Source organism: Peptococcus simiae (assembly GCF_046569735.1).
GTDB lineage: Bacteria > Bacillota > Peptococcia > Peptococcales > Peptococcaceae > Peptococcus > Peptococcus simiae_A.
The window spans coordinates 55,120-96,558 of sequence record NZ_JBKICG010000007.1; the positions used below are offsets into that span (position 1 = coordinate 55,120).

The 41,439-nt window shown below is 51.8% G+C and carries 37 protein-coding genes, 5 tRNA genes, 3 pseudogenes and 1 riboswitch; of the genes and pseudogenes, 7 read left to right on the forward strand and 38 right to left on the reverse strand.

Going from position 1 to position 41,439, the window contains the following annotated elements:
- Nucleotides 1–83: 83 nt before the first annotated feature.
- From ACLGL1_RS04330 to ACLGL1_RS04370, 9 genes and pseudogenes are all read right to left on the reverse strand, one after another.
- A pseudogene (locus ACLGL1_RS04330) lies at nt 84–1,598 on the reverse strand (catalase); the annotation flags it as partial.
- A gap of 188 nt (nt 1,599–1,786) precedes the next feature.
- Nucleotides 1,787–3,055 carry an acetylornithine deacetylase gene (locus ACLGL1_RS04335; RefSeq protein WP_411007546.1) on the reverse strand — a complete coding sequence of 423 codons (1,269 nt, stop codon included), beginning with the start codon at nt 3,053–3,055 and terminating at the stop codon, nt 1,787–1,789.
- A gap of 61 nt (nt 3,056–3,116) precedes the next feature.
- Nucleotides 3,117–3,214, reverse strand: a riboswitch (TPP riboswitch).
- A gap of 37 nt (nt 3,215–3,251) precedes the next feature.
- Nucleotides 3,252–3,839, reverse strand: a complete 588-nt coding sequence (locus ACLGL1_RS04340) for a xanthine phosphoribosyltransferase (protein WP_411007547.1) — start codon at nt 3,837–3,839, stop codon at nt 3,252–3,254.
- Nucleotides 3,840–4,002: 163 nt separating this feature from the next.
- Complete coding sequence (gene cas6 / locus ACLGL1_RS04345; protein WP_411007548.1) at nt 4,003–4,791, reverse strand: CRISPR system precrRNA processing endoribonuclease RAMP protein Cas6; 789 nt, start codon at nt 4,789–4,791, stop codon at nt 4,003–4,005.
- Between the two features lie 10 nt (nt 4,792–4,801).
- Nucleotides 4,802–5,899 carry a type III-A CRISPR-associated RAMP protein Csm5 gene (gene csm5, locus ACLGL1_RS04350; protein WP_411007549.1) on the reverse strand — a complete coding sequence of 366 codons (1,098 nt, stop codon included), beginning with the start codon at nt 5,897–5,899 and terminating at the stop codon, nt 4,802–4,804.
- Nucleotides 5,900–5,903: 4 nt separating this feature from the next.
- On the reverse strand, nt 5,904–6,632 hold the full coding sequence (locus ACLGL1_RS04355; RefSeq protein ID WP_411007550.1) for a hypothetical protein: 729 nt from the start codon (nt 6,630–6,632) through the stop codon (nt 5,904–5,906).
- On the reverse strand, nt 6,613–7,278 hold the full coding sequence (gene csm3, locus ACLGL1_RS04360) for a type III-A CRISPR-associated RAMP protein Csm3 (protein ID WP_411007551.1): 666 nt from the start codon (nt 7,276–7,278) through the stop codon (nt 6,613–6,615). The genes ACLGL1_RS04355 and csm3 overlap by 20 nt, the downstream gene beginning before the upstream one ends.
- A 4-nt stretch (nt 7,279–7,282) precedes the next feature.
- Nucleotides 7,283–7,654, reverse strand: a complete 372-nt coding sequence (locus tag ACLGL1_RS04365) for a hypothetical protein (RefSeq protein WP_411007552.1) — start codon at nt 7,652–7,654, stop codon at nt 7,283–7,285.
- Complete coding sequence (locus tag ACLGL1_RS04370) at nt 7,654–8,481, reverse strand: hypothetical protein (RefSeq protein ID WP_411007553.1); 828 nt, start codon at nt 8,479–8,481, stop codon at nt 7,654–7,656. Before ACLGL1_RS04370 ends, ACLGL1_RS04365 begins: the two co-directional genes overlap by 1 nt.
- A 93-nt stretch (nt 8,482–8,574) precedes the next feature.
- Between ACLGL1_RS04370 and ACLGL1_RS04375 the strand changes: the two genes are divergently transcribed.
- A complete protein-coding gene (locus ACLGL1_RS04375) occupies nt 8,575–8,943 on the forward strand; it encodes a RidA family protein (RefSeq protein WP_411007554.1) in 369 nt (122 codons plus the stop codon).
- A 76-nt stretch (nt 8,944–9,019) separates the two neighbouring features.
- On the opposite strand, the gene ACLGL1_RS04380 is transcribed toward ACLGL1_RS04375, so the two are convergent.
- From ACLGL1_RS04380 to ACLGL1_RS04415, 8 genes are all read right to left on the reverse strand, one after another.
- On the reverse strand, nt 9,020–9,964 hold the full coding sequence (locus ACLGL1_RS04380; RefSeq protein WP_411007555.1) for a SufB/SufD family protein: 945 nt from the start codon (nt 9,962–9,964) through the stop codon (nt 9,020–9,022).
- Entirely contained in the window at nt 9,961–10,704 is a 744-nt protein-coding gene (locus ACLGL1_RS04385; protein WP_411007556.1) for an ABC transporter ATP-binding protein, read from the reverse strand. Before ACLGL1_RS04385 ends, ACLGL1_RS04380 begins: the two co-directional genes overlap by 4 nt.
- Before the next feature lie 155 nt (nt 10,705–10,859).
- Nucleotides 10,860–11,156, reverse strand: a complete 297-nt coding sequence (locus ACLGL1_RS04390) for a thioredoxin family protein (protein WP_411007557.1) — start codon at nt 11,154–11,156, stop codon at nt 10,860–10,862.
- 64 nt (nt 11,157–11,220) lie between these two features.
- The gene (locus tag ACLGL1_RS04395; protein ID WP_411007558.1) at nt 11,221–14,529 is read right to left on the reverse strand and encodes a DEAD/DEAH box helicase family protein; all 3,309 of its coding nucleotides are present in this window, start codon (nt 14,527–14,529) and stop codon (nt 11,221–11,223) included.
- Nucleotides 14,530–16,482 (reverse strand): Eco57I restriction-modification methylase domain-containing protein, encoded by a 1,953-nt coding sequence (locus ACLGL1_RS04400; protein ID WP_411007559.1) that lies wholly within the window; start codon nt 16,480–16,482, stop codon nt 14,530–14,532.
- Nucleotides 16,483–16,725: 243 nt separating this feature from the next.
- A complete protein-coding gene (locus tag ACLGL1_RS04405) occupies nt 16,726–16,893 on the reverse strand; it encodes a helix-turn-helix domain-containing protein (protein ID WP_411007584.1) in 168 nt (55 codons plus the stop codon).
- Nucleotides 16,894–17,035: 142 nt separating this feature from the next.
- Nucleotides 17,036–17,659, reverse strand: a complete 624-nt coding sequence (locus ACLGL1_RS04410) for a class I SAM-dependent methyltransferase (RefSeq protein WP_411007560.1) — start codon at nt 17,657–17,659, stop codon at nt 17,036–17,038.
- 180 nt (nt 17,660–17,839) lie between these two features.
- Entirely contained in the window at nt 17,840–18,013 is a 174-nt protein-coding gene (locus tag ACLGL1_RS04415; RefSeq protein ID WP_411007561.1) for a hypothetical protein, read from the reverse strand.
- A 75-nt stretch (nt 18,014–18,088) separates the two neighbouring features.
- On the opposite strand from ACLGL1_RS04415, the pseudogene ACLGL1_RS04420 reads away from it, so the two are divergent.
- A pseudogene (locus ACLGL1_RS04420) lies at nt 18,089–18,292 on the forward strand (hypothetical protein); the annotation flags it as partial.
- Nucleotides 18,285–19,355, forward strand: a pseudogene (locus tag ACLGL1_RS04425) (virulence RhuM family protein). The pseudogenes ACLGL1_RS04420 and ACLGL1_RS04425, both read left to right, overlap by 8 nt.
- Before the next feature lie 151 nt (nt 19,356–19,506).
- Here ACLGL1_RS04425 and lysS read toward each other — a convergent pair.
- Both lysS and greA read right to left on the reverse strand, forming a co-directional pair.
- A complete protein-coding gene (gene lysS / locus ACLGL1_RS04430; RefSeq protein ID WP_411007562.1) occupies nt 19,507–21,414 on the reverse strand; it encodes a lysine--tRNA ligase in 1,908 nt (635 codons plus the stop codon).
- A gap of 8 nt (nt 21,415–21,422) precedes the next feature.
- Entirely contained in the window at nt 21,423–21,899 is a 477-nt protein-coding gene (greA, locus tag ACLGL1_RS04435; RefSeq protein WP_408976649.1) for a transcription elongation factor GreA, read from the reverse strand.
- A gap of 466 nt (nt 21,900–22,365) precedes the next feature.
- Here greA and lexA point away from each other — a divergent pair, with 466 nt between their 5' ends.
- Nucleotides 22,366–23,022 carry a transcriptional repressor LexA gene (gene lexA, locus ACLGL1_RS04440; protein ID WP_411007563.1) on the forward strand — a complete coding sequence of 219 codons (657 nt, stop codon included), beginning with the start codon at nt 22,366–22,368 and terminating at the stop codon, nt 23,020–23,022.
- A 166-nt stretch (nt 23,023–23,188) separates the two neighbouring features.
- Here lexA and ACLGL1_RS04445 read toward each other — a convergent pair whose 3' ends face one another.
- Together ACLGL1_RS04445 and iorA are read right to left on the reverse strand one after the other, a co-directional pair.
- On the reverse strand, nt 23,189–23,767 hold the full coding sequence (locus ACLGL1_RS04445) for an indolepyruvate oxidoreductase subunit beta (protein ID WP_411007564.1): 579 nt from the start codon (nt 23,765–23,767) through the stop codon (nt 23,189–23,191).
- Complete coding sequence (iorA, locus tag ACLGL1_RS04450; RefSeq protein WP_411007565.1) at nt 23,764–25,578, reverse strand: indolepyruvate ferredoxin oxidoreductase subunit alpha; 1,815 nt, start codon at nt 25,576–25,578, stop codon at nt 23,764–23,766. Before iorA ends, ACLGL1_RS04445 begins: the two co-directional genes overlap by 4 nt.
- A 293-nt stretch (nt 25,579–25,871) precedes the next feature.
- Here iorA and ACLGL1_RS04455 point away from each other — a divergent pair, with 293 nt between their 5' ends.
- Nucleotides 25,872–26,513 carry a transcriptional regulator gene (locus tag ACLGL1_RS04455; RefSeq protein WP_411007566.1) on the forward strand — a complete coding sequence of 214 codons (642 nt, stop codon included), beginning with the start codon at nt 25,872–25,874 and terminating at the stop codon, nt 26,511–26,513.
- A gap of 244 nt (nt 26,514–26,757) precedes the next feature.
- Here ACLGL1_RS04455 and tuf read toward each other — a convergent pair whose 3' ends face one another.
- From tuf to ACLGL1_RS04500, 9 genes are all read right to left on the reverse strand, one after another.
- Nucleotides 26,758–27,948, reverse strand: a complete 1,191-nt coding sequence (gene tuf, locus ACLGL1_RS04460; RefSeq protein ID WP_411007533.1) for an elongation factor Tu — start codon at nt 27,946–27,948, stop codon at nt 26,758–26,760.
- Nucleotides 27,949–28,054: 106 nt separating this feature from the next.
- Entirely contained in the window at nt 28,055–28,486 is a 432-nt protein-coding gene (locus ACLGL1_RS04465) for a hypothetical protein (RefSeq protein ID WP_411007567.1), read from the reverse strand.
- Between the two features lie 136 nt (nt 28,487–28,622).
- Nucleotides 28,623–31,457, reverse strand: coding sequence for an excinuclease ABC subunit UvrA (uvrA, locus tag ACLGL1_RS04470; RefSeq protein WP_411007568.1), 2,835 nt, complete (start codon nt 31,455–31,457; stop codon nt 28,623–28,625).
- Nucleotides 31,458–31,483: 26 nt separating this feature from the next.
- The gene (gene uvrB, locus ACLGL1_RS04475) at nt 31,484–33,460 is read right to left on the reverse strand and encodes an excinuclease ABC subunit UvrB (protein ID WP_411007569.1); all 1,977 of its coding nucleotides are present in this window, start codon (nt 33,458–33,460) and stop codon (nt 31,484–31,486) included.
- Nucleotides 33,461–33,613: 153 nt separating this feature from the next.
- Nucleotides 33,614–34,207: a PepSY domain-containing protein gene (locus ACLGL1_RS04480; RefSeq protein WP_411007570.1), complete on the reverse strand. Its 594-nt coding sequence runs from the start codon at nt 34,205–34,207 to the stop codon at nt 33,614–33,616.
- A 139-nt stretch (nt 34,208–34,346) separates the two neighbouring features.
- Nucleotides 34,347–34,420 (reverse strand) — tRNA-Met (locus ACLGL1_RS04485).
- 5 nt (nt 34,421–34,425) lie between these two features.
- Nucleotides 34,426–34,498: transfer RNA gene (locus tag ACLGL1_RS04490), tRNA-Thr, on the reverse strand.
- A gap of 8 nt (nt 34,499–34,506) precedes the next feature.
- Nucleotides 34,507–34,579, reverse strand: a tRNA-Met gene (locus ACLGL1_RS04495).
- Nucleotides 34,580–34,588: 9 nt separating this feature from the next.
- Nucleotides 34,589–34,670 (reverse strand) — tRNA-Tyr (locus ACLGL1_RS04500).
- A gap of 190 nt (nt 34,671–34,860) precedes the next feature.
- Here ACLGL1_RS04500 and ACLGL1_RS04505 point away from each other — a divergent pair.
- Nucleotides 34,861–34,933, forward strand: a tRNA-Lys gene (locus ACLGL1_RS04505).
- A 142-nt stretch (nt 34,934–35,075) separates the two neighbouring features.
- Here ACLGL1_RS04505 and ACLGL1_RS04510 read toward each other — a convergent pair.
- The 8 genes from ACLGL1_RS04510 to ACLGL1_RS04545 form a co-directional block, all read right to left on the reverse strand.
- Complete coding sequence (locus tag ACLGL1_RS04510; protein ID WP_411007571.1) at nt 35,076–35,918, reverse strand: tyrosine-type recombinase/integrase; 843 nt, start codon at nt 35,916–35,918, stop codon at nt 35,076–35,078.
- Complete coding sequence (locus tag ACLGL1_RS04515) at nt 35,911–36,966, reverse strand: hypothetical protein (RefSeq protein ID WP_411007572.1); 1,056 nt, start codon at nt 36,964–36,966, stop codon at nt 35,911–35,913. The genes ACLGL1_RS04510 and ACLGL1_RS04515 overlap by 8 nt, the downstream gene beginning before the upstream one ends.
- 86 nt (nt 36,967–37,052) lie before the next feature.
- Nucleotides 37,053–37,718 (reverse strand): zonular occludens toxin domain-containing protein, encoded by a 666-nt coding sequence (locus tag ACLGL1_RS04520; RefSeq protein WP_411007573.1) that lies wholly within the window; start codon nt 37,716–37,718, stop codon nt 37,053–37,055.
- An 18-nt stretch (nt 37,719–37,736) separates the two neighbouring features.
- The gene (locus ACLGL1_RS04525) at nt 37,737–38,000 is read right to left on the reverse strand and encodes a hypothetical protein (protein ID WP_411007574.1); all 264 of its coding nucleotides are present in this window, start codon (nt 37,998–38,000) and stop codon (nt 37,737–37,739) included.
- A 4-nt stretch (nt 38,001–38,004) separates the two neighbouring features.
- The gene (locus ACLGL1_RS04530; protein ID WP_411007575.1) at nt 38,005–39,669 is read right to left on the reverse strand and encodes a hypothetical protein; all 1,665 of its coding nucleotides are present in this window, start codon (nt 39,667–39,669) and stop codon (nt 38,005–38,007) included.
- Nucleotides 39,670–39,732: 63 nt separating this feature from the next.
- On the reverse strand, nt 39,733–39,996 hold the full coding sequence (locus ACLGL1_RS04535) for a hypothetical protein (RefSeq protein ID WP_411007576.1): 264 nt from the start codon (nt 39,994–39,996) through the stop codon (nt 39,733–39,735).
- A 146-nt stretch (nt 39,997–40,142) separates the two neighbouring features.
- A complete protein-coding gene (locus tag ACLGL1_RS04540) occupies nt 40,143–40,379 on the reverse strand; it encodes a hypothetical protein (protein ID WP_411007577.1) in 237 nt (78 codons plus the stop codon).
- 1 nt (nt 40,380) lies between these two features.
- Nucleotides 40,381–40,629, reverse strand: a complete 249-nt coding sequence (locus tag ACLGL1_RS04545) for a hypothetical protein (protein WP_411007578.1) — start codon at nt 40,627–40,629, stop codon at nt 40,381–40,383.
- Between the two features lie 123 nt (nt 40,630–40,752).
- Between ACLGL1_RS04545 and ACLGL1_RS04550 the strand changes: the two genes are divergently transcribed.
- A complete protein-coding gene (locus tag ACLGL1_RS04550; RefSeq protein ID WP_411007579.1) occupies nt 40,753–41,205 on the forward strand; it encodes a helix-turn-helix domain-containing protein in 453 nt (150 codons plus the stop codon).
- Nucleotides 41,206–41,439: the final 234 nt, after the last annotated feature.

Sequence of the window (41,439 nt, forward strand, 5' to 3'; positions counted from 1 at the left end):
GTCGGTTGGTCCAGTTCCGGATGGGCCTGGTTGGCCGCATCGTTCCCTTCCCGAGAGTCGCGAGCGGGCAGGTTGAGGTCTACGTCAGCCAGGTCAATGCCCAGGGCATCGGCAACCCCTTGCCCATAGGCCGGGTCAGCCTGGTAGCAATAGTTGATCCACCGGTGCTTGATTTGCAGGGTAGAGTCGCCCATATTCCGGGCGGTGTTTTCAAAGAGGACCTGCTGCTGGTCAGGGGTCATAGCCCGGAAGAGCATGCCCGGTTGGGTGAAGTAGTCGCTGTCATCCTCCCGGAAGTCATAGTGGCCGATGGCCCCGTCGGCTTCCTGCAGGGGAGGAATGAGGTCCGGATGGTCGGTGAACTGACCATAGCTATTGGGCTCGACGTGGAGTTCACTGCCCAGGTTCCCATCTACCCGCATCTGCCCATCCCGGTGGTAGCTGTGGGGGTTTTTGACGCCCCGGGGCTGGTTGACCGGAATCTGGTGGTGGTTGACCCCCAGGCGGTAGCGCTGGGCGTCGCCATAGGAGAAGAGCCGGGCCTGGAGCATCTTATCCGGAGAGAAACTGATACCCGGGACCACGTTGGCCGGGGTAAAGGCGGCCTGCTCAACGTCGGCAAAGTAGTTTTCCGGGTTCCGGTTGAGTTCGAACTCACCGACCGGGATCAGGGGGAAGTCCTTCTTATACCAGACCTTGGTCAGGTCAAAGGGGTTATAGGGCATTTTCTTGGCCTGGTCTTCGGTCATGACCTGGATGTACATCTTCCACTTGGGGTACATCCCCTTTTCAATGGCGGTGTAAAGGTCCCGCTGGCTGCTTTCCCGGTCTTGGCCGACCACCTTTTCAGCCTCCTGGTCGGTGAGGTTTTTAATCCCCTGCTGGGACCGGAAGTGGAATTTCACCCAAACCCGGGTGCCTTCCTTATTGATCAAGCTGTAGGTGTGGCTGGAAAAGCCGTGCATGAAGCGGAAGGAAAGGGGGATGCCCCGGTCGCCCATGATGACGGTGACCTGGTGGAGGGATTCCGGCAGGGAGCTCCAGAAGTCCCAGTTGGTATTGGGAGACCGTAAGTTGGTCCGGGGGTCGCGCTTAACGGCGTGGTTCAGTTCCGGGAATTTAAGGGGGTCCCGGAAGAAGAAGACCGGCGTATTGTTACCGACCATGTCCCAGTTGCCTTCGTCTGTGTAAAATTTCAGGGCAAAGCCACGGATATCCCGTTCAGCATCAGCTGCCCCGCGCTCACCGGCAACAGTTGAAAACCGGGCAAACATCTCGGTCTTCTTCCCGATGTCGGAAAAAATAGAGGCGCAGGTGTACTGGGTGATATCGTGGGTCACGGTAAAGGTCCCAAAGGCGCCGGACCCCTTGGCGTGCATCCGCCGTTCGGGAATGACCTCCCGGTCAAAGTGGGCCAGTTTTTCCATGAGCCAAACGTCCTGTAAGACCATCGGGCCCCGGGGGCCTACGGTCATGACGTCTTTATTGGTGGCCACCGGTGCCCCGGCAGCTGTCTTTAGGGAGGGGTCATCACCGACGCAATTATTGCGACTCGGTAAGCCTTCGCCTAAGCCGTTTTTATCCATGGGGTTGTCCATTATATGCTCCTTTCCGCCGATAATTCAGCGTGATCCTTGAGTAATCTCGTCTCTTACTAGATACCCTGACGCCTAGCCAGAGAAACGCCGGTTTCTTCCTTTGTTCTTATTTCCGGATATGGATGGCAACCTAGACTGACTGACAAATCAAAGACCCGGCGCCAGAGCACCGGGTCTTTGATCTATATCTAACAGGGGGTATTGCACCAGTCCAAGATAAAGGCGGCCATAACCTTGGTAAAGCGGACCAGCTCCGCCTTATCGGCTGATTCATTTTGAGAATGGGCCTCTTCCAGGTCACCGGGGCCAAAGCAAACGGCCGGAATCTTAAAGGGGGTGAACCAGCCGGCATCGGTGACGGTCTGGGACATGGTCACCTTGGGGGCCGCCTGGCAGACGGCTTCATAGGCCCCGACCAGTTGTTTAAAGGCCGGGTGGTCCTGGTCCAGGTCCAGGGAGGGAAAGATTTCTCCCTTGTCCTCTACCATAGACCGGCCGCCCCAGCTGATGGTCGGCGGATGGGCCCGGAGCCAGGGGTCAGCTGCGGCAATGGCGGCGATATGGGCATCGATTTCAGCGGTAATGGCCCGAACATCCTCATCCGGGTAGAAGTGGACGGTGATCCAGAGCTTGCATTCGTCAGCGATAAAGGCCGGGTTGGTCCCGCCTTCGATATAGGCCGGGTTAATGGTATTGGTCCCCGGGGTAAAGCCCGGATACTGCCGGGTGACAGCCCAGTAGCGTTCCAACTCTTGCAGGCCCTGGATAATGAGGACCATCTTCTCAATGGCGCTAAAGCCTTCCAGACCCCCACCGGCATGGATCAGGCTGCAGCGGTTGCCGTCATGGAAGGTCTTGTTGCCCCGGACGGTAATCCAGCCGGTGATGACCCCGCCCTGGCCCTGCATTTCCAGGGCCGAGGTGTCGTTGACGATGGCGTAGTCAGCGGTATAGCCCTTCTCCAGCATTTCCCGGGTCCCGGCCTCACCGGACTCCTCCCCGACAGCGGCCTGGAAAACCAGGTCCCCCTGGAGGGCAATCCCCTCATCATGGAGGACTTTTAGTAAAAAGAGGTCGGCAGCAATCCCCCCCTTCATGTCCGAGGTCCCCCGGCCATAGAGGCGGCCGTCGGCCTCTGTAAGGACAAAGGGCGGGTAGGTCCAGTTGGCCGGGTCGCCGACCGGGGCCACGTCCACATGGCCGTTTATAATCAGGTCATGGTGGCTGGCTGAGGCCTGGCCCTTTTTCCGGGCCACCAGGAGCCGGTCTTTTTCGTAAAAGGGCCACATATCCACCGTAAAGCCGATGGCCTCCAGGTAGTCCTTAATAAAGGTCTGGATGGCCTCGGTATTCCGGGCCGGTGGGCTCACCGTCTCAAAGCGAATGAGCCGGTCTAAAAGTTGCAGAAGCTCGTCCTGGCGGTCCTCAATAGCCGCCCATAGGTCTGTCTTATTCATAAGTGCCTTCTTTCTAGCTATCCTGTCAAGCAATAAAAAAGCATCCGACTGTCGGTCGAATGCTGGTAGACATTTTTCTCCCCAGCCGGCATTATCCGGCTTGGGTTAATCGGTCGCGGTCCTCCCGCCTCTCAGCCTATAGCTCCCGAGCTAAGTCTAGTATAGCTTTTATCCAAGGCCCTGGCAAGGGGCATTATCAGTGGCCCGGGGCAAAGGAAATGGTATTGGTCTCGCCATCAATGGCGGCAATCCGCACCACTGAATAGACATCCACCCCGGCCGCCTCCAGCCGGCTCCGACCGGCCTGGAAACTTTTCTCCACGCAGATGCCCACCCCGGCAACGGTTGCCCCGGCCTGGCCGACCAGGTCCATGAGGCCCATGGCCGCATCACCATTGGCCAGGAAGTCATCAATAATCAAAACCCGGTCAGCCGGGCTCAGATACTGCTTGGATACGGTCACCCGGTAATTGGTGTTTTTTGTATAGGAATGGACCGATACCTGGTAGACCCCATCTCCGGCCAGGGTAGAGGGCAGGGCCTTTTTGGCAAAGAGCATGGGCACATCAAAGTGGGCCGCCACCATAATGGCCGGGGCAATCCCCGAGGCCTCAATGGTCAGGACCTTGGTCACCCCATGGTCCTTAAAATAGCTATAAAGCTCTTCTTCAATGGCCTTCATGACCGTCGGGTCAATTTGCTGGTTGAGAAAACTATCGATTTTCAAAACGTTATTCGGCAGGATCTGGCCTTCCTTGATGATTTTATCCTTTAAGTAAGACATCCTCGCTCCCCTTCGTCTGTCTATCCACACCCTCGTCCGACAAGCCGGCCGGCGCCAATAATAAAAGCGTCATCAAACCGGCCGGTTCTGATGACGCCAGGTCCCCTTTGGGGTCTTATAAAGGTCTGAGAGACAGAAAAAGAATGATTTTTCGGTCGTCTCCTTAGGTTGTTCTTATCATAGCACTGGCCGGCAGACTTGTCCAGCCCGGAGAGGTCACGTCCAATCCACCCATGCCCAGGGCCGTCTTAACCCCCACCCCACTCCATTCGCCCAGGGCAAAGAGAAGGGCCAAAAACCGCTGTAGGGGATCGCCGGCCCGGAGGATCAGCTGGACCTCACCCAGGCTACCGGGAATATGGCTGCCCTTGATGGGTACGGCAGTGGTCCGCAGGCGGAGCCGGGCCGGCCAGAGCTGGTCATCAGCCAGGGTCCGGTAGGTCTCCATCCGGTCGATATTGGCTTCCAGCACCGTCCCCCAGCGGTTGACCAGGGACTGGACTAGGAGGTCCGGCCGGGGCAGGGGGTCGAAGTGGCCCCGGCGCTTAAAGGCCAGGGGCGACCGAAGGACCAGGTTTAACCGGTCCGGTGGGGCCTGGTCCGCCAGGTGGTGGCGGAGGAGGGCTTCCAGGGGCAGGGCCTCATGGGCCAGGCCTTCAAGGGCAAAGGCCCGCCCGGCCACGGTCAGCCGGTCCAGGCCGGCCAGGCGGTCAGCCAGGTCGGCTTCAGCGGCGGCCAGGTGGTCAGACACGGCCAGGTCCTCCCAGAGGGCCACCCGCCAGTAAAAGGTCCCGTCGGCCCAGTAGAGGTGCTGGCTGACCCGGGGGTGGCGGGCCTCATGCCAACTGCCGGCCAAGGGGTCACCGGCCAGGGCATTCAGGGCCCCGTAAAGCTGGTAGCCAAAGCCCTTGGGCAGGTCTGTGGCTGCCAGGGCATAGGTAAACCGTTGCATAGGGCCTCCTTTAATAGTGAATGGTGATCCGGCACTTGCCCCAGTCGTAGGACAGGCCTTCTGCCAGGATGGTCGGCCGCATATAGGGGGCCACCACCTGGCCCAGGGCCGGGTCATAGGTCGGTTCAGCCGCCAAGAGGGCATTGGTCAGGTCCCGGGCCTCCGCATCGTCAAAGAGGGCGTAGACCAGGCTCTTGTTCACGAAACCGCTACCGCCCCCCAGGTAAAGGTAAAGGTCCCGGAGGTCTACCGGGGCCCGGTCAGGGGTGGGGATTTTCTCCCAAAAGACCCGCTCCTGCATGAGCTGGGCCAGCTGGAGGGCCTCATTGAGAACAGTAAGCATCAGGCCACCCCGGTTCATCAGAGGAATGTCAATCCGCAGGGTAAAGCGGATCCGGGTGCCCGGTGGCGGAACTTCGTAGATGTCGGGAGCATTGAGGACCCCCTCCCGGTGGACCAAGCGCCGGCGAACGGCTACCGTGTCCCCGGTCCCCAAGGGGTCACTATCCGATACGGAAAAGGCCCGCATCAGGTCATTGAGGCTGGAGGCGACCTCAGCGGTATGGAGGTGGAGCTTGTGCAAAATGTCCACCTGGAGGGCCTGCATCCCGGCCGAAAAGGCCGACCGGTCCCCATCGGTATAGGCCTGCCGGAGCCGGCTTCGCCAACCTTCCTTATCCACTTCCGGCATTTCATTGAGGAAGTAGACCAGGAGGACCTGGCGCAAGGCCCCCTTGAGGGTCGTACCCGGCACATAGGGCCGGCCGGCCGGGTTTCGTAAAAAGGGATGGACCCGGTGGACCGCCGCACCCCTATCAACCGGCAGGACCCGCTTGATCAGGTCGGCTGCCGGCCCCAGGTCAGGATGGCTGGCCAGGAAAGCATCTGCCGACCCGCCAGCGGCCAGGTGCCCCTGCCAGGCCTCGAGGAGGCCGGTGGCGAGGAGTTGCCGGCCCAGAGCCCCTTCATCAATCAGGGCCAGGCCCTCAGGCCGGCCCAGCCAGTGGCGCCGGTCCAGGGGGCGGCCACCAGCAATATAAAGGGGGCCACCGGTTTCCAAAAAGAGTTCATGGACTTCTAAAAAGCCCAACCGTTTCATCCTTTCCATTGCCTCACCTCCCTAAGATGGCACCAATAGGCGCCTCCTGCAAGTAGCCAACGGTATAAACCGGTCCGGTCACCACCCGGGACCCGGCCTGCCAGTAAAGACGAGGACCATCGGGATGGTCCTGGGTCCCTCGCCAGAGGGGCCGGACCGACAAGCCGGCCTCAGCAGGCAGGCCGGCCCCTTGGACCGTACTGAGCAGGCGGCCGACCCCTTCTTCCGGGGTCAGGGCCCGGGCCAGGGCCCTTTCAGCCGCTGATCCTTCTATATCCAGGGCCCGGAGGGGGCCGGGTCGAAACTGCCCCCAGCCCAAGCTCCGCCGGGCGCCAAGCCCGGCCAGGCTAAGCCGGAACCAGGCATCATCCCAGGCCGGCCTGTCCCCTTCAGCAACCGTCATCAGAATATAGAGGCCCCCTCCTGCGGGGGCCTGGCAATAGGCCTGAGGCCGGCCCTGGAGAAAGCGGACCCCCTGCCAACCGGTCAGGGCCGCCGGCTGGCCATCAGGCCTTTCATACAGGCCCGGCCCGTCCGGCAGAGCCGGCAGGTAAAAGCCGGTCTCGTCAAAGGGGAGGGCATCAGAAAACCGGACCCCCTCAAGGGGCAGGTCCGCCTCCACGACTGAGGCCAGGGCCTGCAAGAGGCTATCTGCCCCAATGGCCGGCTCAGCCCGTCCCGGATCCCAGGCCCAGGTCCGCCAGGGGCCGGAAAAAGTCCACTTAGAGATTAAGGGCGTCATCGCGGAACACCTCGTTATTCAAGAAGGCCAGGTCCCGGTCATCAAAGGCATCCCCATAGCCCAGGCGGACCTTCATATCCCGGAAGGCCACCCGGCCACTGCCCCGGCTCCCATGGCCGCCCAGGCTATCCATGGTCAGGAGCTCCATGGCCCCGGCCAGGTTTTGCAGGTCTGCTCCGGCTTCTGCCGCCTCGCCGGCGGTATAAATAATCCGCAGGGCAAAGCGGCTGCCGGGCACCACCCGCTCCAGGCTCCGGACCCGAGCCTCAGCTGTGGCCCGGTCAATGGCCACCTCCTGCTTGATTTCCGTTGCTAAAAAGTCCCCGGGACTGGCGAGGAGGGGGGCATCGCAAACAATGAGCCGGCCCGGTCGGGCTGCCTGCCCCTCAATGGCCGGGGCCCCAAAGAGGCGGATGACCTCTTCCGCATCGTGACCGGGGTCGTTGACAATCCAGCGCTGGGCCAGGGCCCGGGCCAGGAGGGTGCGCCACTTGCCCTTAAGACTGGACCCGGGCACATAGGGCCGGCCCTGGTGGTCCCGGACCACCGGCAGGTCAGCGGCAGTCGGTCCCAAAGAGGGGCCGGCCCCGATATGTAAGCCGGTGAGGGCCTCCAATTCACCTTCAATAATTAATTTTCCATACACAGGATTACCTCCCTCCGGTCATCTGCCCGGCCACCGCATGGTGCCAGGCCAGTAAGTGTTCCCCATAAGCAGCCAGCTGGCGGCGTTTTTCCCCATCCCCGGCCGCCTCAGCCAGAGCCCGGACCAGGCCGGCCCGGTCAATGAGCTGGCCCAGGTCACCGGTCTGGTCCGGATAGGTCAGAGCCAGGGCCAGCCGGGCCTCATAGGGGGCCAGGCCCGCCTCATCAGCAAACCGGACCGCCTGGGCCCACTCCATCCAGGCCGCCCGGAAGGGGCGGATGTCCGCCTCCGTTGGCAATTCGCCGGCCTGGGCCAGGTCAAAAACCACCTGCCGGGCCGCCTCTTGTAGGTCATCTATTTGGTCAAATACAGCCATTATCTTTTACCTCCCACTAGGGCCAGGGCCAACTGGGTCAGGGTTAGGTTGCCCTGGTCCAGGGCCCGGCTGTACAGGTGCCGGGCAGTTGCCGCCCCCACCGGTGTTTTTTCCATAAAAAGGGCCAGGTCCGCAAGGCCGGGCCGGCCTTGGTTGCGGTCCAACCAACCGACAAAGGGCTGGAGAAAGGCCTGCCCCTCCTTGGCCAGGGCCCGGGCATCTGCCAGGACCCCTGCCCCCTGGGCAAAGGAGAGTCCCCGGCCAAAGAGACAGAGGTCATGCCCGGCCAGGTCGCTAAAGGCCCCAGGCCAGCGGTTCAGGCTAAAGCGGTTCCCGGCAGCCACTGCCCGGGCCAGGGCCGGCAGGGCCGCTTGCGGCCCCAGCTCTGCCCGGCTATAGACCAACCCCTCCCCGGCATAGGGGCCGGCCCCGGCCAAGAGGTCCGCCTGCCGGGCCGGGCTGGTCACCGTCAGGGCATAGAGGGGCCCCGGCCCGGCCTCGCCTCGAGGCGGCTGGTCAAGACAAGCCGCTTCGTCGCCGGTCAGCCCCCGGGGAAGGGCAAAGGCCCTGGCCATCTCCGCCAGGAGGCTGGCCTTATCCGCCCCCTGGGCATAGCGGAGGACCCCTGCCCCGCCTGTTTCTTGGGCCAGGGCCAGCTGGGCCGCCCGGTCTTCCTCAACCGGTCCGGGGACCACCATCACCACCAGCCCCCGCTCCTGCCGGCAGATCCGGCCGGCCGGCGCAAGCGCCGGCGGCAGGGCCGGCAAGTCCGGTCGGGGCACATCTTCTGTAGGCAAAAGGGCCATTGCCAACCATGTCTCAGCCATCAAGCCACCTCTTTCTTATCTGTCATCCAGCTGCTTGTCAGCAGCCTCTTTTGTGCTACAATAAACGAAACCAATGATTAAGGAGGACTTCCCATGAACTTTATCCACAGCGATGCCGCCCCGGCGGTCCTCGGCCCCTACTCCCAGGCTGTCCAAGTCGGTCACCTGGTCTTCGTCAGCGGCCAATTGCCCCTCAAAGACGGCCAACTCATCGATGACCCGGCCCAGGCAACCACCGCCGCCCTGGACAACCTCTTAGCCATTGTCCAAGCCGCCGGCGGCCAAAAGACATCCTTCGCCAAGGTCAATATCTTTGTCCGGAACATGGACGACTTTGACACCATCAACACCGCCTATGCCGCCTTCTTTGGCGACCATAAGCCGGCCCGGGCCTGCGTCCAAGTGGCCCGCCTGCCCAAGGATGCCGTCTTGGAAATCGAAGTCATCGCCGACCTCTCTTAAGCTAAGTATACCCGAATATAAGCGAATAGCAAAAAACAGGTGCCTTCATTGCGCACCTGTTTTTTTATACACAATTCTAGCTTAAAAAGCCTTCAATAATCCGGGCTTCCGCTTCTTCTTCCGTCAGGCCCAGGGTCTGCAACTTGATAATCTGCTCGCCGGCAATCTTCCCAATGGCCGCCTCGTGTATCAGCATGGCATCGCCATTATTGGCCCGGAGCTCCGGCAGGGCGTCTACCTTGCCATTGCCTACGATGATGGCATCACATTCCGAATGGCCGGTAGAGGGCGCATTGCCCACAATGACCGAATGGTATTCCTGGTGACTGTCATCCTTGGCCACCGACCGGCTGACCAGGTCCACCCCGCAGCCATCGCCGTTTAATTCCACATAAAAATCGGTGCTGGCCTTGCTATCCGCCTCGGTCAGGATATTTTCCTTGATCACCAGCCGGGCCCCGGCTTCCAGCTTGGCAGAAGTCTTCCGGTGGGTATGGGCAATCCCCTCCAACTGGGAGGTGTCCATCTCCAGGTAGGCCCCTTCCGCCAGCTCACACTGGGTTTCCGGGTCAATAATCCGCCGGGCCGCCTCTACCGAGGCATCCCCGCTGCCATAGTGTTTTTCCAGGTAAAGGGCCTTGCTGTTCTTCTCCATAAAAAAGCGGTGGATCCCATTGTGTCGGCTTTCCCCGTCACCATCCGTATGGACCCCACAGCCGGCCACGATGGTCACATCAGCCCCTTCACCAATGTAAAAGTCATTATAGACCAGGTCATCCACATCATTTTTAGTGATACAGGCCGGAATATAGCAGGATTCTCCCTTGGTCCCGGCCTTGACAATGATGTCCAGGCCACTGCCCCCGGTTTTGGGCCGAATTTCAATATTTTCCGTTGACCGCCGGCCCGCACACTGGGAGTCCTGGCGGATATTGTAGGCAGCCCCTTCCGGGAAGGCCTGCCAGTCAGATACGATATTTAATAAATCTTTGGTAATCGGATTAACCGGTTGGAAACTCATTGCACTTCTTCTCCTTCATGATTGACCAGGCATGTTTCACTGCAGGACCGGCATTCCGGCCCATGGGCCAGGCGGGGAAGGATCTCTGCCGTCGGCCCGAAAGCCGCCAACTCCCCTTTGACAATGACCGCAATCCGGTCTGCAATTTCCAGAATCCGCTCCTGGTGGGAAATAATCACCGTCGATTGCCGGCGGCTTTCCCGCAAGTCGTTAAAGACATCAATCAAGCTATTAAAGCTCCACAAGTCAATGCCCGCCTCCGGCTCGTCAAAGACGAAGAGCTTGGCATCCCGGGCCATCACCCCGGCAATCTCAATCCGCTTGATCTCCCCGCCGGAAAGCTTGGTATCCACACTCCGGTCCACATATTCCTTGGCCTGGAGGCCCACCCGGCGCAAGAGGTCCGCCAGCTCTTCCTCACTCAATTCGCGGCCGGCAGACAGGTTTAACAGGTCCCGGGTCCGCAAGCCCTTAAAGCGCACCGGCTGCTGGAAGGCATAGGCAATCCCTGTCCGCGCCCGGTCTGTAATATTCAAGTCACTGATGTCTTCGCCATCTAAAATAATCCGGCCACTCGTCGCCTCAGCAACCCCGGCAATGACCTTAGCCAGAGAGGTCTTTCCGCCTCCGTTCGGCCCGGTCACCACCACCGTTTCGCCGGTTTCGATGGCTAAGTTAATATTTTTTAAGATGTCCGCCTTACCCGGCACCCCAAAGCCAATATTTTGCAGTTCTAACATAATTAATCCTCCGTCACTCCATATACATGACAACCTGATCGTCTTGTCTACCCTATAGAATATCATGTTTTCAGATTTTTCATAGACTTAGAAAGATAGTCATAATATTACAGCAATCTGAGAAAACCATCCCTTGAATTGACAGACAATTTCCCTTAGAAGCCTAAAGCGTCCAAGGTCTTCTCCAGTGGAGCAAAGTCAAAAAAGCCCGCCGTCCGCACCAGCTCCCGCCCATCCTGCAAAAGCAGGAGGGTCGGAAAGGAAAAGACCCCAAAAGTCCCCCGCAGCTGGGGCACCGCCGCCAAGTCCACCACCATAAGCCGCAGGTCTCGGTCCGCCAAAACCCGCTCCGTCTTCATCCGCATCCCGTTACAAAGGCCACAGTCCTCCCCCGCAAAAAAGAGCAGAACCGTCCCCTCCCGGTAGTCCTCACTAAAAGCCACCGTCTCCATCCAAACCCCTCCTCTAGTAAAAAACGCCGACTCAGCAGTCGGCGTAATCTGTCTATTAAAAGCTTTACCCAAAATACCGGTCCACTAAGGCCTGCAATTGGCCCGTCTTGGCCGCTTCAGCAGCGTCAGCCTGGACAAAGTTCCCGGTCCTTGCCTTGAGCCCTTCATCAAAGCCCAAAATATAATTGGTCGCAATCAGGTAGATGATCCGGGTCGGGGCCATCCCGTAGACCTGCTTTTCCAGGATATGGCGGATCCGGTCACCCTCATCCGGGAAGGCCGCCTTGAGCCCTTCCGACCGGAAGAGCCGCTTGACAATTTCCGTAATATAGAGGCCCGACTTCATATACAAGTCCGCAAAGGTCTTGGTCGGGTCATCAAAGCAGCCCGGGTTTTCCGCCTCCAGGGCGTCCACCATCTTGGCCACCACCCAGCGGGGCGTAAAGATCTGGTTGGTCTTTTGCGGCGGAATGTAGTCAAAGATATCCTCTTCCAGGTCCTCATCAAAGTAATTGGCCAGCTCGGCCTTCTTCTCTAAAAAGGCCCGGATGCTGTCATTAAAGACCGTTTCATCAAAGAGCTGGCCGGCAAAGGTTTCCTCGCGGCCGGTTTCCGGATCAATGTAGCTGCCCCCATCCCGTAAAAAACGGAAGTCTGCCTCGCTGATCCCGGTCACCTCCTGGAAGACATCATCCTCAGTATAGTCATCAAAATTTTGCAGGGTCAGGTCCTGGTCCCCATAGGCCATGACAAAGCTGGGAATGGTCCGGGAAAAGCCCCGCAGGTGGGCCCGGACCGAGTCTTCAACGGATTTTTTCTCCGCCTCGGCCACCAGTTCTTCCTGCTTTTGCACCAGCTCAGCAGGCTTCTTTTGGATAATCTCCTCTACTACCTTTTCCGTCGCCGCCTGGACATGCTTCAGGGCCTCTGCCAGGTCGGCCCGGTAGCTTTTTTCCGCTGCAGCCATGGCTTCCGGCGTTTCAGCCGCCGCCTGCTCTTGCTTATACTTGGTCTGGGCCAGCTTGGTCTGGTACTTGTAGTCCTCCTGCAAGCGGTTAAAGGACCGGTCAATTTCCTTTTCCGTATCCTTAATGAGCCGGTTTTCAGCCTTCTTGGTCATTTGGTAGGCCTCTGCGGTCGGGGTCACCAGCTTGGTCTTAACCTGGTCTTTTACCGCTGTCGCCAGGTTGGCCATGGATTGGCCCAGGCCATAGGCCGCCCCCTTTTCTTGGACACTGACCTGACTGACCGCCTCGGCCAGGTCTTCCTGGAGGGTCTCGTAGACCTTAGGCCCGAAGATGTCCCCGGCCTTCCCGATGACCCGCTCTTGGGGAATGGACACTTCCCCACGCTCATCTACCGGCACCTCATCAATATGGTCCAGGTGGCCGGCATCCCGCTTTTTCAGGTCCTCATGGGCCGGGTCTATTTTTTCAACAATCTCACGGACAACCCCCGGGGCCCCGAAGATATGCCCGATATTTTGAAAGAGGAAGTTGGACATAAAGCCCCGGCGGACCACCTCTTGGCTCTTCAGCCGGCGGGGGATAGAGAGGACTTCGGCCGCATCCAGGGCCACCATTTTTCCTTCCCTGTCCTCCCCGATCACCGGGAAAAAGTTCAGCAGCCGCCGGATATTGGCCTTCCGGTCCTCGCCGGTCCCCTTGCCCCCGGCGGTATCCGGCGACAGGTTATTGGCAAATTCATCAAAGATAATCAGGGTCCGGGCCGGGTCAAAGTCAAAGACATAGGCCCGCTCCTTCCGGAATTTTTCCCCATCCCGGCTCATCATACAGGGGTTTTGCACCCGGAAGGCGGCCTGCATATAGGAGGCCGGGCTCTGCAGGTTGCAGAGCATGAGGATCCCGCTCCATTCCGGAATGGTCACCCCTACCGTCAACTGGCCCACACTGAGGGTGATGGTCTTGTCATGGTCCCGGATGGCCTTCTTGACCCGGTCATAGGCCTTTTCTGTGGCCTCATCATCATCCAGCTTGCCATCGCCGGCAGCCAGGACCACTTCATAATCAGCAAAGACCGGGTCTTCCTTTAAGAGCTTGGCCAGGGCCTTGGCCGAGGCCACCCGGTTTAAGAGCCAGAGGGTATGGCTCAGTTCTGCCCGGAGGGCCGGGGTGGAGTAGGGGTATTTTTCATTGGTCACCAGGCTGGCCAGGAATTTTTTGACCTCATCTTCATGGATAAAGCGGCCGGCCGCATTGGTTGCAAAAAATTCATTCAGGTCAAAGGCATAGCCGGTCCGGTCCTCATCCTCATCAGCCAACTGGGCCCCTTGGACCAGCCGGTCCGTCACCATGGGCCCCAACTGGTAGGTAAACATTTCCAGCTGGGGCAAGTTGGCATAGGGGTTCCTATTATCCCCTGCCCAGTCGGCCTTGGCGGCCTGTTCATCTGCATAAGACCAGTTATAAATCTGCTCATCTGTAAACTGGTCCCCCGCCAGGGCCTTAAAGGGGGTCCCGGACAGGTAGAGGGTGTACTTCCGCTTGATTTGCTCAAAGGCCCGGTCTGTCCGCCAGGTATCCACCCCTTCATGGGCCTCATCGACAATGAGGAGGTCAAAGTCCAGGTCATGGATCCACTTGAGCTTATCAAATTCGCCCCCAAAATAGACCGACCCCTTGAGCCCCTGGAGGGACTCAAAGGCCACCATCCCCGGGGCCTCATCGGCCTGCAAGAGCCGGGCTTGGTAGTCTTTCCGGGTCAAGACCCCGGGCTTATCGGCCAGGGCCTCCGTATCCGATACAAAGACCAGGTCCGCCTGCCAGGCGATGAACTTATTAAAGTCCTCTGCCCAGGAATTGGCAATGCTGGGCCGGTTGGTCACCACCAGGACCTTTTCCAGGCCCATCCGGCAGACTAAGTCATAGGCCGAGAGGGTCTTGCCAAAGCGGGGCTTGGCATTCCATAAAAAAGCCTGCCCGCCCCCTTCAAAATAAGCCTGGGTCCGGGCCACTGCCCTTTCCTGCTCGGCCCGGAGGACATAGCTGGCCTTCTCCTTGGCGGCCAGGGGCTTCCGGTCGGCAAAATCATAAAAGAGACCCCGCAAGGCTGGCCCCTCTGCCTGAAACCACTCCGTCCCCGGTTCCCGGGGAATCGCCGCCTTTTCCAGGTAGGCATGGAAGTCATGGTCGGTAAAGGCCTCGCCGGACCCGTCCTTGTAAATAGCATTGTCCTGCCAGGCCAGCTCCCAGCGGATGCCTGCCGTCTGGGTCTGCTGCTTAATCCGGTCCGCCACCGCCTGCCGCTCGGTATAGCCCACCTTGGTCCAGCCCTCATGGTAGGGAATGCCCGGGGTGGTATAGGCATAAATCATAGGGACGACCCGCTTAAAACTTTGGATATTGACCGCCACCTAGACCATCTCCTTTACATGGCTTTCAATAAAGGCCACCTCTTCTTCAGAGAGCCCATACTTAGCATAGAGCTGGCGGTCAATATCCGCCACCGACCGGGACCAGTCGATATCTGATTGAAGGGTGAAGTCTTGGAGGGGGACGTATTTCCAAACTGACGGCGGACAATGCTGGGTAACTTTTTTTACGCCTAATAAAGCTCTGAAAAATTTTGTAGCCATATATCTTTGTAGTTTCTGGGCTTCTGCCTTTGTGCTAAATATTCCTATACTTATAAAAGTATCAGTAGCTCCCTCTTGCGGGGAAAGGATTTCACTTGGTGCGAGTTTTTCCCCAAACTTACCACTTCCATTTGCCTCAGGAGAAGCAATATTATAGCCTTCAATAAAATCGTTTTGTTGAATATAAACTTTTTTTAATTTACGTTTTGTGCGTCTACCATCAACTCTACAAAGTATATTAACGATATCATCTTGCATATCTGCATCTTGAGCAATATTTGCTTCTGGTATTTTTTCAAAGAAATTCGAAACAAGCATATTGCCTGTGCCTTTACCTAACTTATCTTTGGAACTTGGAAAATCTTCAAAAAATTTTGGTGAAAGTCTATAGTTCCCCCTTGAAGCTACAATCATATCTAAAAAAGTCACCTGTGGATGCTTTAATATTTTTTGTAAAATACCATTCATCTCAACATAGGGACTAAATACTTCCACTGCATCATACTCTTTTGAATTGTCCCTTATAGATATCGCTACCCCACCTTTGATATCAGTTCCAGGGAAGACTTTACTTGCATCTGATTCATAGTGAACGATTTTAAAATGTGGATCTTTAAGCATTTTTTCGTTCCACTTCTTGGGTGTTTGACCAGCATTAAATAAAAAACGAGCTGGTGTAATTAATGTCACAACATCCGCTATATCAAAAGATTCTTCCATAAAATTATGGTATATAGGGTTTGGTCTATCACCTTTATTTTTAATAGTTTCCTGATAAGGCGGATTGCCAATAATAAAGTCAAATTTCATTGTCTTCCCCCCTTGGGTGAGGTCTTGGTAGTTGAGGCTGTGGTCGGCTGACCAGTTGTAGATCCGGCAGGTTTCCGGTGGGCCGGCCGGGTCGGTGGCCGGGGTCTCAAATAAGGAAAAGAGGTCTATCTGCCGGTCGGCCTGGCTGTCTTGGGCGAAGGGGAGGCCGCCGGTGAGGCCGTCCATTTGCCAGATGTTCCAGCTGATGATATTGATGATTTTCCGGTACTCTTGGCCAGTGGGCTGGCGGCCCCAGCGGGCCTTGAGGACGTCTTCCAGGGTCATGAGGAGGTTCAGCCGGGCAATGAGGAGGTTGTCACCCTGGAATTCATAGCCGTAGGTGGCTTGAAAGGCCCGGCAGGCCCAGGTAAACCAGTCTTTTTCATTGTCTGTAAAGAGGCTGACCAGGCGGAGCTTCCGGTCCAGGAGGCCCTGGCGGTCGGCCAGGGGGATGACTTCCCCGCTGGCGGCGTCATACCGCTGGACCAGGAAGGGGGCTTCGCCGCAGGTGATTTCCAGCCGGCGGGCCTTGATGTAGGCCTGCCAGGCATGGTCCGGGGCAAAGAAGGCCTTGAGGCCGGCGTCATCGCCTAGGAAGGGGTCCCGGCCCAGGATTTCCCGGTCGCCGGCGCTGACCATCTTCTGGCAAACCCAGAGGGGGGTAAAAACCTCCGCGTGCTTCCGGGTCCGCTCAGACTGGTGCTCCATGGCCTTCCGGGCTCGGTTTTTGATGACGTCTGACTGGTCCCCGGTAATGAGCCGGGCTTCTATGGCCCGGTCTCGGCTATAGTCCGGCCCTCGGTCCCGGTAGGCATCTGTGGCCCAGATGATATTGGCCTTGCTGGTCTTATCTACCAGGAGCCCCTTGAGCCAACCGGCCAAGTGGAGCCGTAAAAGTTCATCCTGAATACCAACGAGCAAGCCGGTCCCTCCTTCCCTTTGCCTTTCGGCATCAAATAAGTGCCTTTTCTATAAATATAAAGATACCAAATCCAGGCCCCTTTTCCAATAGAGAATCCCTTAACCGGGCCCTTGGGCATCCAAAAATAGCCCTATAAGAGAAAATCGAGCAAGTCCCTGACTTGCTCGATGAAGGCCCCGGTCCGGATGGCCCCGGAGTAAAAGCGGCTGGCAACGTCCAAGCTCCCGGCCAGGAAACAGCCTCTAGCCTAAAACCTGCCAATGGCCGGTCTTGGCCGTACCAATATAAGCAATCCGCCCAGCCGCAGTTAAACTGGCGATATCCCGCTTAACCGTCCTTACCGATACAGAAAACATTGCCGCCAATTCCTGCGAGGTCACTCGGGGCTCCTGCAACATCACTGCAAGCATTTGCTGCCGTCGGTCTACCGGTTTGAGCTTTTGGGTGTCACTTTGGGTGTCACTTTGGGTGTCACTTTGACCCTCATTTTCACTGCCAATATTTAAGTTTTGCAAAACGACTAAAAAATAGCTACCGGTCGATTGCCGGCACTTAGAGGGGCTTGGTCGGCTCCTTCTTGGCTAAGAAGCTCAGCTGGTCCTTGTAGTCCAGTTCGTAGTCGCAGCTGAAGCCGATGGGGGTCAATAGGGCGGTGAGGGTTTGGGGGTCGTAGACTTCAAAGCCCAGCATGTCGGCCCATTTTTTGATGGTTTCACTGTCCCGGTGGGCGGCTTCGTTACAGATTAAAAATTGGCCGCCATCGGCCAGGACCCGGTGGACTTCTTCAAAGCAGGCGGCGATGTCTTCCCAAAAGTAGATGGTTTCAAAGGCGGTGACGATGTCCATGGAGCCATCGGCAAAGGGGAGTTGGCGGACGTTGCCTTCTATGATCTGGCACCGGCCTGCCCGGATGGCCTTTTGGTTGAGTTGGCGGGAGGCGGCGACGCTGGTTGGGGAGTAGTCCAGGCCATAGACCCGGCTGGCCCGGGTCAGGAAGTATTGGACATTCCGGCCGCCGCCACAGCCCAGGTCTAAAAGGGCATGGTTCGGCTGGATGTCTAAAAAGGACCGCCCCCACCGGGCCAGGCTTTCGTGGTGGCGGTTCATCCGCTGCACCATGATCCGGCCCCCCAGGCCGGTGGGTTTGATGACGTTGGCAAAAAATCGTTTAAACATACAGGCCTCCTATCTTATTAAATTGCTTATAGCTAACTCTTTTCCCGCATTATACCACAAGGGGACCGGCTGTGGCGAAAAAAGTCGAGTCCTCCCGGTTTATCGACTGCCTAAGTTGATGTGCCGCTTCAGCTCAGAAGGCCCTCTGCCTGCCTTGGCTCTTTCATCAGTGACCAGCCCTTACCGGTTGATGTATTTTGTTGACCGGCCGGCACCGACTTGACTGATTTTTTGATGGTCTTGCAAATCTTTTAAGGCTCTTTCCACTGTTCTTTGGGATAGGTCCGGGCAGAGCATCATAATGTCTCTATTTATGATGAATATAAAGATGTAGCCAAATAAGGCATCACTCATTCTTATTTGTAAGGTAAAAGATAAAATAAGAAATATGATTAGAAGATTTTTTAAGTATAAATTGATATAATAAAACTATCAGTTGCCTTATGGTTGGCACTTGATTTTATTACAAGTACCCTAACCGCTTTTAAGATAAGAGGTCAAACTTATCATCAATTACCAATAACACAAAATATAATAATAAACGCCTTTATACATTATGTGATTTTATTCTTGATTAGTATTCCAGTGTTTAAAAGTAGAATGAAATTCATACATGGAGAGACTTATGAGTAAAGATATGGATAAAAATAAAGACGTAAATCATGATGAAAAAGAACTTCAAATTAGATTATCTGCTGCTGCTGAATACTTGACTTTTATTGCAGCTAACGGTGATGATCAAGAAGCTATCGAAATTAGATATGAAGATGACAATATTTGGCTAACTCAAAAGATGATGGCAGCACTATATGATGTAAGTGTTTCCGCAATAAATCAACATCTAAAAAAAGTATTTGACGATAACGAACTAGACGAAAATGCAGTTATTAAGAAATACTTAATAACTGCAAACGACGGAAAATCATATAATACAAAACACTATAACCTACAAGCAATTATTTCAGTAGGTTTTAAAGTAAATAACGAACGTGCCGTCCAATTTAGAAAGTGGGCAAACCAAATTGTAAAAGATTTTACAATTAAAGGTTGGGCAATGGATGATGAAAGACTCAAAAATTCTGGCACAAAACTTACCAAGGATTATTTCGAAAAATTACTTGTAAAAATTCGTGAAATTAGATTATCTGAGAGACGATTCTATCAAAAAATCACAGATATTTATGCTACATCTTTAGACTATGATCCATCTGCAAAAGCAACAAAAAGGTTTTTTGCAGCTATTCAAAATAAATTGCACTATGCCATTCATGGAAAAACTACAGCTGAATTAATTGTAGATAGAGCCAGTCACAAAACTAAAAATATGGGACTTACTACTTGGGAAGGCTCTCCAGATTCAAAAATTCATAAATATGATGTAGTTGTTGCAAAGAATTATCTAAACGAAGAAGAATTAAATCAAATGCAAAGAATTGTTTCATCATATTTAGACATGGCAGAGCTACAAGCAGAAAGACATATCCCGATGACAATGGCAGATTGGGAAAAAAGATTGAATGGATTTTTACAATTATAGGATAAAGAAATCTTAAACGATGCAGGAAAAGTATCTACAGCTCTTGCTAAAAAACACGCAGAGAGTGAGTTTGAAAAATATAGAATAATACAAGATAGACTCTACAAAAGTGATTTTGATAAATTCTTGGAACTAGAAGATGATACTAAAAAATTATAATAATATGCATATTTGGCTATGAAAAATCAATAATGGCGAGATTAATCTCGCCATTATTTTTATTTTGGCGTATGAATAGGATTGCTTTTGTAAGCGGCCTTGCGCAAAAACAAAAAACCGAGGCCGGGGGGACCGGTCTCGGTTGGTTATTTTAATAGAGTTTGGCGCCTGCAGGGATATGGGGGTCCAGCATGAGGAGCTGGAGTTTTTCTTCGCCCTCTTCGGTGTGGATGGCGGACAGGAGCATGCCGCAGGAATCAATCCCCATCATGGCCCGGGGCGGGAGGTTGGTAATGGCGATGCAGGTCTTGCCAACCAGGTCTTCCGGTTCATAGTAGGGGTGGATGCCGCTTAAGATGGTGCGGTCGGTGCCGGACCCGTCATCCATGGTAAACTGGAGGAGTTTTTTAGACTTGGGGACGGCGATGCAGTCTTTGACCTTGACGGCCCGGAAGTCGGACTTGGAGAAGGTTTCAAAGTCAACCATGTCCTCAAAGAGGGGTTCCACGACAACCTTGGAGAAGTCGATGGGGGCATCGGCTTGGGCAGCCGGGGCCTGGTGGTTTTTATTTTTACCACCGTCCAGGGGCTTCATGGTCGGGAAGAGGAGGACGTCACGGATGGAGTCGCTATCGGTGAGGAGCATGACCATCCGGTCAATGCCGACGCCCAGGCCGCCGGTCGGGGGCAGGCCGTATTCCAGGGCGTTGATGAAGTCCTCATCCATGGGGTGGGCCTCGTCATCGCCGGCGGACTTGGCCTTGACCTGCTCTTCAAACCGGTGCCGCTGGTCAACAGGGTCGTTGGTTTCGGAGAAGGCGTTGGCGTGTTCTCGGCCGACAATGAAGAGCTCAAAGCGGTCGGTCATCCGGGGGTTATCCGGGTTGCGCCGGGCCAGGGGGCTGATTTCAACCGGGTATTCGGTGATGAAGGTCGGCTGGATCAGGGTCTTTTCGACGAAGAGGTCAAAGAGTTCTTCCAGGGCATGGCCCCGGTCGGTGCACTTGTCGGCTTCGGCGCCCTTTTCGATGGCGGCGGCGATGAAGGCGGCGTCATCCATGTCGGCATGGTAGTCCAGGCCGCAGGCGTCTTTGACGGCTTGGGCCATGGGCAGGCGGGGCCAGGGGCCGGCCAGGTGGACCTCGTGGCCGTCACAGCTGATATCTGTGCTGCCGAGGACGTCTTCAGCGACATGGATGAAGAGGCCTTCGGTGATATCCATCATGGTGTTGACGTCCCCATAGGCCTGGTAGAGTTCCATCAGGGTGAATTCCGGGTTATGGCTGGTATCGATGCCTTCGTTCCGGAAGACCCGACCAATTTCGTAGACCCGTTCCAGGCCGCCGACAATGAGCCGTTTCAGGTGTAATTCCAGGGCAATCCGGAGGTAGAGGTCGATATCCAGGGCATTGTGGTGGGTGATGAAGGGGCGGGCATTGGCGCCGCCGGCAATTTGGTGCAGGATGGGGGTTTCCACTTCCAAAAAGCCCAGGTTATCCAGGTAGTGCCGGACAGACTGGATGATCTTGGTCCGTTTGACGAAGGTATCCCGGACGTCCGGATTCATGATGAGGTCGACATAGCGCTGGCGGTAGCGTAATTCGACATCGGTCAGGCCGTGGAATTTTTCCGGCAGGGGCCGCATGGCCTTGGACAGGTGGGTCAGCTTGGTGACCCGGATGGAGAGTTCTCCCCGGTCGGTAATGAAAAGAGGGCCTTCGACGCCGATGATATCGCCGACGTCTGCCTTTTTAAAGATCCAGTGGTTGTCTTCACCAAGGACATCCTGCCGGCAGTAGATTTGGATATTGCCGGACAGGTCAGCCACATTGGCGAAGCCGGCCTTGCCCTGGCCCCGTTTGGCCATGATCCGGCCGGCGATTTTGACCGGTTCTTCGCTTGCTAAAAGGCTTTCCTGGGCTGCTAAGATATCTTTCACATGGTGGGTGACGTCAAAGCGGTGGCCGAAGGGGTCAATGCCGCGGTCGCGTAAGGCGGCCATTTTTTCCAACCGGACGTTCATGATTTGTTTGAGTCCGCCGAGATTTTCTTTAGCCATGGCTCCTCCTATTCGTTTTGTATAGAAATAACCCGATAGATGATATCGCCCACCGGGGCGGCGACGGTGATTTCATCACCAACCACATGGCCTAAGAGGGCCTGGCCCAGGGGGGATTCATTGGAGATCCGGTTTTGCATGGGGTCTGCTTCAATGGTCCCTACAATCCGGTACTCTTCCTCTTCTTCCAGTTCTACGTCCTCTACCCGGACCTTAGAACCGACGTTGATTTTATCTTTATCGTCTTCGCTCTTACTGATGAGTTCGTAATTGCGTAACAGACTTTCTACTTTTTTAATCCGACCTTCAATAAAGGCTTGCTCATTTTTTGCATCGTCATATTCGGAGTTTTCGCTGAGGTCCCCAAAATCGATTGCTACCTTTAAACGATCGGATACTTCTTTCCGGCGAACCGTCTTCAAGTGTTCCAGCTCGGCCTTTAATTCATCTAATCCTTCTTGGGTGAGTAAGGTCTTATCTGCCATCTGTGTCGATGCCTCCTGCCAAACAATTTCTAGTCATAAAGAAGGCCGTGACGATGTCACGACCGGTCATCAATTTTATAAGTATATACGTCCGGCCCCTGTTTGTCAAGCGGGCCAGGGGCTAATCGGCAGAGGCTGGCGGGGCGGCCAGGAGGTCTTCCAGCCGGTCTTCTTCCATACCAGAAAAATCGGGCCGGTGGATGTTTTCATAGGACCTTCCTTTGCCTTCGGGACCGCTGGCCTGGGGGCCTTGATGGAGGTTATTTACCCTTACTTTACCATAAGATGATAGGGCCTGTACATAAGCCCGCCCCCTCCTCCTCTTCCATCCCCAGGGGCCACCGGCTTGGCCGCAAGGAGTTCAGAACGGTTATTCGGCGAATGAACGTTTGATTTTTACGGTTTTTTCTAGTATACTGTTGACAATTAGATGATCGATGTCTCCCCCGCAGGAAAGGAGCCTCGTATGCAGGTGAAAACGGCTTTAAGCGCCCGGCAGGTGCGCATTTTAGACTTTATTATTGCTGAAGTGGAAGAAAAGGGTTACCCGCCCTCGGTACGGGAAATTGGCGAGGCCGTTGAGCTCAAGAGTTCGTCAACGGTCCACAACCACTTAAACCAGCTGGAAAAGAAGGGCTATATCCACCGGGACCCGACCAAGCCCCGGGCCATTATGATCCTAAAAAACACCGATGAAAGCGACTACCAGCCCTACATCAGTGACAACAATGAGGTCTTTGAGGAAATGGTGGGCCTGCCGGTCTACGGGACCGTCGCTGCCGGTGCCCCCATCTTCGCTGACGAAAACCTGGAAGACCGGATTTCTATGCCCATGCGCTTTGTCCGAGACGAAGGGGCCTTTATGTTGCGTATTCGTGGGGAGTCGATGATTGAAGTGGGGATTATGGACGGGGACTATATCATTGTAGCCCCCCAGCCCACCGCCCAAAATGGCGATATCATCGTTGCCCTCATCGGCGACGAAGCCACCTGTAAGACCTTCTACCGGGAAAAGAACCGGGTCCGGCTCCAACCGGAAAACCGGGACATGGAACCGATTTATGCTGAAAACCCCATGGTGATCGGTAAGGTCATTGGCTGCTACCGAGACATGCACCGATAAAGACATTAAAGAAGCCGCCCCGACGAGTGCCGGGGCGGCTTCTTTAATGGTGGCCGGCCCCCAACACCGCCAGGCTTTCCGCCGGGGACAGAAACAGCCCGCCTCTCTAAGGAGACGGGCTGTTTGCCGGACCAGGTAAGGCCCGGGACGAGGGCCGGGTGGCAGGCTATTGGATCAGGGCCTGACCCCGGTCATAAGCTTCCATATTCACGTCAACGAATTTTTCCTTGACGGTTTCGGCAATAATCTTCTTCCAGTCAATATCCGGCAGGTCAATGAGTTTGGCTAAGGCGCCGAACAAAATAACATTGGCCACTTTAGGGTTCCCCAGTTCTTCAGCAATATCTGAAGCCTGGATGACAAGGGTATCCTTCACCAGGCCCTGGAGGACTTCAATGGTATCTTCCGGGTAGGTGATTTTACCGGATTGGACCGGGGCAGAGGGCAGACCTTCATCGTTAACGATGAGCTCTCCGCCTTCCTTGAGGAGGCTCATATAACGGAGGGCTTCCTGCTTTTCAAAGGCAACCATGATATCGGCTTCCCCTTGGCCGATGATGGGGGAGTAAACCTTATCCCCATACCGGACCTGGGTGGATACGGTCCCACCCCGCTGGGCCATACCATGGATTTCACTCATTTTTACATCATAGCCGGCATTCACGAGGCCTTTGACCAGAATGTTGGACAGGAAGACTGTCCCCTGACCGCCGATACCGACCAACAGAACGGATGTCACACTCATTTTTTCTGCGTCTCCTTTCCGAGGCAAGGTTCACCAACGGCGTGGATGGCCTTAACCGGGCATACTTGCGAGCACAAACTGCAACCGAGGCATTGATTTTGGTCAATGGAGCTCTTCTTAATATCTGTCTGGAAGATAATGGCCGGGCAGCCAGTCCGGGTGCACTTCTTACAACCGATGCAGACGTCTTGGTTGACGGTAAAGCGGCGGTCTAAGGGACCGAATTCTTCCAGGTCTGCTTCTGTGTACTTCTTCAGGGCGCAAGGGTAGCGGCTAATGATGACGCAGGGCTCACTCAGGTCAAAGGCCCAGTCTAAGGCCGCATTGGTGGCTTCCTGGTCATGGGGGTTAATGGTGCGGATTTGTTCGCAACCAAAGGCCCGGGCCACGTCTTCCACGCTGACCATGTGGCTCACTTCACCTTGGGCGGTAAAACCGGACCCGGGGTTTTCCTGGTGGCCGGTCATGGCCGTAATCCGGTTATCCAGGACTACGGTAATGAGGTTGGACCCGTTGTAAAGGGAGTTTTCCAGCCCGTTCATCCCGGTGGCGAAGAAGGTACTATCGCCCATAACGGCGACAACCCGTTTCTTTTCGCCGGATTGGGCCAGGACCTTGGCGACCCCGTGGCCGACAGCGGTAGCGCTCCCCATGCAAATCCCGCTATCTAAGCAGAAGAGGGGCTCGTAACCACCAAGGGTGTAGCAGCCGATGTCATTGGAAATATAGCAGTCTTTCCGCTTGCCTAGGGCATAGAAGAAAGACCGGTGGGGACAACCGGCACACATGGTCGGCGGGCGGGGGATGAGGTCTTTCGGGTCAATTTGCACCCCTTTATGCTCTTGGCCCAGGAGGGCTTTGGCGATGATCCCGGGGTTTAATTCGTCAACGGCCGGAATGACTTCCTTACCGATGCATTCAATACCGGCCGCCTTGATTTGCTCTTCCATGTAGGGGTCCAGTTCTTCCACAACATAGAGTTTTTTGACGGTCCCGGCAAATGCGCGGATTTTTTCAATGGGCAGGGGGCAGGTAAAGCCTAATTTCAAAATATTGGCCTTGTCACCAAAGACTTCTTTTACATAATTGTAGGCGGCCCCACTGGTGACAATCCCGATTTCCGACCCGTTGTCTTCAACAAAGTTGAAGGGGGACTTTTCGGCAGCAGCCAGCATCTCGCCCTGGCGGGCATCTAAAAGCCGACGGTTGGGCTTGGAAGATGACGGTGCAGAGCCGAAGTGTTTCATATTGGTTGCCCGGTCCCACATAGGTTTAATGGCAACTTCCTTCCGGTCCCGGGTTTCGACTAGGCTCTTTGCGTGAGAAATCCGGGTCGTGGACCGGACCATGACAATGGTATTCAATTCTTCGGAAAGCTCATAGGCTTCACGAATCATGTCGTAGCATTCTTGGCTATCAGACGGTTCCAGCATGGCCACTTTACCAAATTTAGCAAAGTTCCGGTTGTCCTGCTCATTCTGGGAGGAATGTTGGCCTGGGTCATCAGCTGATACAAAGGCAAAACCGCCATGAACCCCCATGTAAGCATAGGTCATAAAGGGGTCTGCAGCGACGTTTAAACCAACGTGTTTCATACTGGCAAAAGCGCGGCCACCGGCAATAGAAGCGCCAATGGCACTTTCCATAGCTACTTTTTCATTTGGTGCCCATTCAGCGACAAGACGGTCATCTAAAGCGATGTTTTTTAAAATTTCACTAGATGGCGTCCCCGGATAGGCGGAAGCAAAGTGAACGCCGGCATCTATAACACCACGCGCCAATGCTTCGTTACCGGTCAGCAATTCTTTCATAATGGATGTCATCCTCTCCTATCACTTCTCCATAACAGCGGCACATTGCTTACTTCTATACTACCACACTTTGGCTTTTTTTCAACACTTTTTTATTTTATTTTTATTTTTCAACAGAATTATATATTGTTGAAGGAAAAGTCCCCCAGCCAGGCGTCTGGCCGCCAGCCAAGCCAAGGGCCTTTGTCGGAAATATTGCACTATTCCGTCTCTGTCCCTTGTCTATATTTCAACGACATGCTATAATAATTTTAACTATTGTTGAATTATAATAAGTGATTGGAGGACTATCTATGAATTTTGTGCCGGAAAAGGATGTCTTCGCCTTAATCAATCAAATAGCTGAAGCGATTGCTCTAACTTTCGGCAAGGACTGCGAAGTCTGTGTATCAGACTTGGATACGCCGGAAAAGGCCGTATTATACATATATAACGGCCATGTATCTGGGCGAAAGGTTGGTTCTCCACTAATTGAAGAGGCGGAAGCCAGGGTCAAAAACACCGATGAAAACGTTTATTTAAATTATAAAAAACAAATCAAGAAAAATGGCCCCTCCCTTAAATCATCAACAATCGTAAAAAAAATAGGCGATCGGAATATCGCCTTCTGCATTAATTACGACTGTAGTCAAATTGAAGCCATCCAGTACACCCTGATGAATTTTTTACAAACCTCTACCGACCAGGAGGACATGGATATTTTAGGGATTAATACCCCCTCTGCCCTGGTTCCGATTATCCAGGCCAGCATCCAAGCCGTGAATAAACCCGTCCAGGACTTTAAAAAGGTCGACCGGCTCAATGTCGTCCGCAACCTGGACCAGCGGGGCATCCTAAAAATCCAAAACAGCGTCCGGCTCATCGCAGAGGCTCTAGGGGTCTCCCGATACAGTATTTACAACTATATTAAAGAGGTCCGCGGCGAAAACAGCTAGTCCCAGGGGCCCATAGCCATGACTGCCGCTGGCCGTCCAAAAAGGTTAGACCAGAATGAGGAGAGGCAATCGACAGCTTCCTGTAAATACGCTTAGCAGCCAAAACTTCTAACAAAAGCTCTAGTATCTCTCAGTTGTAGGCATAGAGAAATGATAACAAAAAAAGCACAAGCCCCAGCTCAAGAAATGAGGAGGGGCTTGTGCTTTTTGGGGCTATTTTACAGCAGCCTCTAAATGCTAAAACTTATTTGTCAATTTTAGATACAACGCCGGCACCTACGGTGTGGCCACCTTCGCGGATAGCGAAACGGAGACCTTCTTCCATAGCGATGGGGCTAATGAGTTCGACTGCCATTTTGACGTTGTCGCCAGGCATGACCATTTCGGTGCCTTCCGGCAGTTCGATGACGCCGGTGACGTCGGTGGTACGGAAGTAGAATTGGGGACGGTAACCGTCGAAGAAGGGTTTGTGACGGCCGCCTTCTTCTTTGGTCAGGACGTAGACTTCACATTCGAATTTGGTGTGGGGGGTGATGGTGCCGGGTTTGGCCAGAACTTGCCCACGTTCGATTTGGTCTTTGTCGATACCACGGAGGAGGGCGCCGATGTTGTCGCCGGCTTCTGCGTAGTCGAGTTGTTTACGGAACATTTCTACGCCGGTGCAGACGGTTTTCTTGGTTTCTTCGGTGATGCCGACGATTTCTAATTCGTCGCCGATTTTCAGTTCACCACGTTCTACACGACCGGTGGCGACGGTACCACGACCGGTGATGGAGAAGACGTCTTCGACGGGCATGAGGAAGGGTTTGTCTTTGTCACGTTCCGGGGTGGGGATGTAGTCGTCTACGGCTTGCATGAGTTCTTTGATGTTTTCTGCCCAGGGGCCGGTGGGGTCTTGGAGGGCTTGGTAGCCGCTGCCGCGAATGACGGGGATGTCGTCGCCGGGGAAGTCGTATTCGCTTAAGAGTTCGCGAATTTCCATTTCGACGAGTTCGAGCAGTTCTTCGTCGTCTACGAGGTCGCATTTGTTCATGAATACGACGATGTAGGGGACGCCTACCTGGCGGGCCAGGAGGATGTGCTCACGGGTTTGGGGCATGGGGCCGTCTGCTGCGGATACAACCAGGATGGCGCCGTCCATTTGGGCTGCGCCGGTGATCATGTTTTTAACATAGTCGGCGTGGCCCGGGCAGTCGACGTGGGCGTAGTGACGAGCGTCGGTTTCGTATTCAACGTGGGAGGTGTTGATGGTAATACCACGTTCACGTTCTTCCGGTGCCTTGTCGATTTCGTCGAATTTGTTGGCTTTGGCTTTACCTTCCTGGGCCAGGACTGCGGTGATGGCTGCAGTGGTGGTGGTTTTACCATGGTCAACGTGACCGATGGTACCAATGTTAACGTGCGGTTTTGTACGCTCAAATTTTTCTTTTGCCATGCATGTGCCTCCTAAAAGAGATTCAAATTTTTACAATAATGATTAGTTTCATTCTATAGCCTTATGCCCGTCTTGTCAATTATTCTAGCCGGTGGAAAAGGGCTAACTAGCCCTCTTTCGCCGCTTGAGACCGGTTATTGTACCGGTCTTCTATGATCCGCAAATAGGACTTAAGGTTATTTTGGATGTTTTCCACCCGGGTGATGCCACCGGTCATATCTTTACGCGGATCAAGACGGGCCAAGCGGTCTGCCATAATTTCTAGAGACTGGATGCAAAAGGCGGTGTTTACAAAGAGTTGGGCAAAGTCCGGTGCATCTTTGAGTGCACAAATCAATTGGTCCATCGCTTGACAGGCCTGGTCATGCAGAGGGCCAAACCCACTGAGTTCGCCGGCAAAGATAGACCTTTTTTGAAAGCGGTGGGCAAAAATATCCAGGTAGCCCCCTTGGAGGGTAGTCCGCAGGTAATGTAATAAATCCTCCAAGGCTTTATCGCATTCCTCACCATAAACCAGTGCTGTCATCAGATCTGTCATTCATCTCACCTCGATGAGTTTTGACCATTAGATTATTTTATCATATATATAATTATAGTCGATATATTTTATTAAGCAAGTATGACTTGCCGGTTTATAAAAAGCCTCGGAGAACCGAGGCTTTCAGCTTATATTTTTACCAACCCCGGTCTAAGATAGGCCGGAGAAAGAGGCCGGTATAGCTTTTTTTGTTTTGGGCAACCTTTTCCGGGGTCCCGGTGGCGACCACGCAGCCGCCGCCGGACCCGCCCTCCGGGCCCAGGTCGATGAGGTGGTCGGCGCACTTGATGACGTCCAGGTTATGCTCGATGACGATGACGGTTTCGCCGCCATCGACCAGGCGGTTTAGGACGTCCAGGAGTTTTTTTATATCTGCGGCGTGGAGACCGGTGGTGGGTTCGTCCAGGATGTAGACGGTTTTGCCGGTGGGCCTTTTGGATAGCTCAGTGGCCAGTTTGACCCGCTGGGCCTCGCCACCGGACAGGGTGGTGGCGGGCTGGCCCAGGCGGACATAGCCCAGGCCAACGTCGACAATGGTCTGGAGCTTGCCGGCAATCCGGGGGATATTTTCGAAGAAGGCCAGGGCCTCTTCAGCGGTCATTTCCAGGACATCGGCAATGGTCTTGCCCCGGTAGTGGACTTCCAGGGTCTCCCGGTTGTACCGTTTGCCATGGCAGACTTCGCAGGGGACGTAGACATCCGGGAGAAAGTGCATCTCTATCTTGATAATCCCGTCGCCCCGGCAGGCTTCACAGCGGCCGCCCTTGACGTTAAAGCTGAAGCGGCCGGGCTTATAGCCGCGGATTTGGGCTTCTTTGGTATCAGCGAAGAGCTGGCGGATGGCGTCAAAAACGCCGGTATAGGTGGCCGGGTTGGACCGAGGGGTCCGGCCGATGGGGCTCTGGTCAATATTGATAACCTTATCGACCTGGTCCAGGCCTTCCAGGTGCTTATAGGCACCGGGCCGGGCCTTGGACTGGGTGTAGAGGTGTTTTTCCAGGGCCTTGTCCAAAATTTCATTGACCAGGGTGGACTTCCCGCTGCCGGAAACCCCGGTCACGCAGGTGAGGACGCCTAGGGGGAAGGTAACGTCAATATTGCGTAAGTTATTTTCCTTGGCCCCCCGGACCTTCAGGTGCCGGTCCGGGTCCACCGGCCGGCGGTTGGCCGGGATAGGAATCCGCTCCTTGCCGGATAAAAAGCGGCCGGTAATGGAGGCTTCATTGGCCATGACCTCTTCCGGGCTGCCGCTGGCCACAATCTGCCCGCCGTGCTCGCCGGCACCGGGGCCGACGTCCACCAGGAAGTCGGCAGCCCGCATGGTTTCGTCATCATGTTCGACAACGATGAGGGTATTGCCCAGGTCAGTCAGATGGCGGAGGGTTTCAATAAGCCGCTCGTTGTCCCGCTGGTGGAGGCCAATGGAGGGCTCGTCTAAGATGTAGAGGACGCCCACCAGGCCGGACCCTATCTGGGTGGCCAGGCGGATCCGCTGGGCCTCCCCACCGGAGAGGGTCCCGGCCATCCGGTCCAGGGTCAGGTAGTTCAGGCCGACGTTCACCAGAAAGCGGAGCCGGTCAATGATTTCCTTGACGATGAGCCGGGCGATATAGGCCTCCCGGTCATCCAGGTCCAGGTTTTCAAAAAAGGCCAGGCCTTCAGCAATATTAAAGGCGGTGGCATCGGCAATATTTTTCCCGCCAACGGTCACTGCCAGGGCTTCAGGCCGGAGCCGGTGGCCATGGCAGTGGCTGCAGGTTTTGGAAATCATGTAAGATTCGATTTCCTGCCGGACATAGTCGCTGGTGCTGGATTTATAGCGGCGGTCCAGGTTGGGGATGAGGCCCTCAAAGGGCTTCCGGTAGGTCTTCTTCTCTTTAAATAGGTTGGTATAGGTGAAGCGGAGGTCAGGATGATCGCCCCCATAGAGGATAAAGTCTTGGTCCTTTTTAGGAAGGGACTTCCAGGGGGTGTCCATGTCAATATCGGCCAGTTTGGCGACCGCTGCCAGCATCTTGGGGTAGAAGTCTGAGGCCGACCCCTTCCGCCAGGGCTTTAAGACCCCTTCGGCCAGGGTCATGGCGGGGTCATCGATGATGAGGTCCGGGTCCAGGGCCCGGGTGGCCCCCAGGCCGTCACAGTGGGAGCAGGCCCCCAGGGGGTTGTTAAAGGAGAAGAGCTGGGGGCTGATTTCCGGCATGGAAATATGGCAGTCGGCACAGGCAAAATGCTCGCTAAAGCGGAGGATTTCCCCGTCGGCATCGACCCAGACCTCCCCTTCGGCAATCTCCAAGGCGGCCTGGAGGGACCCGGCCAGCCGGCTTTCCACATCCGGCCGGACCTTGATCCGGTCGATGACCACCTGGAGGTCGTGCCTCTTATTTTTAGCCAGCTGGATATCCTCGGCCAGGTCATACTGGTCGCCGTCAATCCGGACCCGGATATAGCCGGCCTCCCGAAATTGGTCCAGGAGGCGCTTGAATTCCCCCTTCCGGTTTTGGACGGCCGGGGCCAAGACTTGGAGCCGGGTCCCTTCAGGTAGGGCCATGATCTGGTCCACCATCTGGTCGACGGTCTGCCGGCTGATGGGCTTGCCGCAGGAGGGGCAATGGGCATGGCCGACCCGGGCAAAGAGGAGGCGGAAGTAGTCGTAAATTTCCGTTACCGTCCCGACAGTGGACCGGGGATTCCGGCTGGTGGTTTTCTGGTCGATGGAAATGGCCGGGGACAGGCCGGAAATATCGTCAACATCCGGCTTATCCATCTGGCCCAGAAACATCCGGGCATAGGATGACAGGGATTCGACATAGCGCCTTTGGCCTTCGGCATAAATGGTGTCAAAGGCCAGGGACGATTTGCCGGACCCGGACAAGCCGGTGACGACGACCAATTTTTCCCTGGGAATATCCAGGTCAATGTTTTTTAAATTATTCACGCGGGCGCCGCGGATTTTGATATAGTCTTTGGCCATAGGTCCTCCATTCTCTATTGCCGGCTTTACTGGCCACCGGCTTTAATACGGCGAATTTCATCACGCAATTCGGCCGCAATTTCAAATTCTAAGTTCTTAGCCGCTTCTTTCATGGTTTTTTCCAGGATTTGCAGGTGCTGTTTGCGACCTTTTCGGTCGAGGGGCACCTCTTTCAAAAGATAGGCAGACTCCTCTTCGGCGACCTTTTCGGTTGCCCGGATATCGTCAGCCACCCGCTTGCGGATGGTTTCCGGGGTAATGCCATGGGCCTCGTTATAGGCCATCTGGATTTGCCGACGGCGGTTGGTTTCGTCAATGGTCCGCTGCATGGACCCGGTGATGTGGTCGGCATACATGATGACCCGGCCATTGGCATTCCGGGCGGCCCGGCCCACCGTCTGGATCATGGACCGTTCACTCCGGAGGAAGCCCTCCTTATCGGCATCTAAGATGGCCACCAGGGAGACTTCCGGCAGGTCCAGGCCCTCCCGGAGGAGGTTAATGCCCACCAGGACGTCAAATTCGCCGAGCCGGAGGTCCCGGAGGATTTCCATCCGCTCCAGGGTCTTGACTTCACTGTGGAGGTAACGGACCGGGATACCGGCATTGGCCAGGTAATCGGTCAGGTCCTCAGCCATCCGCTTGGTCAGGGTGGTGACCAGGACCCGTTCATTCCGGTCCATACGGAGGCGGCACTCATCCATGAGGTCATCGATTTGCCCGGTAATGGGACGGACTTCAATGGGCGGGTCCAAGAGGCCCGTCGGCCGGATGATCTGCTCAACGGTTTGCAGGGCATGTTCTTCTTCATAAGGGCCCGGGGTGGCACTGACATAAACCGTCTGCCGGACCCGGTCTTCAAATTCGTCAAAGGTCAGGGGCCGGTTGTCCAGGGCGGAGGGCAAGCGGAAGCCATGGTTGACCAGGTTTTCCTTCCGGGACCGGTCCCCGGCATACATGCCGCCAATCTGGGGCACGGCCACGTGGCTTTCATCAATAAAGGTAATAAAGTCTTCCGGGAAGAAGTCCAGGAGGGTATAGGGAGTTGACCCCGGAGCCCGGCCGGCTAGGGGCCGGGAGTAGTTTTCCACCCCGGAGCAATAGCCCAGCTCCCGGAGCATTTCCAGGTCATACCGGGTCCGCTCACCAATCCGCTGGACCTCGATGAGCTTGCCCTCTCCTTCAAACTTGGCAATCTGCTCCCGCATTTCCGCTTCGATATTGGCAATGGCCGTCTCCATATAGGCAGGCGAGGTGACATAGTGGGTATTGGGGTAGATGGCCACGTGCTTGCGGACGCCAAGGGTCTTGCCGGTGAGGGCTTCGACCTCGGTGATCCGGTCCACTTCATCGCCAAAAAACTCCACCCGGATGCTTTTCTCACTGGATGAGGCCGGGAAAATATCGACCACATCGCCCCGGACCCGGAAGGTGCCCCGCTTGAAGTCAATATCATTCCGCTCAAACTGGATTTCCACCAGACGGCGGAGAATATCATCCCGGTCCACCTCCTGGCCCACCCGGAGGTTAACGACCTGGTCCTTGTAGAAGTCCGGGGACCCTAATCCGTAAATACAGGACACCGAGGCCACAATGATGACATCCCGGCGTTCCAGAAGGGCAGCGGTGGCACTGTGCCGGAGTTTTTCAATTTCCTCGTTGATCTGGGCATCTTTTTCTATAAAGGTATCTGTCCGGGCCACATAGGCTTCCGGCTGGTAGTAATCGTAGTAGCTGACGAAGTATTCGACAGCGTTATTGGGAAAAAAGGTTTTAAATTCACTGTATAATTGAGCAGCCAGGGTTTTATTCGGCTCAAAAATCAAGGCCGGCCGGTTGGCCCGGGCAATGACATTGGCCATGGTAAAGGTTTTCCCACTCCCCGTGACCCCCAGGAGGGTTTGCTTGGGATAGCCTAGATTTAAGCCCTCCAGTAGGGCATCAATGGCCTGGGGTTGGTCCCCGGTCGGTTTAAAGTCACTTACCAATTGAAAATCAGGCATGGCCTCTCTCCTTTCTGCTCTTGTTCATTCAGAACACGCGTACCCTATATACCCGGCCGGCCTACCTTTTAAGCACGTCTTAAACCAGCCGGGAATAAGAAAGAGCGCACCGGAGTGCGCTCTAAACCGTTTAAGGATTACAGGGCCGGGAGATTAGGCGTCTTTTTCAATCAGTTCGCCGGTCTCCAGGTTGTAGCTGTATTCCACTTCTTGCTTGTTTTGGTCCTTGGTTTCAACATCTAAAACCCAACGGCCATCATCGTGGGACAGGCTGTAGCCGGTGGCATAAGACCCCTCCCTGTCTTTAATGGCTTCCTCGACAAGGGCGTCAATCTTGGCCAGCATATCCTTACTGATGGCCGGATCGACGGTGGCATCGTCATCATTGTCCAGGTCATCTTTGATAACGGACAGGTCATTGGCGTCTAAGACCACATCAACGTCTTGACCATCCTTTTCCCCTTCCAAGTCATAGACCAGGCGGCCATTGTCATAAGAAAGTTCAAATTGGGTCAGGTCCATGTCGGCATGGAGGTCTTTAAACTTATCAAAGGCGGCCTCTTTATCGGCCTTGGCCTGGGCGATATCGTCTTCAGCCATCTGGGCTGCCTTATTTGTATTGGTTTGCTCTGTTTTAGCTGGAGCAGATCCTTGGTCATCATCTTGGGCTGGTTGGCTGGCCTGGTTCCCACAGGCTGTTACCAACAGGGCCAGGGCTAAAACAGGGGCGATCCATCTTTTTTTCATATTAGCTGTCTCCTTTCAATGAGCACTATAACATAGATACCCATGAAAAGCATAATTAAAACCAAGCGAATATTTACAGGGAATTGACCTGCCCATATAAACAAAAAAAACGCACAGATATCTGTCTGTACGTTTTATATAGCGGCACAGGGACTTGAACCCCGGACACTACGGGTATGAACCGTATGCTCTAGCCAGCTGAGCTATGCCGCCAAAAAAGCTGATATCCGGATTTGAACCGGAGACCTCCACCTTACCAAGGTGGCGCTCTACCTACTGAGCTATATCAGCATAAAAAATTGCGGGGACAGGATTTGAACCTGCGACCTTCGGGTTATGAGCCCGACGAGCTACCAACTGCTCCACCCCGCGGCAATATGATGGAGGGAGAAGGATTCGAACCTTCGAAAGCTGAGCTAACGGATTTACAGTCCGTCCCCTTTGGCCACTCGGGAACCCCTCCATAGGCCGGTTATTCAACCAGCGAAGTACATTATACATACCTTATACAGTTTCGTCAAGAGGAAATTTAATATTTTTCTCAACAATCTTGTATCGGAATTATATTTTAACATAAGTCCAGGTTCTTGTCAAAAGTCTGTGAAGAAATATTGACAGCCTTCCTGAAAAGGCGTATAATACTCAACTGTAGCGGACCATTAGCTCAGCTGGTAGAGCACGCGACTCTTAATCGTGTTGTCCAGGGTTCGATCCCCTGATGGTCCATAAAGGTTAAAATAAGATGAGTTTCTTTATTGCATTTGGTAAGTAAGCCCTGGATAGGTCCAGGGCTATTTTATTATGCAATTAAAAATGTCTGTCAAGAAGTATTTTAAAAATCAAAAATACTCCTGGACAGACAGTAAGATTAACTACAGTAGCAATCAAACAAAGAAAAGCCATGCTTTACAGCAAGAAGCTCTTGCGCTATGTGAATATAACGCTTAGTGGTTTCTAGGCTTTCATGGCCTAAAAGCAGCTGCAGCTGAAAAATATCTACATTATATTGAGGATTTTCCAGGAAATGTATTACATACCTGGTAGCGTAATTATGTCTAAGTAGATGAGGCGTTACATGTATTCCTGTTTTGTTTTTTATATTGGCAAAGACTTTATAAATGGCTGAGGGTGTCAATTGTCCGCCTTGCTTTGTACGTAACAAGTACTTGTTAGACAGGCTATAACATTCGAGCAAGCAGGAATATAAAGCGTTACCTATTTTTACTATACGCTGTTTATCTCCTTTACCAGAAACAATAATTTGACGCTGGATAAAGTCAACCGATTTTGTAGATAGGTTTATTACTTCTGACCGACGTAGACCACAATCAAACATTAGCAAAAAGATGGATTGGTTACGGTATGTCTGCAGCGCTTCAAACATCGATTTTATTTCATCATCAGTATATAGCTTTACGACCTTTTTAGACTGTTTAGGAAGTACAATAGCTTCTACCATATCCAATCTACCATAATACCTAAAGATGACTTTTAAGCCCAAAAGATAATTCCTAACAGTAGCTGGACTTAAGTTTCTATTAGATAAATGTAACTGATAATCGATTACATCAGATACTTCTACATCAAACAAATCTTTACCTGAAAATGCTAAAAAGTAGTTTAAAACTGTATCGTAATAAATTAGTGTTGACTCTGATAGTCTTTTCAGTGTACAATAATCATGAAATTTAGATAATGTTTCACTACTCATATAAAGACCGCCTTTCAAGTGCCAACCTTGAAAAGGTGGTTCTTTTTTTTGCTTCCATTTTCTTTATATCTACTGTTAAATTTAATATAAATTCATCTATAGTTTGACTATCAGTAAAAGCTGCATAAGAAATTAAATAGCCTTGCATGGTCTGAAATATATGGTCAGAATCAGGAATTTTAGACTTTTCCTTTAATTCCCTAAAAGTGCAATTGTCAAAGACTTGCTGTACTTCTTGCCACCAATCCACGGTTTTTAATCTACTAACGCACTTTTGTTTTTTATCTCTAACTACAACTCTAAACCACTTATGCGTTAAGTAGGTATGAATTTCAGGCAATGCAAGAAGTGCATCTTCAACAGTATCTATATGCCTATCTACAAAAAATTGACGACGCAATTGGAATTCAATATTCCAGATTGGCTTGTCTACATCAAAACCATTTTCAAGCCAAATTTTACTAAACCAGGTTTTCAGTGATACTAATAATTCTTTGTGTTTATCATATATTCTTAGTAAAATTGGAGACTTGCCAAACTGATAACCTGTTATATCTGATTTATCATACCAAACATGCCGTATATTTGTCCTGCATACTGTATCTATCCCAGGCGATATATCAATATCAATTGCTCGATTAATATGGATTGCATGGTCCAATCTACTAATCTTAGTGGCTACAATATCAAACATACTGGACAAGAATTTAAAGGCTTTATCATATGCTTTGGCATATCCATTTACCCACAATTCCGCAGAACGAATTGTCATGTATACTGGATAGGAAAAATCAAAGTCTTCATCGTATTCACGTGCAATTCTTAACTCATAACTTTCATTATGCAATACATACCTATAATTTTTATGAGAAGCTGGAAGCATTTCAAACGCAACGCCTGCTAATTCTATAAAAGCATTGGATCTAGTAGACCTAGCAACTTGAAATGTTTCTTCAAGGTCTTTTTCATATAATGCAATAAAAAGACTAAAATCTAAAGGACGTACAGTAAATGAAAGCGTATCAATATTGTATAATAAATTATCCATTTCGATACCCTCATACGTGATTTTGTAATTTGGATACCCCGTGTTACAAGAGCGGGGTATCCTTTTTTATACATAGCTTTGTTTTCTTAACTATCTGATTTAGCAGGCGTGGGCGCGGTGGTCGGTGACCCCCCAACCCCCGCCACCGCCTCCCGCGCCTGCTTTACTCCATCTATGTTTTTATCAAACATAGCGTATGTGTCATAAAGGTTGGCAATGCTTTTCCTGTACAAGATAATATCCGTACCAACTTTCATACGCTGCAAGTACCAACGCTCTACACACAAAAAAACAGTGAAAGGCAAGAACCTAAAAAAATTAGACATTTTCATGTGAGCTACTTCATACTCAACTAAGGTCCTAATTTGTTTATCTATGGCTCTATCATACTGGCAGATTAAAATAAAGTTATATCCCAATTTTCGATGCTGGGAAAAAAACTTAATCCATTCCATGCGCTTCTTAGAATTTGTGCCGTAATCCCTGGAATTAAAAAGATGACCTGCTTCATCAAGAACTACTAAGGTTTGTGACTCTCTATTTCTTTCATGATGAGCTATAGCAAAATCTCTAAAAAAATCTACTGAAATCCCCTCATTATCGACAAAATAAAAATCACCTTGATGACTAAATTTATCAACTGATATATCAAAGTTAGCTATAACAGTATTATCTTTTTTACGTTTAAGCTTGTTATATATATCCCATGTAGCATGATATGACTTTCCAGAGCCAGGCGTACCAGTATACATGTATAGCACTATACCACCCTATTCAATCATTTTAAGCCATCTCATCCAGGCGCTATGAATGTAATAAAGAGCGACTGCGACAAGCCAAGCTTGAGTTATAGCTATCATTGCACCAATAGGTATAAAAAAGCTGCATACACCTAAAAAATCAGAAAAAGCACCTGTATAAGAAAGCATGGACTGCAAAGGGCTTTTAGGTAAAACTGCTAGCAGTATTCCAAAGGCACCACCAATAAGGTTAATAAAAAGCTGAATAAACTTAGATAACGCTGTAAAAAACATACAATCACCACTTTATGAGTCGCTTAGTTATCATATAAAGCATAATGCAGAAAAAAACTGCTTCCATTGCTCTAACAAACGCTAAAATAGGCATTACTGGCGTTAAATCTATTTCCTGATGTATGCTAAAATATTGAGTGTCTAGATTTATGACAGGTGAAAAATTAGAAGAAGCGTTAAAAGTTGTTAAAACGGTATATATATCAAAGGGAATACAAAAAGGGAATATCTGCTTAAGTTCTGATAATCTCAATTTAGAAAAATCAAGTTTAAATTCAGATACATCAAAGAATTTCTTCAATAACTCAAGAATAGATTTTAAAACATCTGTGATAGATGTGAATAATCCACTTATTGCCGCTGGAATTGATTTAACAGCAGATATAACCGAATCAAAAAGTGACGAAATAGCAGAAGATACAGCACCAGGTATAGCAGAAATAGATTCTTTTACGCCATCAAAAAAACCACTTAACGCACCAGCTATAGCACCAGCTAATTCACCTGCATTAACTCCAATTTTTCCCAAAATTTGCCTTAAATAGGTTGGTATTTCCAGGATAGCGTCTAAGATTGATTTTAAGAAATCTATCACTTTACCTAACAGGTCTTTAAGCCAATCTAAAGAAATTGATGGTTTAGCAGGTTCAGCAGGTTTAACAGTGTCTGAACTTTCTATGGTATAATCTTTAACTTGGGTAAGCGTTGGATTTAATTCAAGTACTCTAGATGTAGGTATAGCATAAGGCACCCTGGAATCTGTCCAGGTCGTATCTAAGGGCATATCTGTAGGTGATAATGATAAATCTAAAGGATATGCAACCTGTTTAGGAGCAGCTTCATTATTTAATGGTAAGTCAACGGACCCAAAGCCATAACCTTCAAGAGACATGTTCATTAAATCCTTTGTAGGATACTTTGAAATTTTAGGGATAATAGGCGCTCCTACTACATTAGCATATGCATTAGCCGCAACAGTAATAAGTCCACCTGGATATAAAACTTTCGAACCGCCTTTATAACTACCTTCTATCCTAAGCCTGTAATCTTTGTAAACTCTAGTAACTGGATCTCTATAATCTGAATAATACTCTGCATTAAACCAACCACCCGAAAGCAAATAACCACCCGGATAACCAGCATAAACAACTTGAGTACAAGCTTGGCCATTATAAGTCCTTGCTACCCAGTCGGTTTTACTTAATACCAATACAAAAGCAGCCAAGGGAATATCAAATTCTTGACAAACTTCTTTTACAGATTTAGAACTACTAAAATTACCGCCCTCTTCAATTTTTGCAAAATCCACTTTATAATAATCAGAAGCTGTTAGTTGAGATTGAGCATAAGCAATTAAAGGAGCAACTTCAGCGGTAGTAACTTTAGCAGGTTTACTTGCTGTTGATTTACCTATACGCTCTAAAATTAATTTTTGTTTTTCTGAAGCATACTCAGCAATATTAGTACAAAGTTGATACAAATCATCTTTAGCTAAATACAATGAGATACCAGTTGCTGCACCTAATGCAGCAGAAGCAACTTGTACAACTTCACCAGCACCAGCTAAAAGTATTAATGGATTGGCTTCAGCTTTTTTAGGAACGATAGAAAACACAAGTAATAAACATATCAAAACTACTGATACAAATTTATCTAATCTAGATTTCATTTCCTACCCCCCTAAAAATAATGAGGGCATAGTATCAGTATGCCCCCATAAGATATAATTGAATTAGCGTGCGATACTCTTAAATTTAGTCCATAAGAACTTAGCTGCAAAAAATAAAGCTGCAATACCTAATGCGCCTGAAATAATTGGCGTAGCTGCAGATGTTAAGCCACTAATCTGGTCATTAATAACTTTTTGTGCTGCACTAGCACCGCCAGAAGAGCCTTCACTAGCAAAAGCCATACCAGGAACGGAAAGCATAACAACAGTAGCTAACAACATAAGTTGTAACCGCATTTCAGACAAGAAGTTCTTAGCTTTTTCCATGGTTATATCTCCTTTCATTAAATTTTATCAAGTAGCCACAAAAAGCAACTACCAATAAGCAAAATAAAGGCACAAGCAGAAGCTATAGTCACTAAGTCCCAAAAAACAGAAAACCAATCCGATATCATCTGTACTGCCATAATCTATCACCGTCTCAAAAAAGAAGTTAAGAAAAAAGCAAATAACAAGGCAGCTATAAGGCTAAGAGAAAAAGCACTAAAGTAAAAGTACTGAATGCTATCTGCATGCAAATTCTGAACTTCTGTAGCTAAATCTGCTTGTTTATCCAATCGTTCTTGTTCTTGTTTTGCACTCTCTTCAAGTTTATCAGCGATATCAGCTGCATTTATAACAGATGTTTCAGAAGTTAATTCCGTATCCATTTTAAATGTCCAATTCAGAATAAACTTCAGCGTTAGTATAAGATAAAGACTTGTAACTACCGTTTTCCGTGTAATCAAATGTTACTTGATACGTTTGATACCGTTGTAAATCACCAGTGTTAAGATCATCACTAAAGGCAGTACTAACTTTGCCGCTTTCGTCCACAAATCTAAGTAATTTAAATGTTTTACCTGCTTTACTCGTAATCATTTCCGAACCTAAAAAGTCTGCAATCCCTACTAATTTCATAGTTTTTTACCTCTTTTCCTTTTTCTTAAAGTAATCTTAACTAAAAGCCATACATCTATGTTTAATGTATAGCTATAATGTACATTAAATCTATATACCTGTCAATAAGGAGATTCAGGAAAAATGAAAAAAATCAGTCAATTCATTAAAGAAAAACGACAAAAGAAAAGGTTTAAAGCTACTGAAATAGCAGAAGCTTTAAACCTATCAAGTACACAAGTCAGCCGATACGAAACAGATAGAAGTATACCGCCTATAGAAATAATAATAAAGCTAAGCAAATTACTAGATTTTAGTCTAAATGAACTATACATAACACCAAATACAGCTATAACACCAGGTAAAAACCTAGGCGAGAAAATAAGAAACATAAGAGAAAAGAAAAAACTAACACAAGAAGAACTTGGAAAGCTAACAAACAAAAAACCACATCAAATAGGAAGCTATGAAAGAAGCGAATCACAACCAAATATATATACTCTTATAGAAATATGTAAAATACTAGACACATCGCTAGAAAACTTGCTAGAAAACGAAATTAACAAATGTGCTACTAAGAAACTCATTTTATTTTAGTTTTTATGGACAAATAAACTCTTAATCGTGTTGTCCAGGGTTCGATCCCCTGATGGTCCAGGTAAGGCTTAACCATTCCCTAAATCGGGTGGTTAAGCTTTTTTTGTGCAGAAAAACAGCCGGCCCATAAGACCGGCACCGGCTGCCTATCCCCAGGGTACACAAAGGCGTACGGCTCCGGCTTTATAACTAAGCTATCGTTGATTTTAAAGAAATGTCAAAAGCCCACCAATG

Coding starts and splice junctions, on each gene's coding strand:
- ACLGL1_RS04515 (WP_411007572.1), bottom strand. CDS start 36,966: ATGGATAATTTATTATACAATATTGATACGCTTTCATTTACTGTACGT.
- ACLGL1_RS04365 (WP_411007552.1), bottom strand. CDS start 7,654: ATGGCTGTATTTGACCAAATAGATGACCTACAAGAGGCGGCCCGGCAG.
- uvrA (WP_411007568.1), bottom strand. CDS start 31,457: ATGGCCAAAGACTATATCAAAATCCGCGGCGCCCGCGTGAATAATTTA.
- cas6 (WP_411007548.1), bottom strand. CDS start 4,791: ATGCAACGGTTTACCTATGCCCTGGCAGCCACAGACCTGCCCAAGGGC.
- lysS (WP_411007562.1), bottom strand. CDS start 21,414: ATGGCTAAAGAAAATCTCGGCGGACTCAAACAAATCATGAACGTCCGG.
- ACLGL1_RS04390 (WP_411007557.1), bottom strand. CDS start 11,156: ATGGAGACGGTGGCTTTTAGTGAGGACTACCGGGAGGGGACGGTTCTG.
- ACLGL1_RS04335 (WP_411007546.1), bottom strand. CDS start 3,055: ATGAATAAGACAGACCTATGGGCGGCTATTGAGGACCGCCAGGACGAG.
- ACLGL1_RS04370 (WP_411007553.1), bottom strand. CDS start 8,481: ATGGCTGAGACATGGTTGGCAATGGCCCTTTTGCCTACAGAAGATGTG.
- ACLGL1_RS04455 (WP_411007566.1), top strand. CDS start 25,872: ATGAATTTTGTGCCGGAAAAGGATGTCTTCGCCTTAATCAATCAAATA.
- csm5 (WP_411007549.1), bottom strand. CDS start 5,899: ATGGAAAGGATGAAACGGTTGGGCTTTTTAGAAGTCCATGAACTCTTT.
- ACLGL1_RS04380 (WP_411007555.1), bottom strand. CDS start 9,964: ATGAGTTTCCAACCGGTTAATCCGATTACCAAAGATTTATTAAATATC.
- tuf (WP_411007533.1), bottom strand. CDS start 27,948: ATGGCAAAAGAAAAATTTGAGCGTACAAAACCGCACGTTAACATTGGT.
- ACLGL1_RS04355 (WP_411007550.1), bottom strand. CDS start 6,632: ATGACGCCCTTAATCTCTAAGTGGACTTTTTCCGGCCCCTGGCGGACC.
- ACLGL1_RS04520 (WP_411007573.1), bottom strand. CDS start 37,718: ATGTATACTGGTACGCCTGGCTCTGGAAAGTCATATCATGCTACATGG.
- ACLGL1_RS04445 (WP_411007564.1), bottom strand. CDS start 23,767: ATGAGTGTGACATCCGTTCTGTTGGTCGGTATCGGCGGTCAGGGGACA.
- greA (WP_408976649.1), bottom strand. CDS start 21,899: ATGGCAGATAAGACCTTACTCACCCAAGAAGGATTAGATGAATTAAAG.
- iorA (WP_411007565.1), bottom strand. CDS start 25,578: ATGAAAGAATTGCTGACCGGTAACGAAGCATTGGCGCGTGGTGTTATA.
- ACLGL1_RS04340 (WP_411007547.1), bottom strand. CDS start 3,839: ATGTCTTACTTAAAGGATAAAATCATCAAGGAAGGCCAGATCCTGCCG.
- ACLGL1_RS04405 (WP_411007584.1), bottom strand. CDS start 16,893: ATGCTTGCAGTGATGTTGCAGGAGCCCCGAGTGACCTCGCAGGAATTG.
- ACLGL1_RS04415 (WP_411007561.1), bottom strand. CDS start 18,013: ATGAGTGATGCCTTATTTGGCTACATCTTTATATTCATCATAAATAGA.
- ACLGL1_RS04510 (WP_411007571.1), bottom strand. CDS start 35,918: ATGAGTAGTGAAACATTATCTAAATTTCATGATTATTGTACACTGAAA.
- ACLGL1_RS04540 (WP_411007577.1), bottom strand. CDS start 40,379: ATGGATACGGAATTAACTTCTGAAACATCTGTTATAAATGCAGCTGAT.
- ACLGL1_RS04385 (WP_411007556.1), bottom strand. CDS start 10,704: ATGTTAGAACTGCAAAATATTGGCTTTGGGGTGCCGGGTAAGGCGGAC.
- ACLGL1_RS04525 (WP_411007574.1), bottom strand. CDS start 38,000: ATGTTTTTTACAGCGTTATCTAAGTTTATTCAGCTTTTTATTAACCTT.
- ACLGL1_RS04535 (WP_411007576.1), bottom strand. CDS start 39,996: ATGGAAAAAGCTAAGAACTTCTTGTCTGAAATGCGGTTACAACTTATG.
- ACLGL1_RS04550 (WP_411007579.1), top strand. CDS start 40,753: ATGAAAAAAATCAGTCAATTCATTAAAGAAAAACGACAAAAGAAAAGG.
- ACLGL1_RS04545 (WP_411007578.1), bottom strand. CDS start 40,629: ATGAAATTAGTAGGGATTGCAGACTTTTTAGGTTCGGAAATGATTACG.
- ACLGL1_RS04480 (WP_411007570.1), bottom strand. CDS start 34,207: ATGAAAAAAAGATGGATCGCCCCTGTTTTAGCCCTGGCCCTGTTGGTA.
- ACLGL1_RS04375 (WP_411007554.1), top strand. CDS start 8,575: ATGAACTTTATCCACAGCGATGCCGCCCCGGCGGTCCTCGGCCCCTAC.
- ACLGL1_RS04530 (WP_411007575.1), bottom strand. CDS start 39,669: ATGAAATCTAGATTAGATAAATTTGTATCAGTAGTTTTGATATGTTTA.
- lexA (WP_411007563.1), top strand. CDS start 22,366: ATGCAGGTGAAAACGGCTTTAAGCGCCCGGCAGGTGCGCATTTTAGAC.
- ACLGL1_RS04410 (WP_411007560.1), bottom strand. CDS start 17,659: ATGTTTAAACGATTTTTTGCCAACGTCATCAAACCCACCGGCCTGGGG.
- uvrB (WP_411007569.1), bottom strand. CDS start 33,460: ATGCCTGATTTTCAATTGGTAAGTGACTTTAAACCGACCGGGGACCAA.
- ACLGL1_RS04465 (WP_411007567.1), bottom strand. CDS start 28,486: ATGACAGATCTGATGACAGCACTGGTTTATGGTGAGGAATGCGATAAA.